Here is a 55,702-nt window from a genome sequence, read left to right on the forward strand (position 1 = left end):
CTTCACGCCCTTGACCGACCGACCAGGTGACGTCGCCGGCGCCTTCGCCAGCTCGCCACCCCTGGGTTTCGCCGACACCGGCGATCCCGACAACAAGCTCGCCACCAGCGACGTGGCCACGGTTACCGCGACCAGACGTCTGGGACGAGTCAGCAGGCGTAAGCCCCCGTGCCCGACCATCCGAACCTCACCTCTGCGAGATAGAACGAAAGCCACGCAGGGTGTTCGGTTGCGCACCCCCGTGGCGCGAACAATGTTTCATGTCTTCGATCGATCAAGGTCACGGGAAGATAACGATAGATGGAGATCACAGGGTCCAAATCGGTCGCAGAGAGTCCGAACGGGACAACTTCCTGTGACGAAAGGCGTTCCCCGGAGGCCGCCTCAACTGTTTCACTGTGGCCGCTCACCGGACTCGCGACGCGAGCCCGTAGACAGCCACACGGGGGAGGCACCTCTTCATGCCCAGGAACGACCCTCCAGATAGGACGGACGGGAGGAGAGCTGTCGCGACCGGCGTCGCCGCCAGCCTCTTCATGGCCACCGCGGCCACGTCCCTGACCATCTCGCCGGTCGCCGCCGCGCCGGCGAAGCCGGCCCCGAAGCCGGCCGGCGCCGCGCTCAGCGTCGACCAGGCGATGGTCGAGGCGAAGCGGGCCGGTAAGCCGGTCGAGGCGACCGCGGCCGCCACCTCGACCTCGACTTTCACCGCCCGTCCGGACGGCACCGTTGAGCTGACCCAGTCCGCCGTGCCGACCCGCACCCGCGTGAACGGGCAGTGGAAGAACCTCGATCCGACCCTGGTCCGGCACGCCGACGGCAGCATCACCGCCGCGGTCAGCACCAACCCGATCCGGATCTCGCCCGGCGGCACCGGCCCCCTGGCCGAGATGACCAGTGGCGACCGGGCCCTGTCGGTCACCGCACCGCTGGCCCTACCCGCGCCGACCCTCTCCGGGCCCACCGCCACCTACGCCGAGGTGCTGCCCGGCGTCGACCTCACCGTCCGGGTCAGCGGCGAGGGTGCCTTCTCCCACGTCTTCGTGGTCAAGAACCGCGCCGCCGCCGCCAACCCCAGGCTCAGCACCCTGGACCTGGCCACCACCGCCAGGAACGTCAACCTGGTCGCCGACCCGGCCGGCAACATCAGCGGACGCGACCGCACCGGCCGCACCGTGCTCGCCGCGCCGGCCCCGGCCATGTGGGACTCCGCCGCCACTGCCACCACCCAGGCCGGCCCCACCAACCGGAACGCCACCTCCAGCCCCGCCGCCCCCGGCCGCGGCGCCCGGACCGCCGCCATCGGCGTCAAGATCGCCGCCGGCAAGCTCCGCCTCACTCCCGACCGGGGCATGCTGGACGACGCGAGGACCGTCTATCCGGTCTACATCGACCCGACATTCACCTGGACGCCGGTCGGGCCGAAGATGTCCGGCTGGGCGACGATCTCCTACCAGCACCAGTCGACGAACTACTGGAAGAACACCCCCGACCTCATCGGCCGGATGCAGGTCGGCAACTCGGGCAGCCAACGCTCGAACACCCTGATCAACTTCCCCGTCCCCCACGGCACGCTGGCCGGGGCGGAGATTTACGACGCCATCTTCAAGATCACCAACACGAAGTCGTGGAGCTGCACCGACAAGACGGTCAACGTCTACGCCCCCGGCACGACGCTCAGCTCCGGCAACGCCACCTGGAACTACTGGGAGTCACAGAGCAAGGGCCCGCTGGCCGCCTCCAAGAGCTTCGCCCACGGCTACAGCGGCTGCGACGCCGCCGGCGTCTCCTTCGACATCAGCAGCCAGATCAGGACCGACGTCACCAACAAGAAGCCCACCCGCACCCTCTGGATGGTCGCCGCCAACGAGGCCAGCGACACCCAGAGCTGGAAGGAATTCCTCGAAACCAGCCCCACCCTGACCATCCGCTACAACCACAAGCCCAACACCCCAACGGGGATGACCACCTCGCCGACGACGTCCTGCGCCGCGGCCACCCCCACGATCGTCGGCGACACCGCGGTCTCGCTCTACGCCCCGGTCTCGGACCTCAACGGTGGCACCCTCGGCGTCTCCTTCAAGGTGTGGAAGGACAGCGACGCCACCCAGACCGCCATCGTCCCGACCGACCCCAACCTGTTGACGTACTCCTCGGGAACCACCGCAGTGCGGATCGTTCCCCGGGATGTACTCACCTCGAAGTCCCTCGACAGCGCCGGAAAGCCGGTGCCGACGAGGTTCGCGTGGAAGGTCCAGGCCACGGACTTCCGCACCGCCAGCAACTGGTCGGTCACCTGCAAGTTCACCTTCGACGCCACGCGCGCCGGGCCGCCGAAGATCTCCCCGCCCACCGGTGCGCCCACCATCGGCCAGCCGGCCACCTTCACGATCGCGCCTCCGCCGACCGGAACCACGCCAACCGGCTACGCCTACCAGCTGAACGCGGCACCGCCGGTGGCCGTCACGGCCGACAGCAGCGGCAACGCGAGCATCACCGTCACGCCGACCCGCTTCACCAACACGATCGCGGTCACCAGCGTGACCGCCGCCGGGAAGAACTTCGGCGAGACCGACAGCCTCCCCTTCAACTCCAATCCGCCGCCCACGCCCGCCCCGGATGGTGACCTGACCGGTGACGGCAGGGCGGACCTGCTGACCGTCGGATCGGCCAACAACCTGAAGCCCGGGCTCTGGCTGGCGGAGAACAACGGCGAGGCGGGCGTCAACCCTGCCATCAGCAACATGGGCGCCCGGGGCAACGGCGTCACCGGGGAGAACTCCCCCGTCGACTTCAACGGCGCCCAGGTACTCACGGGACGTTTCACCGGGGGCAGCTTCCAGGATGTGTTGGTCTACTACCCCGGCGGCGACAACGCCGGTGGTGGCGGGGTCATCGCCGGCAACGGTGACGGCTCGGTCCTGATGCCGGAGCGCAGCGGCATCCAGTTCGGCATCGACTCCCAGTCACTGCGGGACCAGAACAACAATTCCCCGATCCAGCTTGCCAACGTGGGCGACAGCCGCGGCCTGGGGTGGACCTTCCCCGACCTGATCGGCACCAGCGGCGACGCCACGACCGGCTACCAGTTGACCTACTACTTCACCAATCCGATCACCGCCGGCTACTACGGGGCGACCTCGACCGGCGCGCTCACCCCGACCGGGGGCGCCGACTGGAACAACTGGACCATCACCGCCGCTCCGACGAACACCGGCAACGCATTGTTCCTGTGGAACCGCACCACCGGGGCCCTGCACCTCTGGACCGACCTGCGCTACGACGAGAACACCGGGCAGGTGACCTACACGGCCCGCACCCTCGCCGCCTCGGGGTGGAACACCGGCGCCTCCCTGTCTCTGCGGGCAGGGGACATCAACGGCGACGGCATCGCGGACCTGTGGACCGTCGGCGCCGGCGCGCTCACCACCACCTGGCTGGTGACCAACCTCCAGGCGGGCAGCGCCACCATCACCGCCCAGCCGAAGCAGACGCTGATCACCTCGGACCACACCTGGCAGTTCGACGACCAGGAGAGCGAGGCGGTGACCACCGCCACGGACCTCTCCGGCGGGAAGTCGCTCGGCGTCGAGGTGCCGACCGGCACCATCGGCTCCAACGCGATCTGGCGCAGCGGTGACCTGTTCAGCCCGGCCATCGTCATGAACACGGACGGCAGCGGGACGGAGGTCGACCTCACCAAGAAAACCGCACTCGTCAACAACGAGCGATTGATCGACACCACCAAGTCGTTCAGCATCTCGGTCTGGGCCAAGCCGACCGCCGCCGGCGGTGTCATCGCCAGCGAGGACGGCGCGAACGCGTCACGCTTCCTGCTCTGGAACAACGAGAGCGACAACACCTGGCGCTTCGGACTGGGCAACGCCGACAGCGGGTGGTCGTACACCCAGGTGGTGACGCCGGCCGGGACGGCGCTGGGGGTCTGGACGCCCCTGGTGGCGACCTACAACGCCGAGACCCGGACGATCTCGCTCTACGTCAACGGCGTGCTGAAGGGCGACGCCCAGTACACCGCGACGCCGACCTGGCCGAGCACCGGCAAGTTCGTGGTGGGCCGCTACAAGTACCAGGGCGCTCCCGCCGCGTACTACGCCGGCATGATCAGCAACCTGCAGGTGTGGAAGCGGGCACTCACCCCGACTCAGGTCGCTGCGACCAACAGCGCCAAGAGCGGTTCCCTCACGCCGGTCGGGTCGACCACCTGGACCCCACCCGGCACCGGCCGGGTGGAGACCGACATCTACGCCAGCGACGCCGACGGCAACCTCTGGAGGTATCGCAAGCAGGACGCGAAGCTGACCGCGCCGCGCCTGATCTCGACCGGGTGGGACCAGTTCACCGCGTTCGGCATCGCCGACTGGGACCATGACGGGTATCAGGACATTGTGGCCAGGGACAACAGCAGTTGCGAACTGAAGGTCTTCCTGGGCACGGCGGATGACTTGAGTCCCACCCCCACCTTCCTGGGGATCCAGTGGTGCAGCTACCGCCCGTTCGGTGTGGCCGACTACAACCGGGACGGCTACCAGGACATCTTCACCGCTGGTTCGACCAACGACATGTGGGTCTACCCGGGTGACCTCAAGGGCGGCAACGGCACGCGGATGGACATCGGCAACGGCTGGACCACCGACTTCACGGGGTACGGCGTCGCCAACGTCGTCGGGGACGCCACGCCGGACATGTACGGCCGGCAGGCGAGCACGGGCATCCTGCGGCACTACGACATGGCACCAGACAAGATCACCCAGGTCGGTATCGGCTGGGCTGGCTACACCTCTTTCGGGCTGACCGACTTCAACCGGGACGGCAAGCCGGACGTGATCGCGCGGGAGAACTCGACCGGCATCCTGTGGCTGTATCCAGGGACCACGGGCGGCATGCTCGGCGCCCGCACCCAGATCACCACAGGCTGGTGACCTGACGACGGCGGGTCGGGCCTGCGGGTCCGGCCCGCCGTCGTCCATCTCAGCTCGCGCATCCCCTTCATCCCGCCGGCACACGTGCCCACCGGCGGACCAGTCGTTCACGGAAGGCCGCACCACGCGGCCGCGTCCTAGGAGTCACCTCTCGATGCCCAGAAGACCATCCCCAAGTTCCAGTCGCCTGGTCGCGTCCGCCACGGCGGCCGGCCTCTTACTGACGACCGTCGCGATCGCCGTGGCCGGTGCGCCCGTCGCCGCCGCACCCGCCTCCCCGGCCGCCGAGCCGGCCGCCACCCCGCTCGGGGTGGACCAGGCCATGACGCAGGCCCGCCGTACCGGCAAACCGGTCGAGGCGACGGCTGCCGGCACCTCCAGCGCCACTATCACCGCCCGTCCGGACGGGGTGGTCGAGCTGACCCAGTCGGCCGTGCCAACCCGGACCCGGGTGGACGGCCGGTGGAAGAACCTCGACCCCACCCTGGTCCGGCACGCCGACGGCAGCATCACCGCGGCCGTCACCACCAGCCCGATCCGGCTCTCGCCCGGCGGCACCGGAGCACTGGCCGAGATGACCAGCGGCAGCCGGGCACTGTCGTTCACCGCACCGCTGGCCCTCCCGAAGCCCACCCTGTCCGGGCCCACCGCCACCTACGCAGAGGTGCTGCCCGGGGTGGACCTCACCGTGCGGGTCACCGGCGAGGGCTCGTTCTCCCACGTCTTCGTGGTCAAGAACCGCGCCGCGGCGGCCAACCCGAAACTGGCCCGCCTCGACCTCGCCACCACTGCCCGGAACATCAGCCTCACCGCCGACGCGACCGGCAACATCACCGGCCGGGACGCCCACGGCGAGACGGTGATCACCGCTCCGGCTCCGGTCATGTGGGACTCCACCGGCACCGCCGCGGCAGGTCCGGCGGCCCGTGGCGCGGCGTCGACCAGCGCCGCGCCGGGGCAGGCGGCGAAGACGGCCGCGATCGGAGTACGGATCGCCCCGGGCAAGCTCCACCTGACCCCGGACCGGAAGCTGCTGGACGACGCGAGGACCGTCTACCCGGTCTACATCGACCCGACCTTCACCTGGACGCCCGTCGGCCCGAAGATGTCCGGCTGGGCCACCATCTCCTACCAGCACCAGTCCACCAACTACTGGAAGAACACCCCCGACCTGATCGGACGCATGCAGGTCGGCAACTCCGGCAGCCAACGCTCCAACACCCTGATCAACTTCCCGGTGCCCCACAGCACCCTCACCGGCGCGACGATCAACTCGGCGACCTTCAAAATCACCAACACCCGGTCGTGGAGCTGCACCGACAGGACCGTCAACGTCTACGCCCCCAGCACCGTGCTCACCTCGGGCAACGCCACCTGGAACTACTGGGAGACCCAGAGCAACGGGCCCCTGGCCGCCTCCAGGAGCTTCGCCCACGGCTACAGCGGCTGCGACGCCGCCGCCGTCTCCTTCGACATCACCAACCAGATCAAGGCCGACGTCACCAACAAGAAGCCCACCCGCACCCTGCGGATGATCGCCGCCAACGAGGCCAGCGACACCCAGAGCTGGAAGGAATTCCTGGAGACCAGCCCCACGCTGACCATCCTCTACAACCACAAACCCAACAAGCCGACCGGCCTGACCACCTCACCGAGGACCGCCTGCGCGGGCGGCACCGTGGTGGGCGACGCCTCCGTCTCGCTCTACGCCCCGGTCTCGGACCCCAACGGCGGCACCCTCGGCGTCAGCTTCAAGCTGTGGAAGTCCTCCGACACCACGCAGACGGCGCTCGCCTCGTCCAACCCGAGCCTGCTGACCTACTCCTCCGGCTCCACCGCGGTCCTCGTCGTACCGGTCGGCACCCTCCGCACGGCGGCCGGCGTCACCGCCACCAACGGCGGCCAGCCGACGAGCTTCTCCTGGAAGGTCCAGGCCACCGACTTCGGCGCCACCGGCGACTGGTCGGAGGCGTGCTCGTTCACCTTCGACCCGACCCGCCCCGGCGCACCCGGGGTGCCGGACCCGGCGGACGGCACCACCACGATCGGCGCGCCGTTCAGCATCGACGTGACCAAGGCGACCGGCACCGACCCGAGCGGGTACGTCTACCAGCTCAACGCGGGCCCGCCCGTCGACGTGACCGCCACCAACGGTGCCGCCACGATCACCGTCGTCCCCACCCGGTTCACCAACACGCTGACCGTCACCAGCGTCTCCGCCGGCGGGAACATCGGCGACAGCGCCAGCGTCACCTTCAACTCCAACCCGGCGGCCACCGCACCGGACGGCGACCTCAACGGCGACGACGCGCCGGACCTGGTGACGGTCGGCGCCACCCGCGGACTGCCACCCGGGCTGTGGCTCGCCCCGGGCGGCAGTGAGCACAGCGCGGTGGCCGGCACCAACATCGGTGCCCGCGGCAACGGGGTCACGGGCCTCAACTCGCCGGCCGACTTCACCGGCGCGCAGATCGCCACCGGCCACTTCACCGGCACCGGGCTCCAGGACGTCCTCGTCTACTACCCCACCGGCGCCAACGCCGGGACCGGCGGCATCCTCCGCGCCAACGGCGACGGGTCGGTCATCCAGGCTCAGCTCAGCGGCAACCAGTTCAGCCTCTCCCGGGACCTGCTCGTGGACTCCGACGGGACCGTGCCGGTGCAGCTGGCGAACGCCGGGAACAGCAGCGGGGCGGGTACCGGCTACCCGGAGCTGATCGGCGTCAGCGGTGACGCCACCGTGGGCCACCATCTGACGTACTACTCGAACTTCTTCGCCACCGGTCTCTACGGCAATCCCCTCCGGATCAACCGGGCGACCCCGACCGGCGGCACCGACTGGGAGAACTGGACGATCACCACGGCCCAGCTGGCCGGGGGCACCGCGATGTTCCTGTGGAACCGCACGACCGGGGCCCTGCACCTCTGGACGGGTCTCGCCTTCGACGGCGTCGACCAGCTCACCTACACGCCGTACCTGCTCTCCACGAGCTGGAACCCCGGCGCGGACCTGGCGCTGCGGGCCGCCGACATCAACAGTGACGGCACCGCGGACCTGTGGACCGTCGCGGCGGGCGGAGTGACGAAGGCGTGGCACGTCACCGGCCTTACCGGCGGCGCCGGCACGATCACCGCGCAGCCCGCGCAGACCCTGGTCACCTCCACCCACGCCTGGCAGCTCAACGACGGCACCAGCGGCGCCGTGACCACCGCCAAGGACACGGTCGGCACCCTGCACGCCACTGGCAACGCCGGTGTCACCTGGAGCACCGGGGACGCCTTCGACCCGGACGTCGTCTTCGACGGCACCAGCGGCGCCCTGTACACCGCCTCGTCGGCGATCGACACCAATGCCGACTTCACCGTCTCCGCCTGGGTCAAGCCGACCGTTCTCGGCGGGACGGTGCTGTCCCAGGACGGTGCCAACACCGCGGGCTTCAAGCTCTGGACCGATGCCGGTGACAAGTCGTGGCGGTTCGCCATGCCGCGCACGGACGCCACCAGCCCGACGTACGACACGGCGGTCAGCGCCCCCGGCACGGCCCGGCCCGGGGTCTGGACGCACGTCACGGCCAGCTTCACCAGGTCGAGCGGGGCGATGGCGCTGTACGTCAGCGGCGTCAACGCCGGACGCGCCACCCACACCACCGGGTGGAGCGCCACCGGCGCCTTCCGGATGGGCAGCCACCGGACGGCCGCCAGCAGTCACGGCGGCTGGTTCAAGGGCGAGCTCGCCTACGTGCAGACCTGGAACCGGGTCTGGACCATCGACGCGGACACGGCCGCCAGCGGCGACGTGGCGGTGGTCAAGTCGGCCAGCGGCACCCTGCTCGCCTACCGGCGCGGCGCGGACGGCTGGATCTGGGGCAGCGGCCAGGGCACCGTCGGTGGCGCCTTCGGCAGCTGGGTTCGGATCGGCAACCGGAGCGGTTTCATCGGCAGCCCGACGGCGTTGAAGGCGGCCAACGGCACGATCGTCATCTACGCCCGGGGCATCGACAACCAGATGTACGGGGTGGGTCAGCCGGCGGTCGGCTCACCGTTCGCCGACTGGAAGCTCGTGGGCACGGGCCAGCCCGCCGCCGGCTTCATCAGCGATCCGAGCGTCGTGTTGTCCACTGCGGACACGATCGCGATCTACGCTCGGGCGGCCGACGGTTGGGTGTGGGGCGTGTCCCAGACGGCCGTGGGCTCGGCGTTCGGCAACTGGGTGCGGATCGGCGTGGGCGGGGCCGGGGTGGCCTCCCGGCCGCACGTCATGATGAACGGCGCCGGCGCCATCGTGATGTACGTCCGGGGCACCGACAACAGGATCCACGGCGTGGGCCAGCCCTCGCCCGGTACCGCGTTCGGCACCTGGCAGGACATCGGCACGGGCGGGCCCACCGGCGGCTTCGTCGGTGACCCGGTCGGGTTGCTCACCCCGAGCGGTCGGTTCGTGCTCTACGCCCGCGGGGCGGACGGCAAGTTCTGGGGCGCCGGCCAGTCCACCGTCGGCGGGCCGTTCGGCGCCTGGTTCGTCATCGGTACGGGGCAGCCCACGTTCGTGGGCGACCCGGCTCCGCTGCTGACCTCCAGCGACCGGCTCGTGCTCTACGGCCGGGCCACCGACGGCAGGATCTGGGGCGCCGGCCAGTCCACCGTCGGCGGCGCCTTCGGCGCCTGGGGTGTCATGGGCACCGGGACCCCCACGGTCGGCTTCGGCAGCGACCCGACGCCGGCGTTGAACGGCAGCAGCCTGCTCACGCTGGTCGCCCGGAGTGCCGACAACCGGATCTGGACCGCCGCCCAGCCGTCCGCCGGCACGGCCTACGGCACCTGGACGGAGATCCCTTGATCCGACCGTGACCGTGGGTGAGCGGCCCTGATCCGTACCCGCTCGCGAAGCCCGTCCCGCGTCGACCCCCGGTCGGCGCGGGACGGTGCGTATCTGCCGGAGGCTCAGGAAGCGACTGCCCGGGCGTAGTTGACGCAGTCGTCGTGCAGCGTCGTCCAGCGCTCGCCGAACACCTGCTCGGCGGCGCGGTGGACCGGGACGCGCCGGTGCACCACGGTCCGGAAGAAGTCGAGGACCGGCTGCTCGCCGTACCGGTCGACCAGGTGGTGGACGGCGAGGTAGCCGACGCCGTAGCTGCCGCCGACCCGGTCGGCGGGGGCGTCGTCGGCCGGAGCCAGGCTGTCCAGCCGGCCGTTCCAACCCGCGCCGGCCAGGCGGCGGACCTGGTCGAGCCCTTCGTAGCGGAGGACGGGTGCGCCGTCCGCGCCGGCGTACTCGGCGAGACCCTCCATCAGCCACCAGCTGTCCCGGGCGGAATGACCCCGCGCGGGTAGGGAGGCGGCATGGGTCAGCTCGTGCCGCAGCAACTCACCGACGCCGGTGGGCCGCAGCGTGTCGGCGTTGAGCACGACCTCGTGGTGGCCGCCGCCGATGCTGACCGCGTATCCGGCTGTCCAGGCCGGACGTCCGCCGCCGTACCAGCGCTTCCACTCGGCGCGGCCGGCGTAGAAGACCCGGTACCGGTCGGGGGGCGTGCCGGCGGTCGCGTACCGGTCGGCGACCCGCGCCGCCGCCTCGACCTGGGCGAGCAGGCCGGGCAGCTTGCCGCGCTGTGCGGGAGTGGTGGCCACGACACTGCGCTCGCCGACCGCGACGACCAGCTCGCTGACCTCCCAGGGCCGCGCGCCGGTCCGCCCGTAGCGGGACTCCTCGACGGCGACCAACATCGGCGCATCGCCGGTTTCCCGCCACCGGGTGACGACCGGCACGGGGCTGGGCGTGCAGTCCGGCACGACCAGGCAGTAGCGGAGGGTGACGACCTGCCGCCACTGGCCCGGGCGTTGCGGTTCGCGGGTGGGTGGCCCGTCCGGCTCGGCCCGCCACACGCTGACCCGCAGCGCCCGCAGCGCGGCGAAGCGGCGGGTGAGGTTGGCCCGGGCCGCCGGGTCGGCGATCGCGAGGAAGCCGGCCCGGTCGCCGTCGCGGAGGGCGCGGGACTGCCGGTCGAGCTGCGTGGCGATCCGCTCGCCGAGCCGCCGGGCGGCGGACGCTGCCGGCTCCTCCGCGCCGGCTGGGTCCCGCGCCGGCGGGCGCGGCGCGTCGGCCCCCAGCACCACCGGAAGGCCACTGCCCAGTGCCGCGAGGACCAGCACGAGCGCCGTCCGTCGCGGCCACCACGGGCGCGGCCACCGCAGGCGCGGGCGCGGCGGTCGCGGGCGCGGCGGTCGCGGGCGCGGCGGTCGCGGGCGCGGCGGGTCCACCGGGTCGGTCACCGGCGAAGGGTACGACCGATCGGGCGATCCCGGCCAGCGCCGCCCGCGCGTCGAAGGTGACGCCGGTACGACACACGCCGACCGTCACGTGAGGAGCTGGCGTCCTTTAGAGCTGATGTCGTCAACGGATCAGCGTCAGCAACGGTGACGGTGACCAGCGGAGGAACAGGCCGCCGAGCACAGGAAGCAGGTCGCCGAAGGCAGGGCGGGCGGCCAAGCCAGGCTCGGGGTGCCGAACGGCGAGCGTGCCGGACGGCGCCGGTTGCGCCGGCCCAGGTGCCAGCCCGGGCGCCAGCGCAGGTGCCAGCCCCGGGCGCCAGCGCAGGTGCCAGCCCCGGTGCCGGCCCAGGTGCCAGCCCCGGTGCCGGCCCAGGTGCCAGCCCCGGTGCCGGCCCAGGTGCCAGCCCGGGCGCCGGCGCAGGTGCCGGCCCGGGTGCCCGTTGTCAGGGGTCGGGCACGGGTGCAGGGCGCGGGACGCCGGTTGATTCATCTACGACATCAGCTCTAAAGGCGCCGAAGCGACCAGCCGGGGCAGCGGGCCGACCCGGGGGCAGCACCGGGACACACCGCCGGAGGTACTGGGATCGAGCATCAGGCAGACCGGGCCGGAGCAGCCGAGGCGCCCGGGCCGAACGCCCGGCGCACCGACCGCACCAGCGAAGGTACGCGGATCGAGCGCCTGCACACCGACCGCTCCATGAGAGGCAGCCGGACCGAGCGCCCGCAGGCCGAGCCACCGTGACAGCAGACAGTGCCGGTGGCGCGGCGGCTTGGGTGGCGTGGTGGCGTGGTGGCGTGGTGGCGCGGATGGCGCGGATGGCGCGGATGGCTCAGGCGGTGGCTCAGGCGGGGTGGCTGGCGCGGGTCAGCATCGTGCGGTCGACCGCCCAGACGACGACCAGGCCGAGCGCCAGGAGCGGGTGGCCGGCCAGGGCGAGCAGCAGGCCGCCGGCGCGGCGTACTTCGCGGCCGGGGGTGAGCGGCACCCGGGCCTTCGGTGAGCAGCAGGTCCCCCAGACCGCCCCGATCAGCAGCGGCGCGCCGAGTCCGGCCAGCAGCCGTACGGCCGGTCCGGCGTCGAGGGTGCGCCCCACCAGGCGGCGGCCAGCAGCGCCAGCTCCACCAGCAGGGCGACCGCCAGCAGCACGGCCCTCACCGGGAGCTCTCCGGCTCGGGCCAGGACCGGAACGCGATGTCGAGGGCGGAGACCAGCTGGTCGAACGAACGGTCGACGTCCCTGGGCAGCCCGAACCCGCCGGCCGCCTCCAGGGTCAGGAAGCCGTGCAGGGCGCTGCGCAGCGCCCGGGCGGCGTCCACCGCCGCGTCGCCGGTGAGGCTGTACCCCTGCAGGATCGCGTAGATCGCGCCGACGGCCCGGTCCCCGGCGTCGACGTGCTCGGGGTCGGCGGGGTCGGGTACCCGTTGGGTGGCCGGGTAGCGGCCCGGGTGCCGCCGGGCGTAGTCGCGGTAGGCGGCGGCGACGGCGCGCAGCGCGTCGCCGCCGGCCCGACCGGCCGCGGCGGTGGTCAGCTCGGTGGCGAGTTCGGCGGTGGCCAGCGCGGCGAGCCGCTGGGTCAGGGCGTCGGCCCCCCGCACGTGCTTGTAGAGGCTGGGCAGGGCGACGCCGAGCCGGCCGGCCAGCGCGGCGAGGGTGAGCCGCTCGTAGCCGACCTCGTCGGCGAGCCGGGCCGCCTCGCGCACCACGGTCTGCGGGGTGAGCCCGGCCCTAGGCACGGGTGGTCACCGCCAGGAACTCGACCAGCTGGGCCGCGGTGGCCTCGGGCTGGTCGGCGTGCGGGTAGTGGCCGGAGTCGGCGATCATGCGGGCCTCGGCGGTGGCGAAGAGTCGCCGGGCGGCGCGCGCCTCGGCCGCCGGGTCGGCGAAGTCGGGATCCTTCGCGCCCATCAGCACCAGCACCGGCTGCCGCACGTCGGTCGCCCGGGCCGTCCAGTGTGGGTCGACCGTCGCGATCACGCCGCGGACCGCCGCCATCCGGCCGCGCAGGCCGGCGACCAGCTCCTTGCGGTACGCGGCGTCGTCGGCGGGCCGGCCGCAGGGAAAGAGCGTCCGGTGGAACATGCCGAACAGCCGGGGACTGCGCAGCACGGCCGCCTGGGCGAGCCGCATCGCCGGGTTGGGCCTGGGCTGGGCGACGAACGCGCCGATCTGCACGATGCCGTTGACCAGCTCGGGCGCGTCGCCGGCGGCGAAGACCACGGCCGCGGCGCTGGACGAGCTGCCGACCAGGGTGGCCGGGCCGCCGAGGGTACGGACCACGGCCAGCAGGTCGGCGCCGACCTCGGCGGGGGCGTACGACGGCCAGCCGGCGCTGGACTCGCCGTGCCCCCGGACGTCCACCGACGCGACCCGGTAACCGGCCGCGACCAGCAGCGGCACCAGGTGACGGAAGGAACGCCGGTTCTCCCCCATGCCGTGGGAGAGGACCACCAGCGGCCCCTCGCCGTGCACCTCGTAGGCGATGGTGCCACCGTCCCGCTCCACCCGGCTAATCATCATAGCTTTTAAGCTAATGGAGTTAGCCAATGCGGTCAAGGCCTCCCCACCAACCACGAACGGGCCGGCGGGACGGCGTCCCACCGGCCCGTCCGGGGCCAATTCGTCGGATTACTTCTTGGAGAGCAGGGCGCGGCCGAAGAAGGCCAGGTTGGCGGGGCGCTCGGCCAGGCGGCGCATGAGGTAGCCGTACCAGTCCTCGCCGTACGGCAGGTAGGTGCGCACGGTGTAGCCCTCGCCGACCAGGCGGGTCTGCTCCTCCGGCCGGATGCCGTAGAGCATCTGGAACTCGAAGCGCTCCGGCCCGCGGTCGAACCAGCGGGCCCGGTCCTCGCCGATGGCGATCAGGCGCGGGTCGTGGGTGGCCAGCATCGGGTAGCCGTCGCCGGCCATCAGCACGTTCAGGCAGCGCACGTAGGACTTGTCCACCTCGCGGGCGGACTGGTAGGCCACCGACTCCGGCTCCTTGTAGGCGCCCTTGCACAGGCGCACCCGGGACCCGGCGGTGGCCAGCTCACGGCAGTCCGACTCGGTACGCCGCAGGTACGCCTGGAGCACCGCGCCCGTCGACGGGAAGTCCTTGCGCAGCTTGGCCAGCACGTCCAGGGTCGAGTCGGTGGTGGTGTGGTCCTCCATGTCCAGGGTGACCATGGTGCCGGCCTCGTCGGCCGCCGCGCAGATCGCCCGGGCGTTGTCGTACGCCATCTGCTCGTCGAACTTCTGGCCCAGGGCGGAAAGCTTCACGCTGACCTCGGCCGGCGGGGTGAGCCCGGCGGCGGAGAGCAGCCTCAGCAGCTTGAGGTACTCGTCGCGGACGGCGTTGGCCTGCTCGGCAGTGACGGTGTCCTCGCCGAGGTTGTCGATGGTGACCGCGAGGCCAGCGGCGACGAGTTCGCGGGTGGCGCGCAACGCGTCGTCGGTGCCGGCGCCGGCGACGAACCGGCGGACGACGTCCCGGGTGAACGGGGCCGTCGCGATGAGCCGCTCGACCTGGGATGACCGGGAGGCGGCGAGGATGACGGAACGGAGCATGAGCCGAGCGTAACGCCCCTGGGCGGCCCTCCGTCGGGGGGCGGCCGGACCGCCCACGTCCAGGTACCGACCACATCACAGGCACCACGAACGGGTGCCCGTGAGTGGCGTTCATCGGTTACAACGATGACGTGGACCGACACCCCCGCCGCCGACTCCGGTCGGCCTCCGTGCAGCTCGGCGCGCTCACCGCGCTGGCGCTGGCCCTCTCCGGCTGCAACAGCGGCTCCGACGACGATGACGACGACTGCGCCCTGGGCCCGGTCGGTGGCGGGGACACCGTGGCCCTCGCCATGCGCGTGCCGTCCGTCACGGCCGACGCCGGCCGGACCGCGCCGCAACCGGTGGCCGCGGCCCTGCCCGAGCGGGGCGGCTTCGGCACCCACCTCGCCTCCTGCGGCGGCTGAGGTGCGCCGCGAGACGGTCACCCCGCGCCCGGACTGGGACGCCACCATCCGCGAGCAGGGCCTGGTGTACGTCGACACCGAGCTGCCCGACGGCGGCACCATGTCGTACTGGGACGAGACGGCGGCGTACGCCTTCGAGCTGGACGAGGTGCTCCGGCTGGAGGAGGCGACCGAGGAGCTGCACCGGATGTGCGTCGCCGCCGCCGAGCACGTGGTGGCGCGCGGCCGGTACGCCGAGTTCGGCATCCCCGACTGGGCCACCGAGGCGGTCGCCCGGTCGCTGCGGGAGACGCCGCCGACCCTCTACGGCCGCTTCGACCTCGCCTACGACGGCTCCTGGCCGCCGAAGATGCTGGAGTACAACGCCGACACCCCCACCGCGCTGGTCGAGGCGAGCATCATCCAGTGGTACTGGCTGGAGCAGACCCGGCCCGAGGCCGACCAGTGGAACAGCCTGCACGAGCGGCTGGTCGGCGCCTGGGCCAAGATCGGCGCGGGCCTGCACGACCGGCGGGTGCACGTGGCCTGGTCGAACGAGGAGGAGTCCGGCGAGGACCAGATGACCGCCGGCTACCTCGCCGAGACCGCCCACCAGGCGGGGCTGGACGTCACGCTGCTGCCGATCCAGCACATCGGCTGGGACGGCCGGCGCTTCGTCGACGCGGACGACCGGCCGGTGACCACCTGCTTCAAGCTCTACCCGTGGGAGTGGATGCTGGCCGAGCCGTACGGGCCGCCGGCGCTGGACCCGGGCACCCCGACCACCTGGATCGAGCCGGCCTGGAAGCTGCTGCTGTCGAACAAGGCGCTGCTGGCCGTGCTCTGGGAGCTCTACCCGGGGCACGAGTACCTGCTCCCGGCGTACCTCGACTCGCCGCGCGGGATGCCGGAGTACGTGGCGAAGCCGCTGCTCGGTCGGGAGGGCGGCTCGGTGCGGATCGTCACCCCCGACGCCGAGATCACCAATCCGGGCGACTACGGCGACGAGGGCTTCTGCTACCAGGAGTTCCGGGCGCTGCCGGAGTTCGCCGGCAACCACACGGTGCTGGGGAGCTGGATCGTCGACGGCGAGTCGGCCGGGCTGGGCGTCCGGGAGAGCCGGAGCCTCATCACGGACGGCTACGCGCGGTTCCTGCCGCACTACATCGACGCGCCGCGTCCGGCGTGAGTCGTCTACCGTTGGTGTCGTGAACTTCGACGCGTACGCCCGGACCGGTGTTGACCTCGTCAACGCCCGCCTGGACGACCTCGACGACCTGCGAGCCATCTTCCCCGACGAGAACGCCTGGATGCGCGACGAGGTCGCGGAGCGCGACCTGGCCACCTTCCGGCGGGCCCAGAAGCGCCTGCGCGACGTCTTCGAGTACGGCACGTCCGGGCGGGACGCCCAGGCGGTGGCCGAGCTGAACGCCCTGTTGGAGGCGTTCCCGGTGCAGCCGCGGATCTCCGGCCACGACTCCAGCGACTGGCACATGCACGTGACCAGCCGGGGCGCCTCGGTCAGCGCGGAATACCTGGCCGGCGCGGCCTGGGGCCTGTCGGTCTGGCTCTGCGAGTACGGCAGCGCCCGGTTCGGGGTCTGCGCGGACGAGCGCTGCGGCAACGTCTACCTGGACACCTCGTCCAACTGCTGCCGCCGGTTCTGCTCCGAGCGCTGCGCCACCCGCTCCCATGTGGCCGCGCACCGGGCCCGCAAGCGCGCCGCCATCGGCGAGCAGGTCGCCGTCCCGGCCCAGTCCGACTCCCTCACCCCGGTCAGCTGACCCACCCCACCGGCCTGCGGCGCGGTGTCGACCGCCCGCGGGCCGGTGGGTCAGGCGTCGACCGGTGAGGGGGCGGTGAGGTGGGCGCGAGCGAACTCCAGCGACTCGCGGAGGTCGGCCTCGCGCACGGCGCGGCTCTTCGCGCCCCGGGTGGTCACCTCCACGGCCACCGAGCCGGTGAAGCCGCGGCCGGCCAGCGAGCGGAGCAGCTCGGCGCAGGGTTGGCCGCCCCGACCGGGCACCAGGTGCTCGTCGCGCCCCTCGCCGGTGCCGTCGCCCAGGTGCACGTGCGCCAGGCCGGCGCCCATCCGGTCGGCCATCTCCAGCGAGTCGGTGTGCGACGCGGCGCAGTGCGACAGGTCGAGGGTGTAGGAGGGGTACCCGGTCTCGGTGGGATCCCAGCCCGGCACGTACGGCACGAACTGCCGGCCGGCCATCCGCACCGGGTACATGTTCTCGACCGGGAAGCGCAGGTCCGGGTATTCGCGGCCGATCGCGTCGAGCCCCTCGGCGAAGTTGCGCGCGTAGTCCCGCTGCCAGGTGAACGGCGGGTGGACCACCACGGTGGGCGCCCCCAGCGTGGCCGCCAGCTCGGCGGACCGGCGCAGCCGCTCCCACGGGTCCGGGCTCCACACCCGCTGGGTGACCAGCAGGCAGGGCGCGTGCACCGAGAGGACCGGGACGCCGTAGTGCTCGGCGAGGCCGCGCAGGGCGGCGGCGTCCTGGCTGACGGCGTCGGTCCAGACCATCACCTCGACGCCGTCGTAGCCGAGCGCCGCAGCGAGCTGGAACGCCGCCGCGGTCCGCTCAGGGAAGACGGAGGACGTGGAGAGGAGCACGGGGACGCGGGAAGTCACACTCCTCAGCGTAGCCGGGTCCACCGCACCGCTTCAGGACGAGCAGCCCCAAACCACCCGGACTCCCCGGACGAATCACATCGGCTCCAGCTGATCCAACCGCCGGAGGATGACCCCCTCGCGCAGCGCCCACGGGCAGATGTCCAGCGCCGGCACGTCGAGCCGGCGCATCACCGCCTCGGCCACCACCGCGCCGGCGAGCAGCTGGTGGGCCCGGCCGGCGCTCACCCCCTCCAGCTCCATCAGCTGGGCCGGCGGAATGTGCCGGATGAAGCCGATCACCTGCCGCAGCCCGGACCGGCTCAGGCTGCGCCGCGCCCACAACCCCGCGCTCGACGGCGCCGCCCCGGCCAGCCGGGCCAGCATCCGGAACGTCTTCGAGGTGGCCACCGGACGCTCCCAGCCCACCTCGGTCAGCTTCTCCACCACCGGGTCCAGCAGCCCGTCGACGTACTCCCGCAGCTCCTCCACGGCCGCGGCCGACGGCGGCACCGCACCCGCCGGGTCGGCCCGGAGCCGCTCGCGGCTCAGCCGGCCGGCGCCCAGCGGCAGCGACTCCGCGACGTCCGGGCCCTCGTCGATCCCGGCGGCCAGCTCCAGCGAGCCGCCGCCGATGTCGAGCACCAGCAGCCGCCCCGCCGACCAGCCGAACCAGCGCCGGACCGCGAGGAACGTCATCCGCGCCTCGTCGGCGCCGGAGAGCACCTCCAGCCGTACGCCGGTCTCCTCGCGGACCCGGGCCAGCACCTCGGCGGCGTTGGTGGCGTCGCGCACGGCGGAGGTCGCGAAGGCCAGCAGGTCGTCGGCGGCCAGGCCGGCGGCGGCGGCGCGGGCCATGCCGACCGCCTTGACCAGGCCGTCCGCCCCCTCCTCGGTGAGCGCGCCGTCAGGGCCGATCTGCTCGGCCAGCCGGAGCACCACCTTCTCGGAGTGCGCCGGCCAGGGGTGCGCGCCATGGTGCGCGTCGACCACCAGCAGGTGCACCGTGTTGGAACCGACATCGAGGACACCCAGTCGCATGCTGTCGACCCTAGGGCCAACCCGTTCGCGCGGCTCGCCGGCCGGCGAGGGTCACTCCGCGTAGGCTGGTCCGGGTGACGAGGCCGGTGGAGCTGCACGTGCTGGTGGACGACCCCGACGACCCGCGCAGCCGCGAGGTCGAGCTGGACTTTCCCCGGGAGTGGATCGAGTTCGTCGACCCGGCCGACGACAAGCATCTCGTCCGCGCCGACCTGACCTGGCTGCTGTCCCGCTGGACCTGCGTCTTCGGCCGGGGCTGCCACGGCATCGTCGCCGGCCGGGCCGCCGACGGTTGCTGCTCGCACGGGGCGTTCTTCACCGACTCCGACGACGAGAAGCGGGTCCGCGCGGCGGTCAAGCGGCTCACCCCGTCGACCTGGCAGCACTTCCGCCGCGGCTTCAAGAACTGGACGGCGGAGGACACCATCGACGGCAAGAACCCGGCCCGGCGCACCGCCACCCGGAGCGAGGACGCGCCGTGCGTCTTCCTCAACGACGCCGACTTCCCCGCCGGGGGCGGCTGCGCGCTGCACGCCCAGGCGCTGCGCGACGGCGTGCACCCGCTGGAGTACAAGCCGGACGTCTGCTGGCAGCTGCCGATCCGCCGGGACCAGGAGTGGAGCAAGCGCCCCGACAACAGCAAGGTGCTGGTCTCCACGCTGACCGAGTTCGACCGGCGCGGCTGGGGCGCCGGTGGTCACGACCTGGACTGGTGGTGCACCTCGTCCACCGACGCGCACGTCGGCGCCGACCCGATGTACCTCTCGTACGGCCCGGAGCTGACCGCGCTGATCGGCGCGCCCGCGTACGCGAAGCTGGCCGAGCTGTGCGCGGCCCGGCTGCGGCAGGGTCAGGTCGCGCCCCACCCGGCCAGCCAGGGCTGACCGCCCGCCGACCGCACCCGCCCCCCCTCGGGCGCCGGTCACGGCTCGAACTTGTACCCCAGACCCCGGACGGTGACGATGTACCGGGGCGCGGACGGCTCCGGCTCGACCTTGGAGCGCAGCCGCTTGACGTGCACGTCGAGGGTCTTGGTGTCACCGACGTAGTCGGCCCCCCAGACCCGGTCGATCAGCTGGCCCCGGGTGAGCACCCGGCCGGCGTTGCGCAGCAGCAGCTCCAGCAGCTCGAACTCCTTCAGCGGCAACTGGACCGCCGCCCCGTCGACCGTCACCACGTGCCGCTCGATGTCCATCCGGACCGGGCCGGCGGAGAGGCTGGGCGCGCCGGAATCGGTCACCTCGGCGCTCTGCCGGCGCAGCACGGCCCGGATCCGGGCCACCAGTTCCCGGGGCGAGTACGGCTTGGTCACGTAGTCGTCGGCGCCGATCTCCAGGCCGACCACCTTGTCGATCTCGCTGTCCCGCGCGGTGACCATGATGATCGGCACGTGCGAACGCTGCCGGAGCTGCCGGCAGACCTCCGTCCCGGACATCTCCGGCAGCATCAGGTCGAGCAGCACGATGTCCGCCCCGGTCCGGTCGAACTCGGTGAGGGCGGAGGGCCCCGTCGCGGCGACGGACACCTCGAAGCCCTCCTTGCGGAGCATGTACGACAGGGCGTCGGAGAACGACTCCTCGTCCTCGACCACCAGAACGCGGCTCAACGGGTGTTTCCTTTCCTCACGGTCGGACCTGCCGGGGCTCGGCCGGGCCGGCCTCGATACCAGCGGACGGCAGTATCGTCTCCAGGTCGTCCGGGGGGCTGGCGGGTAGCCGGAGGGTGAACGTCGAGCCCCCACCAAGAGTGCTCGCCACCTCCACCCTTCCGCCATGGTTGCTGGCGATGTGCTTGACGATGGCCAGGCCGAGCCCGGTGCCACCGGTGGAGCGGGAGCGGGCCTGGTCGGCCCGGTAGAACCGTTCGAAGATCCGGTCGACGTCGGTCGGCGCGATGCCGATGCCCTGGTCGGTGACGGAGATCTCCACGTGCTCGTCGGTGGCGCGGGTGGCGATCCGGACGCTGGTGTCCTCGCCGGAGTAGTTGATGGCGTTCTCGACCAGGTTGGCCACGGCGGTGGCGAGCTGGGCGTCGCTGCCGTAGACGGTCAGCCCCTTGGCCCCCTCCACCGTCACCTGGACGTGCCGGGCGGTGGCCGCGGTGCGGGTCCGGTCGACCACCTCGGCGATCACCCAGTCCACCGCGACGGGCTCCGGCGCGGGCTGCGGCTCGGCGCCCTGGAGCCGGGTCAGCTCCAGCAGCTCCTGCACGAGCCGGCCCAGCCGGGTCGATTCGTGCTGTATACGCTCGGCGAAGCGGCGGGCGGCGATCATGTCCTCGGAGAGCTCGGGTGCGCCGGCACCTGGTTCGGTCGCGTCGACCAGCGCCTCGGCGAGCAGTTGCAGCGCGCCGATCGGGGTCTTCAGTTCGTGGCTGACGTTGGCGACGAAGTCGCGGCGTACCCGGGCGAGCCGGTGCGACTCGGTGACGTCGGCCGCCTCGACGGAGATGTAGCCGGCGCCCAGTCCCATCGCCCGCAGGTGCACCCCGAGCGGGTTCTCCCCGGCGTTGTCGCGGCCACGCGGCAGGTCCAGCTCGATCTCGCGCCGCACGCCGGTGCGGCGGACCTGCCCGGCCAGCGTACGGATCAGCGGGTGGGCGGCGATCGAGCCGGGCGTGGCGCCGGTGCGGAGCAGGCCCATCGCCCGGGCCGCCGGGTTCACCAGGACCGGCACGTCGTCGGAGTCGAGGACCACGACGCCGGCGCGGAGGGAGTCGATCGCCTTGCGGCCGAGCCCGGGGAGCTGGCCCTGCTGGTCGTCGGGAATCGCGCGCCTCCCTGCGCTCCAGCGGGAGCCGCCGCTCCCCGGCCGCGCCGCGCGGCGTCGCCAGTCCTGAATCGGCCGAGCCAGCAGCAGCCCGGTGACCAGTCCGATCACCAGAGCCATGGCCACCGCGACCGCTACCGCCCAGTCCACCCGGCGATCGTAGGGTCATTGTTAACCTGGCGATCGCCCAGAACGGGACGAATCACTCTCACTTCCAGCAAAGTTCACCTTGGGGCCCCGCGTCGTTCACCGGGGTTCACCTCCGGTCCGCTCCCCCGACCTACGGTGGGCGCGCACCTGCTCAATGGCGCCGGGGACCGGACTCCGGATCACCGGCGGCCACCGACCCCAGGAAGTGACGATGCGCGACGAGTTCCGGGCCGACCTGCAGATTGTCAGCCAACTGCTGGTGGACATGGCGGAGGGGGTGCGCGCCGCCATGCACCGGGCCACCCGCGGCCTGCTCAAGGCCGACCGAGAGGCGGCGGAGGCCGTGATCGCGCGGGACGCCGAGATCGACCAGCTCTACCAGCAGGTCGAGGAGCGGGTCTGCGACCTGCTGGCCCGGCAGGCCCCGGTCGCCTCCGACCTGCGCGCCATGATCACCGCCCTGCACGTCGCCGCCGACCTGGAGCGGATGGGCGACCTCGCCGACCACGTGGCGAAGACCGCGCTGCGCCGGCACCCGTCCCCGGCCGTGCCGGCCGAGCTGCGTCCGATCTTCACCGACATGGCCGGCATCGCCGACCGGATGGCGGAGAAGATCGGGTCGGTGCTGGCCAGCCCGGACGCCGACCTCGCCGCGGAGCTGGACCGCGACGACGACGCCATGGACGACCTGCACAAGAGCCTCTTCGGCGTGCTGCTCAGCGACGACTGGCCGTACGGCGTGGAGACGGCGATCGACGCGACCCTGCTGGGCCGCTTCTACGAGCGTTTCGCCGACCACGCGGTCAACGCCGGCGAGCACGTGGTCTACCTGATCACCGGCGAGCAGGTGTCGTCGGCGGGCTGACTCCGGCAGCCGGAAGGGCCCCTCACCGGTGTCGGCGAGGGGCCCTTCCGGTCGCTGTCAGCGGCCCTGGTTGGCGACCGCGGCGGCGGCGGCCTTGGCGGCGGCCGGGTCGAGGTACGTCCCGCCGAGGGTGAGCGGGCGCAGCTGCGGGTCGAGGTCGTAGCGCAGCGGGATCCCGGTCGGGATGTTCAGCTTGGCGATCGCCTCGTCGGAGATCTGGTCGAGGTGCTTGACCAGGGCGCGCAGCGAGTTGCCGTGCGCGGCCAGCAGCACCGTGCGGCCGGCCAGGATGTCCGGGACGATCGAGTCGTACCAGTACGGCAGCATCCGCTCGACGACGTCCTTGAGGCACTCGGTGCGGGGCATCAGCTCGGTCGGCAGCAGCGCGTAGCGCGGATCGCCGACCTGCGAGAACTGGTCGTCGTCCGCGATCGGCGGGGGCGGGGTGTCGTACGACCGGCGCCAGAGCATGAACTGCTCCTCGCCGTACTCCTCCAGGGTCTGCTTCTTGTCCTTGCCCTGCAGGGCACCGTAGTGGCGCTCGTTGAGCCGCCAGGACCGGCGCACCGCGATCCAGTGCCGGTCGGCGGCGTTGAGCGCCAGCTCGGCGGTGCGGATCGCCCGGCGCATCACGCTGGTGTGCACCACGTCCGGCAGCAGGCTGTGTTCGCGCAGCAGCTCGCCGCCGCGGCGCGCCTCGTTCTCGCCCTTCTCGGTCAGGTCGACGTCCACCCAGCCGGTGAAGAGGTTCTTGGCGTTCCAGTCACTCTCGCCGTGCCGCAGCAGGACCAGCGTCCCGACGGTGGGCCCCTCGCTAGCAGTCATGCCGATCATCCTGCCGCACGGGAGGAACGGACACGCGGGCAGTGCCCGTGACGACCACCACGTGGAAAACCGGGTGACCGGCGTTCCCGGCCGAGACTAGGTTGTAAGGCGCTTACATCTTTGCGGTCATTACCTGAGCGGGGGCTCGCGTGCGGACGGTGCGGGGTTGGTTCCGGGACACCACCGGCGGACTACCGAGGGCCTTCTGGTACCTCTGGACCGGCACCCTGATCAACCGGCTCGGCTCGTTCGTCCTGGTCTTCCTCGCCATCTACCTCACCCAGGAGCGCGGCTTCTCGGCCTCCCAGGCCGGCCTGGTGCTCGGCCTATGGGGCGTCGGCGGCGCGGTCGGCACCACCGTGGGCGGCACCCTCGCCGACCGCTGGGGTCGCCGGCCCACCCTGCTCACCGCCCACCTCGGCGCGGCCACCATGATGCTGGCCCTCGGCTTCGCCCGGGACCTGCCGGAGGTGGCGGCGGGCGCGCTGCTGCTCGGCACGTTCGCCGAGGCGGCCCGACCGGCGTTCGGCGCCATGATGATCGACGTGGTGCCGGAGCGGGACCGGCTGCGCGCCTTCTCGCTGAACTACTGGGCGATCAACCTCGGCTTCGCCTGCGCGGCCGTGCTGGCCGGGTTCGCCGCCCAGGCCGGCTACCTGCTGCTCTTCGTGGTCGACGCGGCCACCACGCTGGTCACCGCCCTGATCATCTTCACCAGGGTGAAGGAGACCCGGGTCGCCTCCGCCCCCGTCCGCAGGACCTCCGACGCCCCCGCCGGCGCGCTGCGCACCATCGCCACCGACCGGATCTTCCTCGGCTTCGTGGTGCTGAACCTGTTCGGCGCGCTGGTCTTCCTCCAGCACATCTCGATGCTGCCGATCGCGATGGGCGACTCCGGCCTGACCCCGGCCACCTACGGCTCGGTGATCGCGCTCAACGGGGTGCTGATCGTGGTCGGCCAACTCTTCGTGCCCCGGCTGATCAGGGGCCGGAACCGGTCCCACGTGCTCGCCCTGGCCTCGCTGGTGATGGGCGTCGGCTTCGGCCTGACCGCGTTCGCCGACGCCGCCTGGTTCTACGGCGTCACCGTGCTGATCTGGACCCTCGGCGAGATGCTCAACTCGCCGTCCAACGCCACCCTGATCGCCGAGCTCTCCCCGGCCCGGCTGCGCGGTCGCTACCAGGGCGTCTTCTCGCTCTCCTGGCAGGTGGCCGGGGCGGTGGCCCCGATCCTCGGCGGGCTGGTCCGGGAGCAGCGCGGCAACAGCGCGCTCTGGCTCGGCTGCGCGGCGATCGGCGCCCTGATGGCGGTCGCCCACCTGGTCTCCGGGCCGGCCCGGGAACGCCGGGCCGCGCAGCTGCGTCCGCCGACCGAGCCGGTCACGCCGGTCGCCGCCGGAGCACCCGCGGTCCCGCAGGCGGGCGAGGCCGCCGCGACCGCACCCGCCGAGCCGGTCCCGGCCCGCACCCCCGCCTGAGTACGCCCCACCCCGCCGTCCGCCGCCGCGACCGTCGCTCTACGGTCGGAGGGATTACTGATAACAAACTTTTCTGGAGGACGGGTGCGCGGCCTGCGGCGCTGGTGGCACGACACGGCCGGCGGGCTCCCCGCCACCTTCTGGTACCTCTGGACCGGCCTGCTGATCAACCGGGCCGGCGCCTTCGCGCTGCTCTTCCTCTCCCTCTACCTCACCGAGGCGCGCGGGGCGAGCGAGGCCCTCGCCGGCACGGTCGTCGGGGCGTACGGGGCCGGCGGGGCGGTCGGCGTGCTGCTGGGCGGGGTGCTGGCGGACCGGTGGGGCCGGCGCGCCACCCTGCTCGCCGCGCACCTCGGCGCCGCCGCGCTGATGGCGGCGCTGGCCTTCAGCCAGCACCTGGTGCTGATCGCGGTCCTCGCCGCGCTGGTCGGGGTGGTGCACTCGATGCCGAGCCCCGCCTTCGTGGCGGCGATCGTCGACGTGGTGCCCGAGCACCGCCGCTCGCGGGCGTTCAACCTGCAGTTCTGGGCGTTCAACCTGGGCATGGCGGTCGCCGCCCTGCTGGCCGGGGTGCTGGCCGAGGCGAGCTTCATGGCGCTATTCCTGGTCGACGCCGCGGCCACGCTCGCCGCCGCCGCCGTGATCGCCGCGAAGGTGCCGGAGACCCTCACCCGCCCGCCCGCGGGCCGGGAACGGCCCTCGCGGCGGCGCTCCGGGCTGCGTACCGCGCTGACCGACCGGACCTTCCTGGTCTTCGTCGCGCTCACCTTCGTGCTGGCCGTGCTCACCATGCAGACGTCGACGATCATGCCGCTGGCGATGCGGGCGGACGGTCTCGGCCCCTCGGCGTACGGCGTGGTGGTGGCGCTGGGTGGGGCGCTGATCGTGGTGGGGCAGCTCTTCGTACCCCGGTTGATCGACCGGCACCGCACCGACCGCGTGCTGGCGCTCTCCACCAGCCTGCTCGCGGCGGGGTTCGGGGCGCTGGCGCTCGCCGACGCCCTCCCCGTCTACCTGGTCGCCGCGGTGGTCTGGACGGTCGGCTCGATGCTCGCCGCGCCGCCCAACGCGCAGATCAACGCCGACCTGGCCCCGCCCGAGCTGCGGGCGCGCTACCAGTCCGTGTTCTACCTGACCTTCCCGGCGGCGTCCTTCGTCGCGCCGACCGTGGGCGGGGTGAGCCTGCAGTACCTCGGGGACTGGCACTGGCTGATCGTCGGCGCGGTCGGGCTGCTCGCCGCCGGCGGTCACCTGCTGGCCGGCCCGTCCCGGCAGCGCCGGGTGGCCGCCCTGCGCGCCGCCGCGCCGCCGCGCGTCCCGCAACGACTGCCCGGCTGAGATCCGGTCCACGCCGGGCCGGGGGCACCGACGTCGGCCGGCGGTCCGTCAGGGTCGGCCGCCGGTGGCCGACCCACGGCAGAGCGCCCACCTCGACCGTGGTCGTGGTGGGCGCTCGAACCGCTTGCCCGGCGGCGGCGGGCGACACTCACCCCCGTAAGCGTCGCCCGCTCGCGCCGCCGGTTCCACGGGTGGCACCGTCCCCCAACGGTGTGCTCCACCCGTTTCTTGCGCCTCGCTCGGTGCACGGATCTGATCGATCCGCCGCTCCCCCGAACGGTTCCGAGCGTGGCGCGGTGCAATAAAGTTAGTTCGCCCGGATCCCCGGATTCAACCCGCATTGCTGTCTCGCCGGTCACAGCTCCGGGGTGTCCCCCGCTGTTCCGGGCCTCGCGATGTGTGCCAACGTCGCCTTCCCGCCCGGCATTCCCCTAAACCCCTCAGGCGTCTTCCCGATCGGGTGACTCCGTACGGAAGAAGTTGCTCGGCCGGCCGTCGCGCAACTGCTCCTGGTAGATGAGATTCAGCCCGCGCGAGTCGAACGTCCGGAACCACTCCTCCCAGGAGATCACCCGGATCCGACCGCTCTCCCGGTAGCCGGGGATGTCGAAGGTCAGCACCCCCGGTCGATCGTCCCGCTCGGTCCCGGCGATGGTGGCCGGCTTGGCGTCGCGCGCCTCGGCCCAGTGCCGGATCACCTCGTGGTTGGTGGTGACCAGGCTGCGCCCGGGACGCTCCGGCCGATCCGCCGGTGAGGAGATCAGCTGCGAGGACCGCACCGACCGGGAGGTGGAACGACCGGTCCGGATGCCGGTGGCCGGGGCACCCGCCGCCGGCCCGGCCTCGGCCCGGGTGGTGGGCTTCCGGGCCGTCGTGGACCTGCCGGCCGGCGCGGTCTTCGCCGTCGTCTTCTTCGCGGGCGCGGCCTTGGCGCGCGGCGTGGCCTTCTTCGCCGGCGCGGCCTTCGCCCGGCCCGTCGTCTTCTTCGCCGGGGCGGCCTTGGCCCGGGCGGTGGACTTGGCGGGCGTCGTCTTCGCGGGCGCGGTCTTCTTCGCCGCGGTCTTCTTCGCCGCGGTCTTCTTCGCCGTCGTCGCCTTCGCCGGTGCGGCCTTGCGCGCCCCGGTCGCCTTGCGGGCCGGCGCCGGCGCCGCCTTCGCCCGGGTGCCCTTCTCGGCGCCGGTCGCCTTCTTGCCGCCCGCCTTGGTGGCCGACGCCCGGCCGGCCGGGCCGGTGCTGCGCCGCGCGGCCGCACCCGGGCGGCTCTCCGACCGCAGCGTCCGCGCCAGCGTCTTCACCAGTTCGGGCTTGCGCAGCGCGGAGATGCCGGAGACACCGCGACGCTGCAGTTGGCCCCGGATGTCGTCCACCTTCATCCGGGAGATCTCCGACTCGGAGATGCCCGGCGTGCCCGGGCTCTGGTTGCCCGCCCGCCGTTTGGTACTGGTCGCCGTTCCGCCGCGACCTGAGCTGTTCCGCTGAGCCATGACATGCTCCTCCGACAGTCCGTCCTCGGCCTGCGGCGGGTCCCGAACTGCCGCACCGCAGCGGTGCGGCATACCCCTCAGGACCGGTCCGAACCTCCGGCGGACGGTTCGAAGAGGTGAGCGAAGGCGGCGAGGTTCGCGGTGGACTCGCCCCGCTTGACCCGCCACTCCCACTCGCGCCGGATCGAGCTGCCGAAGCCGATCTCCAGCATGGTGTCGAAGGACTCGTCGGAGTAGGTCAGCACCGCGCCGAGCAGGCGGTCCAGCTCGTCCGCGTCGACCCCGGCCGGGTTGACCCGACCGGTCAGGTAGACGTCGCCGACCTTGTCGATGGAGTACGAGACCCCGTACATCCGGGCGTTGCGCTGGAGCAGCCAGGCCCAGAGCTCCTCGCGCCGCTCGTCGGGCTGGCGCATCACGAACGCCTCGATCCGCAGCGCGTGCTCGCCGACGATGAGGTTGCAGATCGTCTTGAGCTTGTGCGTGCCGGGCAGGGTGATCGCGTAGGAGCCCTCGCCGGTCGACTCCCAGTCCAGCTCACGCTCGGTGCAGACGGACTCGATCAGGGCGGCCAGGTCGCTCTTCGCGCTCATCGGACCCACTCTACGGGCGGTCCGTCGGACACACCGGACGGCGAGCGGTGGTCCGGGTCACCACGAACAGGACAGAGCCGGGTCACCGGCGAGCTGGGCGGCCAACCGGCTCCGGTGCTCGGCGATCGCCTCGCCGTAGACGGCGAGCAGGCCGGAGGCGGTGCGCTGCCAGGAGAAGTTGCGCGCGTGCCGGGCCGCGCCGCGGCCCAGCTCCGCCCGTCGCGCCACGTCGGGCAGGAGCGAGCCGATGGTACGGGCCCAGTCGACCGGGTCGTGACCGTCGATGAGCACCCCGCTGACCTGGTCCCGGACCGCGGTCACCAGCCCACCGACGGCGGCCGCCACGACGGGCGTACCGCAGGCCTGGGCCTCCAGGGCGACCAGGCCGAACGACTCGTTGTACGACGGCACCGCGACCAGGTCCGCGGCCCGGTACAGGGCCGGCAGGTCGTCGCCCGTCTGCGGCGGCAGGAAGCGCACCCGGTCGGTGACGCCGAGCGAGGCGGCCAGCTCGATCAGGGCGGTGGGCCGGTCGAGGCCGCTGCCGCTCGGGCCGCCGCAGATCACCACGGTCAGCTCGTCGGCGAGCGCCGGGTCGCGGTCACGCAGCGCGGCGACGGCGCGGATGAGCACGTCCGGCGCCTTCAACGGCTGGATCCGGCCGACGAACGCCACCACGTACCCGGCGGTGGGCAACCCGAGCCGGCGCCGGGCGGCGAGCTGGCCGGCCCGCCGGTCCCCTACGGTGGGTCGGAACCGGTCCAGGTCGACACCGGGCTCGACCACGGCCACCCGGGCCGGGTCGGCGTCGTAGCAGCCGATCAGGTCGCCGGCCTCCACCCGGGTGTTGGCGACCAGGCGGTCGGCCTCGGCGACCACCTGCTCCTCGCCGATCACCCGGGCCTTCGGCTCCGGGCGGTCACCGGCGGCGAGCTTCGCGTTCTTGACCTTGGCCAGGGTGTGCGCGGTGTGCACCAGCGGCACCCCCCAGCGCTCCTTGGCCAGCCAGCCGACCTGCCCGGAGAGCCAGTAGTGCGAGTGGATCAGGTCGTAGTGGCCCGGCGGCCGCGACGCCTCAGCGCGCAGCACGCCGGCGGTGAAGGCGCAGAGCTGGCCGGGCAGCTCCTCCTTGGTCAGCCCCTCCAGGGGGCCGGAGGTGACGTGCCGGACGTGCACGCCGGGGGCCATCTCGACCACCGGCGGCAGGTCGCCGGAGGTGGCCCGGGTGAAGATCTCGACCTCGACGTCGGCCTCGGCGAGCCGCCGGGCGACCTCCAGGATGTAGACGTTCATGCCGCCCGCGTCGCCGGTGCCCGGCTGGTGCAGCGGCGAGGTGTGCACCGAGAGGGTCGCCACCCGCCGGGGCCGGGGCCACGGCCGCGCACAGCGCTGCCGACCGACGCCGGTGTGCATCTCCGCCACGTCCGCTCCCTCTGCCACGGTTGTTGCCGTCCCGCACGACCGGCGCTCCACGGTCAACCACCACGCCGGGTGTCATCTTCCCGATCGCGCACCGGAAATGCCTCCGTGCGTCCCTCCGGGGTGACCCAGTTCATCGACCGCCCCGACCGGGTCGGGAGGACGCGGGGGTGACAATGTCCCGATGACCTCTGTCGCGATCGTCACCGGGGCGTCCAGCGGGATCGGCGCGGCCACCGCCCGCCGGCTCGCCGCCGAGGGTTTCCACGTGCTGGCCGCCGCCCGCCGCGCCGACCGGCTCGCCGAACTGGTCACGGAGATCGCCGCGGCCGGCGGGGCGGCGACCGCGGTGACCTGCGACGTCACCTCCGACGAGTCGGTGGCGGCGCTGGCCGACGCCGCCGCGTCCGCGCCGGGTCCGGTGACCCTGCTGGTGAACAACGCCGGCGGCGCGCGCGGGCTGGACCCGGTGGAGTCCGGTTCGGTCGGTGACTGGCAGTGGATGTACGACGTCAACGTGCTCGGCACGCTCCGGGTCACCCAGGCCCTGCTGCCCGCGCTGGAGTCCTCCGGGGCCGGCACGATCGTCATCGTCTCCTCCACCGCCGGCTTCACGGTCTACGAGGGCGGCGGCGGCTACACGGCGGCGAAGCACGCGCAGACCGCCATCGCCGGCACGCTGCGGTTGGAGCTCTGCGGCCGGCCGGTCCGCGTGATCGAGATCGACCCGGGAATGGTCAAGACCGACGAGTTCGGGCTGGTGCGGTTTGCCGGCGACGAGGCGAAGGCCGCCGCCACCTACGCCGGGGTGGCCGAGCCGCTGGTCGCCGAGGACGTCGCGGACTGTGTCGCCTGGTGCGCGACCCGTCCGCACCACGTCAACGTGGACCGGCTGGTGGTCCGCCCGCTGGCCCAGGCCGCCCAGCACAAGGTGCACCGGACGTCCTGATGGGGCGACGGCCGCTGGGGGCGGTCACCCGGGGCACCACGAATCCCAACCGGCTGCGCCGGGTGGACAACTGGATCGTGGCGACCTGCGGGGACCGGCTCCGCGCGGCGGCCGACCCGCTGGTGGTGGATCTCGGGTACGGCGCCACCCCGGTCACGGCCGTGGAGCTGCGCGCCCGGCTCGCCGCCGGGGTCCGCGCCGACGTGCGGGTGGTCGGCCTGGAGATCGATCCGGTACGCGTGGCCGCGGCCCAGCCCGCCGCCGAGCCGCCGGGGCTCACCTTCGCCCGGGGCGGCTTCGAGCTGGCCGGTCTGCGTCCCGCCCTGGTCCGCGCGTTCAACGTGCTCCGCCAGTACGACGAGAGCGAGGTCGCCGCGGCCTGGCGGACGATGACCGACCGGCTGGCCCCCGGCGGGTTGCTGGTGGAGGGGACCTGCGACGAGCTGGGCCGCCTCGGCGGCTGGGTGCTGCTCGACGCCGCCGGGCCACGGACGTTGACCCTGGCCGCCCGGCTGGCCACTCTGGAGTCCCCGATCCAGCTGGCCGAGCGGCTGCCCAAGGCGCTGATCCACCGCAACGTGCCCGGGGAGCCCGTGCACGACCTGATCCGCGCCCTGGACGACGCCTGGCAGGCCGCCGCCGGCTACGCCCCCTTCGGCCCCCGGCAACGCTGGCTCCGGGCGGTCACCGCCCTGCGCGCGGCCGGCTGGCCGGTCCTGGACCGCCCCCGCCGCTGGCGCCAGGGCGAACTGACCGTCCCCTGGCCCACCGTCGCCCCCACCTGACCGCCCCCACCTCCCCCCGCTCGCTCACCCCGGGTCACTCACCCCGTTGATCATGAAGTTGGCGGCGGTTTGGAGATCGACACCGCCGTCAACTTCATGATCGACGAGGTGGACGCCCTGGGGGCGAGGTGGGGGTGGGTGGGGTGGGGGTGGGGGTCAGATCGTGCAGTTGATGAGGACGGGTTCGGGGTGGAGGGTCACCGCGAAGCGTTCGTGGACGCCGTCGCGGATGTGGCGGGCGAGGGTGATCAGGGCCTCGGTGGTGGCGGTGCCGCTGCGGTTGGTGAGGGCGAGGGTGTGCTTGCTGGAGATCGCCACGCCCCCGCGGCCGGGGTGGCCCTTGCTGAAGCCGGCCTTGTCGATCAGCCAGGCGGCGCTGACCTTGACCATGTCCCCCGCGCCGGGCCAGGCGGGCGGTTCACCGAGGTCCGCGCCGAGAGCGCGCCGGCGCAGCAGCTCGTACGCGGCCCGGTCGAGCACCGGGTTGGTGAAGAACGAGCCCACCGACCAGGTGTCCGGGTCCTCGGCGTCGAGCACCATGCCCTTGCCGGCGCGCAGCCGCAGCACGGCGGCCCGGGCGTCGGCCAGCGGCACCCGGTCACCGACGGCAACGCCGAGGGCGCGGGCCAGCTCGGCGTAGCGCACCGGGCCGGAGAGCGGGGAGCGGTGCAGCCGGAAGTCGACCGAGAGCACCACCCAGCGCTCGCTGTACTTGAAGATGCTGGACCGGTACGCGAACCCGCAGTCCGCCGCGTCGACCCGGCCCAGGCTGCCGTCGGCGCGGTCGAGGACCTGGACGCCGGTGATGATCTCGGCCACCTCCTGGCCGTACGCGCCGACGTTCTGGATCGGGGTGGCGCCGGCCGAGCCGGGGATCCCGGACAGGCACTCCAGGCCGGACCAGCCGTTGGCGACGGTGGCCGCGACCAGGTCGTCCCAGGGCTCACCGGCCTCGACCCGTACGGTGACGGTGTCGGCGTCCTCGGCGACCACCCGCAGCCCCCGGGAGCGGACCAGGACGACCGTGCCGGGGAAGCCCGCGTCGCCGACGACGACGTTGCTGCCACCCGCGAGGATCAGGACCGGCTCGTCCCGCCGCTGCGCCTGCCGCACCTTTTGTACGATCTCGTCGGCGCTGGTGGCGGCCTCGAGCCGGGCGGCGGCGCCACCGAGGCGGAGCGTGGTGTACCGCGCCAGGGCGGCCGGGTCGGCGGGGTCGGCTCCGGTGGCCGGTTCGGCGTAGACGTCTGACACGCCCTTCACCCTAGGCTGAGGGGTAGCCGAGGCACCCACTGGTGGCCCGGTCACCCCCGGGAGGATTGCGATGAGCAGACTGCACGGCACGAAGGACTTCTGGATCGGGGCGCTCCGGGCGGACGGCCCGGCGTTCGCCGCCGCCGTCGCCGAGGCCCCGCCGGAGACACCGGTGCTGTCCTGTCCGGGCTGGACGGTCGCCGACCTCACCCTGCACCTCGCCGGCGTCTACCACTGGGTGCACTCCTTCGTCGGCTCCGGGCAGACCAGCCAGCCGGCCCGCCGAGGCGCCGCCGAACTGCCCGCCGGCGTGACCCCGTTGCAGCACTGGCAGCAGGGATACGACCAGCTCATGACCCTGTTCGACACGCTGGACCCGGAGGCTCCGGCGTGGAACTGGGCGCCGCAGCCGAAGAAGGCCGGCTTCTGGACGCGCCGGGTCGCGCACGAGACGGCGGTGCACCGCTGGGACGCCCAGCTCGCGATCGCCGCCGGTGAGCCAATCGAGGCGAAGCTCGCCGCCGACGGGGTCAGCGAGGCGTTGGACACCTTCCTGCCCGCGGGCCACCGCAGGACGCCCGGCCAGTGGCACGGCGTGGTGCAGCTGACCGCGACGGACGCCGCCCAGGAGTGGTACCTGCGGCTGCGCGGCGAGGGGGTGGCCCTGCTCGACACCGCCACCGTCTTCGGCCACGACGACCACCACGCCCGAGCGCAGGCCACCGGCACCGCCAGCGACCTGCTGCTCGCTCTCTGGGGCCGGGTCAGCTTCGACACCCTCGACGTGGCGGGCGACCGCTCGCTGCTGGAGGGCCTGCGCACCGGCTGATCCCGCCCACCGTTCGGAGGGGGCCGTCCTGCCACGGGGACGGCCCCCTTTCCGTGTCCACATCGCCGCGACGGGTCGCGCCCCGGTCGCTGAGAGAGCGCTCTCTTGACAGATGCCGGACCGCCCACCACCCTGTCGTGAGAGCGCTCTCTCGGCCCCTTGGCACCTCGGAAACCCGGGCCCGCGACTCGCTCATCAGCAGGTCCACCCGCTCCACCATCCGATGATCCGAGAGGAATCCCATGGCTACCTTCTCCCGCCGCCGCCTGGCGGCGGTGGCCCTCGTGGCCACCACGGCGCTGCTCGGCACCGCCGCCTGCGGTGGCGCCGACGACGCCGCCCAGGACGGGCCGATCACCCTGACCGTCGATGTCTTCGGCCAGTTCGGCTACGAGGAGCTGTACAAGGAGTACATGGCCAGCCACCCCGACGTGAAGATCGTCGAGCGGGGCACCGGCAGCAACCTCGACGAGTACTCGCCGAAGCTCACCCAGTGGCTCGCCACCGGCAAGGGCGCGGGCGACGTGGTCGCCATCGAGGAGGGGCTGCTGGTCGAGTACAAGGCCAATCCGCACCACTTCGTCAACCTGTTCGACCACGGCGCCGCCGACCTCAAGGGCAACTTCCTGGAGTGGAAGTGGAACCAGGGGCTCACCGCCGACGGCAAGCACCTGGTCGGCCTCGGCACCGACGTGGGCGGCATCGCCATGTGCTACCGCAAGGACCTCTTCGCGAAGGCCGGCCTGCCCACCGCACGGGCCGAGGTGTCCAAGCTCTGGCCGACCTGGCAGGACTACATCAGGGTCGGCGAGCAGTTCAAGGCGAAGAACACCGGGGCGTCGTTCCTCGACGCGGCGACCAACACCTTCAACACGATCCTGCTCCAGACCGCCGGCAACACCTCGGGTCACAGCTACTACGACACCGCCGACAACCTGGTCGTCGACAGCAACCCCGCCGTCAAGCAGGCGTACGACCTGACGATGGACATCATCGACTCCGGCCTCTCCGGCAGGTACGGGTCCTGGTCGGAGGAGTGGGTCTCCGCCTTCAAGCAGTCGAAGTTCGCCACCATCGCCTGCCCCGCCTGGATGACCGGCGTCATCGAGGGCAACGCCGGTCCGGCCGCCAAGGGCAGGTGGGACATCGCCCAGGTGCCCGGCGACGGCGGCAACTGGGGCGGCTCGTTCCTCGCCGTGCCGAAGCAGAGCAAGCACCAGGCCGAGGCGGCCGAGCTGGCCAAGTTCCTGACCAGCGCCAAGGGCCAGATCGGGGCCTTCAAGGCCAAGGGCCCGCTGCCGTCGTCGCCGCAGGCGCTCGACGACCCGGCGATCGCCGACTCGAAGAGCGCGTACTTCTCCGACGCCCCGGTCGGCAGGATCTTCGGCACCGGCGCGAAGAGCCTGAAGCCGGTCTACATGGGTCCGAAGAACCAGGCCGTCCGCACCGAGGTGGAGAACGCGGTCCGCACGGTCGAGCTGGGCCAGCGCACCCCCGCCCAGGGCTGGACCGACGCGGTGAACAACGCCAAGAAGGCCGCCGCCAAGTAGCCCGCGCGCCACCTCCCCGTCGGTGCAGGAGCGATGGTCGTGGCCGGAGATCGTCCGACGACGACGAGCCCTGGACCGACGGGGAGGGTGGGCACGGCGGAGAAGGAGTTCATGGCATGGCCGTTCAGCTCGACGCTCGGCCGCCGGTCCTGCCGGCGCCGCGGCACGCCCGCCCGAAGCGGGGCAGCCGACTCACCCGGTTCGACACCCGGTACTCGCCCTACCTCTACATCGCACCGTTCTTCCTGCTCTTCGCGGTCTTCGGGATCTACCCGCTGGTCTACACGTTCTGGGTCTCGCTGCACGACTGGGACCTGCTCGGCGCCAACCCGACGTTCATCGGGGCGCAGAACTACACCCAGTTGCTCGCCGACCCCGACTTCTGGCACTCGGTGGTCAACACCCTCGGGATCTTCGTCATCTCCACGGTGCCGCAGCTGCTCCTCGCGCTCTGGCTGGCCAACCTGCTCAACCGCCAGCTGCGCGCGCGGACCACCTGGCGGATGGCGGTGCTCGTACCCAACGTCACCTCCACCGCCGCGGTGGCGATCGTCTTCGGGGTGCTCTTCGGCCGCGAGTTCGGCATGGTCAACTGGTTGCTCGACCTGGTCGGCGTCGACGCGATCGACTGGAAGGCCAACCGGTTCGCCTCCTGGGTGGCCATCTCGACCATGGTCGACTGGCGCTGGACCGGCTACAACGCGCTGATCTTCCTGGCCGCGATGCAGGCCATCCCGCGCGACCTGTACGAGTCGGCCTCGATCGACGGCGCCGGTCGGTCCCGGCAGTTCTGGTCGATCACCGTGCCGCTGCTCAAACCGACGATCATCTTCGCCGTCATCATCTCCACCATCGGCGGGCTCCAGCTCTTCACCGAGCCCCGCCTCTTCAACTCCGGCACCAACGCGATCCGGGGCGGACCGCTGCGCGAGTCCCAGACGGTGACCATGTACATGTTCGAGAACGCCTTCGCGCCGCACTACAACTTCGGCTACGGCTCCGCGGTCGCCTGGCTGCTCTTCGCCCTGATCGCCGTGGTGGCCGCCATCAACGTGCTGGTCCTCCGCCGGCTCGGCGGCGGCGCGGGCAAGGAGGGATCCCGATGACCCGACTCTGGTCGGCCGGCCGACTCACCTACGCGGCACTGGCCGCCACCGCCCTCCTGTCGATCTTCCCGATCTACTGGATGTTCGTGGTGGCCAGCCGGACCAGTGACGCGATGGGCCAGGTGCCGCCCCCGGTCACCCCCGGCGGCAACCTCGGCGCCAACATCTCCCGGCTTCTCGCCAACACCGACGCGAACTTCCTGACCGGCCTGGTCAACTCGACGATCGTGGCGGTCTCGGTCACCGTCTCGGTGGTCTTCTTCTCCACCCTGGCCGGGTTCGCCTTCGCCAAGCTGCGCTTCCGCGGGCGCAACGCGCTGCTGCTGGTCATCATCGCGACGATGATGGTGCCCACCCAGCTCGGCGTCATCCCGCTCTACCTGCTGATGACGAAGCTGAACTGGAACGACCGGCTGCCGGCGGTGATCGTCCCGGCGCTGGTCACCGGCTTCGGCGTGTTCATGATGCGCCAGTACGCCGGCCAGGCGGTCAGCACCGAGCTGATCGAGGCCGCCCGGATCGACGGGTGCAGCACCGCGCGGATCTACTGGAACGTGGTGCTGCCCGCGCTGCGCCCCGCCGCCGCCGTGCTCGGCCTGCTCACCTTCATGACCACCTGGAACGACTTCCTCTGGCCGTACGCCGTGCTCAACGACCCGGAGAACCCGACCGTGCAGCTGTCGCTGCGGGCGCTCTCCGACGGCTACTACCAGGACATGTCGCAGGTGTTCACCGGGACGGCCATCGCCACCCTGCCCCTGCTGCTCGTGTTCGTCCTGTTCGGCCGCCAGATCATCGGCGGCATCATGGAAGGTGCGGTGAAGGCGTGAGCGCGAGGAGTGAGCCGGTCCCGCCGGCCCCGCGGTCGGGAACGGAGGACGGCACGGTGAGTGAGTTCCGGTTTCCCGAGAACTTCGTCTGGGGCGCGGCCACCGCGGCGTACCAGATCGAGGGCGCGGCCCACGACGACGGGCGCGGCCCGTCGATCTGGGACACCTTCAGCCGTACGCCCGGCAAGGTGCACCGGGGGCACACCGGCGACGTCGCCTGCGACCACTACCACCGGTACGCCGACGACGTGGCCCTGATGTCCGAGCTGGGGCTGCGGGCGTACCGCTTCTCGGTGGCCTGGCCCCGGATCCAGCCCGACGGCACCGGCCCGGTCAACCCGCGCGGGCTGGACTTCTACGACCGGCTCACCGACGCGCTGCTCGACCGGGGCATCGACCCGATCGTCACCCTCTACCACTGGGACCTGCCGCAGTCCCTCCAGGACCGGGGCGGCTGGACCAACCGGGACACCGCCGAGCACCTCGCCGACTACGCGGTCGCCGTACACCACCGGCTCGGCGACCGGATCCGCACCTGGACCACGCTCAACGAGCCGTGGTGCTCGGCGTACCTCGGCTACGGCAACGGGGTGCACGCCCCCGGCGAGCGGGACGCCGGGGCGGCCTTCGCCGCCGTACACCATCTGCTCCTCGGCCACGGCCTGGCGGCCCGCGCGCTGCGCGCGGCCGGCGCGCGGACCCTCGGCATCACCCTCAACCCGGCGGACGTGCAGCCGGCGGACCCGGACAGCGCGGCCGACCGCGCGGCGGTCCGGCTGGTCGACGGGCTGCACAACCGGATCTTCCTCGATCCGCTGACCGGCGCCGGCTACCCGGACGACGTGCTGGAGCACGTCAGCCGCCTGGTGGCACCGACATTCGTCCGGGACGGCGACGAGAAGACCATCGCCGCGCCGATCGACCTGCTCGGCGTCAACTACTACGCCCCGACCTACGTCGCCGGCCGGCCCGACGGGGCCGGGGGCGGCGGGGCGTACCCGGGCACCGAGGGCGCGGTGGAGTTCCTCCCGCCGACCGGCCCGCTGACCGACTCGGGCTGGATGATCGAGGCCGCCGGGCTGACCCGGCTGCTGGAGCGGATCGACCGGGACTACCCGGGGCTGCCCCTGATGATCACCGAGAACGGCGGCGCCTTCCCGGACCGGGCCGGCGCCGACGGCCCGGTGGTGGACAGCGACCGGATCGCCTACCTCGACGGACATCTGCGCGCGGCGCACCGGGCCATCGCCCGGGGAGTCGACCTGCGCGGCTATCTCGTATGGTCGTTGCTGGACAACTTCGAGTGGGCCGAGGGCTACCGGAAGCGGTTCGGGATCGTCCACGTCGACTACCTGACCCAACGGCGCACACCGAAGTCCAGCGCCCGGTGGTACCAGGAGGTGATCTCCCGGAACGGGCTGTGACGAGGCGGTGGTAGCGGGGATGACGACGGCACAACGACCGACCCTGGAGGCGGTCGCCCGGCGGGCCGGGGTGTCCCGGGCGACCGTGTCCCGGGTGGTCAACGGCTCCACCACCGTCGCCGAGCCGATCCAGGAGGCGGTCCGCCGGGCGGTGGCCGAGCTGGGGTACGTGCCGAACCTGGCCGCCCGCAGCCTGGTCACCCAGCGGACCGACTCGGTCGCCCTGGTGATGCCCGAGGAGGCCACCCGGGTCTTCTCCGACGACCAGGTCTTCCCCGGGATCATCCGGGGCGCGGCGCAGGAGCTGGAGGCGGCCGACAAGCAGCTGGTGCTGATGCTCGCCGGGTCGGCGGCCGGCCACGAGCGGGTCGAGCGGTACACCACCGGACGGCACGTGGACGGGGTGCTCTTCGCCTCGCTGCACGGGGAGGATCCGCTGCCCGGCACGCTGAGCCGGCTCGGCATCCCGGTGGTCTGCGCCGGCCGGCCGCTGGACGGCGCCCAGGTGCCGTACGTCGACGTGGACAACGTCGGCGGGGTGACCCGGGCGGTGCGCCACCTGATCGGGAACGGTCGCCGGCGGATCGCCACCATCGCCGGCCCGCAGGACATGATCGCCGGTATCGAACGGCTCACCGGCTACCGGGAGACGGTCGCCGCCGCCGGGCTGGCGGAGCTGGTCGCGTACGGCGACTTCACCCGGGAGTCCGGGGCCGCGGCGATGCACCAGCTGCTCACCGCGCACCCCGACCTGGACGCGGTCTTCGCCGCCTCCGACCTGATGGCGCACGCCGCCCTGCGGACGCTGCGCGAGGCGGGGCGACGGGTGCCCGAGGACGTCGCGGTGATCGGCTTCGACGACATCGAGACGGCGGCGTACACCGAGCCGCCGCTCACCACGGTGCGCTGGGAGATCGTCGAACTGGGCCGGGAGATGACCCGACAGCTGCTCCGGCTGGCCGCCGGTGAGGTGATCGAGGAGGCGGTGATCCTCCCGACGGAGCTGGTGGTGCGCGCATCGGCCTGACGGCTGCGGCGGCGGCCGGTGCGGCCACCGGTTAACCCGTGGCCGCCCGTCCCCCGGCCCTCTACCCTCGGCGGCATGACGGACCCACGCGCGGCATCCCGGCCCACGGCAACGGTCCCGGCGGCCGGCGTCCCCGTGTCCCCCCGGCGGGCCGGAGGGTTCGCGATCCGGGCGGCCCGGCCGGAGGACGCGGCGGAGGTGGTGGCGCTGCGCGCAGTCGTCCATCCGTACCTGGTGCGGGGCGTCGAGTCGACCCGGCAGATGATCGCCCAACCCCCACCCGGCGAGGACTGGACCGCCTGGGTGGTCGAGTCCGCCGGTCAGGTGATCGGCTGGGCGTCCGCGTACCGCAACAGCCAGACCTCCGAGGCGGACTTCGGCGAGATCTCCACGCTGCACGTCCACCCCGAGCATCGGGGCCGGGGCGCGGGCACCGCGCTGCTCACCGCCGCCCTGGACCACCTGCGTGCCATCCGGGCCCGCCGGGTGCTCACCTGGGTCCGGCCCGAGTCGCTGGACTTCGCCCGCCGGCACGGTTTCACCCCGAGCCGGGAGATGGTGCTGTCCGCGCTCGACCTGCGACCGGCCCCACCGGCGCCCGAGCCGCCCCCGGAGGTACGGCTGCTCGCGGCGACGGAGGTGGACCCGCGCCGCATCCACGCCGCCGACGTCGCCTCGGCCGCCGACGAGCCCGGCGACGTGCCGTCGGACGCGATCGCCTACGACAGTTGGCGGTACGAGGTCTGGGACAACCTGGGCCTGGACCGCGCGGCCAGCACGGTGGCCGAAGTCGACGGCGAGCTGGCCTCGTTCAGCCTGGTCAAGCGGGACGGCGACCGGATGTGGTCGGACTACACCGGCACCGTGCCGGCGTACCGGGGCCGCGGGTTGGCCCGCCTGGTCAAGCGGGCGGCCCTGCACCGGGCCGCCGCCGGCGGGGTACGGGTGGCGTACACCTCCAACGACGGGGCGAACGCCCCCATGCTGGCGGTCAACACCCGGCTGGGCTACCGCCCGGTCGCCTCGCAGTGGTCCTGCCTCCGCGACCTGGCGTGATCAGCCCGCCGCGGCGACCCGCGCCGCCGTGGCGTACGTGTCCGCGCCGAAAAGCACCAGCCGGGCCTCGGTGACGGTGGCGGGCGTGGCGGCGCGCAGCACGGCCAGCGCCTGGCGTACGGCGTCGTCGACCGGCCAGCCGTAGACGCCGGCGGAGATCAGCGGGAACGCCACCGTGATCGCGCCCAACTCGTCGGCGACGGCCAGGCTGTTGGCGTAGCAGTCGCGCAGCAGCGCCGACCGGTCCTCGGTGGCCGAGAAGACCGGACCGACGGTGTGCACCACCCAGCGCGCCGGCAGCTCACCGGCGGTGGTGGCGACCGCCTCGCCGGTGGGCAGCCCGCGGCCGTACCGGGAGGCGCGCAGGGCCCGGCACTCCGCGAGGATCGCGGGGCCGCCCCGGCGGTGGATCGCGCCGTCCACTCCCCCGCCGCCGAGCAGCGACGAGTTGGCGGCGTTGACGATCACGTCGACCCGCTGGGCGGTGATGTCCCCCTCGACCAGGGTGATCTCCATGTCAGGACTCCCGGATGGGCTGGCCGAACGTCCGGCGGGTGAGCAGGGTGGCCCCGGCGACGGCGGCCGGCATCACCAGCACCGCACCGAGCGGGATCAGGAAGCAGACGAAGACCGCCACGCCGAAGCCCAGCGCGGTGGGCCGGTCCGCCTTCAGCATGGACCGCCGCTCCGGCAGCCGCAGCCCGCGCCGGGCGAACGGCGCGCCGACCAGTTCCACGGTGAGCAGCCAGCCGCCCACCGCCGCCCCGATCACCGGTACCACGGTCTGCCCGACCACCGGGATGAACCCGGCGGCGAAGAGCGGGATGCCGATCAGCACCGAGAGGCCCACCAGCCGCAGCGAGTCGGCGGCGCTGCGCCGCAGCGACGCCCAGAACGGCACCTCCACCGCGTCGGGGGTGCCGCCGAGGCGCTCCTCCACCCGTTCGGAGATCTTCTCGTAGAACGGGTCGCCGATGGCGAGGGTGACCGCCGTGAAGGCGACCACCCCGAGCAGGCCGCCCAGCCCGAGGAAGGCCAGCCCGGCGATCACCCGGACCAGGCTGCGCGGCGTCGGCGACCAGTCGTCGGCGAACGGGGTGACCAGCGCGGCTAGGTTGTCCACGAAGTACACCAGGGCGGCGATCGCGGAGAGAAAGAGCGCACCGGAGATCAACGCCGGCACGACACCGAGCAGCATCAGCCCGGGGCTGCGGACGTAGAGGGCGAGGCCGCGCAGGAGCAGGCCGACGCCGGCGAAGAACCCGCCGGCCGCACCGGTTACGGGCGTGAAGATCCGGGGTGCGTTCACGAGCGGGAGCCTAGTGGTACCTCCGAAGGTGCGCCGGGCACAGCCGTACGCGTTCCGGCCGACCTAGTCGGAGCGGGATGACCGCTCGGCCGCGGTGAGCAGTTCCTCCGTCGCCCGGCGCAGCGTGGCGCGCGCCTGCTGCGGATCGCCCAGCGCGCCGCCCTGCAGAGCACCGTCGCGCAGCAGCACCAGTACCCGCGCCGTGTGGTCCGGGTCGGCGTGGCCGGCCTCAACCCCCCAGCATAAAGAGAGACCGTTCGTTCCGCCGTCACCCACGGCGGTGACGTGATGTGCTCCACGCCGCCTTGCGAACGCCAGGAGAACGACTAGTCTTTCCGGAGAAAGACCGATCGTTCTACTACTCCGAGGAGTTGCCATGCGCATCCGGAACCTGCTGAGCCTGTCCGCCCTCGCCGCTGTCGGAATCGCGGCCAGCCTCGGCACCGGCGCGACCAGCGCCGCCGCCGACCGCCACCACGGCCCCAAGCCGACCGTGGTGCTCGTGCACGGGGCGTTCGCCGACTCGTCGAGCTGGCACGGAGTGGTGTCGCGGCTGCAGAAGAACGGCTACCCGGTCCTCGCCCCGGCGAACCCGCTGCGCGGCCTGAGCTCCGACGCCGACTACCTGAAGCAGCTGCTGGCCACGGTGTCGGGCCCGGTCGTCCTCGTCGGACACTCCTACGGCGGATCGGTGATCACCAACGCCGCCGTGGGCAACCCCAACGTGACCGACCTGGTGTACGTGGCAGCCTTCGCCCCCGACGCCGGGGAGAGCGTGCTCGGCCTGTCCAGCCAGGTCCCCGGCAGCACGCTCCCGGAGTCGCTGGCACCCCCGGTTCCGCTCGGCGACGGCAGCCACGACCTCTACATCCGGCAGGACGCCTACCACGGCCAGTTCGCCGCCGACGTGTCGCCCGCCAAGGCCGCCCTCTCCGCGGTCACCCAGCGCCCGGTCCGCGACGCCGCTCTCGCCGAGGGCTCCGGCGCCCCTGCCTGGAAGACGATCCCGTCCTGGTTCGTGCTCGCCGGCGCCGACAAGAACATCCCCATCGCCGGCCAGCGGTTGATGGCCGAGCGAGCCGGCTCCCGCCACACCGTCCAGGTCGACACCGCGTCGCACTCCATCGCCGTCTCCCACCCCGACGTCGTCGCCGACCTCATCGACAAGGCCGCTACCACCAGGTAACGGCCGGGTACCACCGGGACGCGCGTACCAGCACGGGCAGGATGGGCGGATGCGCGCGTCCCGGTTGATCTCCCTGGTGTTGCTGCTCCAGACCCGGGGGACGATGACCGCCGCCGAGCTGGCCCGGGAGCTGGAAGTCGCCGAGCGGACGGTCTACCGGGACGTGCAGGCGCTCGCCGCCGCCGGAGTGCCGGTCTACGCCGACCGGGGCCGGGCCGGCGGCTACCGGCTGCTCGGCGGCTACCGGACCCGGCTGACCGGGCTGACCCGCGACGAGGCGGAGGCGCTCTTCCTCTCCGGGCTGCCCGGACCGGCCGGCGACATGGGGCTCGCCGACGCGGTGGCCGCCGCCGAGCTGAAGGTCCTCGCCGCGCTGCCGCCGAGCCTGCGGGACGCGCCCGCCCGCGCCGGGCAGCGGTTCCACCTGGACGTGCCGGGCTGGTTCCGGGAGTCCACGCCCCCGCCCTGGCTGGCCGAGCTGGCCCGGGCGGTCTGGCGGGACCGGGTGGTCGAGCTGCGCTACCGGCGCGGCGAACGTGAGGTCACCCGGCGGGTCGAGCCGTACGGGTTGGTGCTCAAGAGCGGGGTCTGGTATCTCGTCGGCCGGGTCGGCGACGGGATGCGCACCTACCGGGTGGACCGGGTGGTCGAGGTCGCGGCGGACGGGGAGACCTTCGCCCGGGACGACGCCTTCGACCTGGGCGGCTACTGGCGGGAGCAGGCGGAGTCGTTCCTGCGGCGGATGCTCGGCGATCGGATCACCGTCCGGGTCAGCCCCGCCGGTCTGCGTGCGCTGCGCTGGGCCGCCGACGCCCGCTTCGCGTACGAGGAGGCGGTGGCCGCCGCCGGCGAGCCCGACGGGCAGGGGTGGGTGACCACCCGGCTGCCCGTCGAGTCCGTCGCCGTGGCGTACGACGTGGTGCTGCGGCTCGGGCCGGAGGTGGAGGTGCTCGACCCGCCGGAGCTGCGGGCGCGCCTGGCCGAGGCGGCGGCCCGCCTGGCCGCCCTGTACGACGACCGCCCGGCTCAGCGGTAGCCGGTCACGTCGGCCGGCTTCCCCGCGTCCACCACCTCGGCGATGTAGCGGAACGCGTCCGGCTGGCTGCCGTCGACGTCGGTGAAGCCGTACACCCGGGCCAGCTCTCCGGCGGAGAGGGAACGGCCGTTCCAGCGGGCCCGTTCCTCGTCGGCGGCCAGGGCCGCGACCGCCCGCCCGACGAAGGCCGGCGTCTCGGAGATGAGGAAGTGCGGGTCCATGGCGGCGCCGTCGCGCCAGTTGGCCTCGGTCACCCCGAAGTGCTCCAGCATCGCCTCGGACCGGATCCAGCCGGGGGTGAGCGCGACGGCGGTGCAGCCGTGCGGCTTCAGCTCGTGGGCCTGGCTGAAGGCGAGCCGGTTGACCGACGCCTTGGCCAGGTCGTAGAAGACCGAGAGCCGGTAGTTGGCGTCGTTGTAGTCCTTCGTGCCGTCGCCGACCTCCACCACCAGCCCGCCGGGGTTGCGGATCAGCAGCGGCAGGGCGAAGTGGCTGGTGATGATGTGGGTGTCCACCGCCAGCCGGAGCGTGCGGAAGCCCGCCTCCAAGGGCTGCTCCCAGACCGGCTTCTCCCAGGTGATCAAGGGGTCGCTGCCCCAGATGTCGTTGACCAGCACGTCGAGCCGGCCCTGCTCGGCGTCGATCCGGGCCACCAGGTTGCGGACCTGGTCGGGCACCAGGTGGTCGACCCGTACCGCGATGCCGGTCCCCCCGGCGGCGGTGACCAGCTCGGCAGTCTCCTCGATGGTCTCCGGCCGGTCCAGCTCGGAGCGGCCGGCGCGGCTGCTGCGCCCGGTGGCGTAGACGGTCGCCCCGGCCGCGCCGAGCTGGACCGCGATCTGCCGGCCGGCGCCCCGGGTCGCCCCGGCCACCAGGGCGACCTTCCCTGTCAGTGGTGTCGTCGTCATGCCGGCGAGCCTGTCAGCGATACCTGACAGCCGAAGTCCAGTTTCGCCGAACGGGTGTCGTGGGTCATGCTCGCCGGCATGCACCTGCTGCTCTCCGGGATCGTCGGCTCGGTCGCGTACGGGCTGTCCGGGCCGGGCTCGGACACCGACCGGATCGGCGTCTTCGCCGCGCCCACGGTGGCCTTCCACGGCCTGCACCCGCCCCGCGAGTCGGTGGTCACCACCGACCCGGACGTCACCCTGCACGAGGCCGGGAAGTACGCGAAGCTGGCGCTGGGCGGCAACCCGACGGCCAGTGAGCTGATGTGGCTGCCCGACGACTGCTACGAGACCCGGTCGGAGTTCGGCGAGCGGCTGATCGAAATCCGCTCGGCGTTCCTCAGCGCGCCCCGGGTCCGCGACGCCTACCTCGGGTACGCCGGCCAACAGTTCCGCAAGCTGACCAGCCGTGACTCGTCGCAGGTGGGCGGCCGGCGGCGCTCGGCGAAGCATGCCCGGCACCTGGCCCGGCTCCTGCACCAGGGCCGGCTGCTCTACGCGACCGGCGCCCTGGAGATCCGGTTGGCCGACCCGGACTGGTTCCACGCGTTCGGCGAGCGGGTCGCCGGCGGCGCGCTGGCCGAGGCGGAGGCGTTGGTCGCCGAGGCGGAGCGGGACTTCGACCGGATCCGCACCCCGCTGCCGGAGCGGCCCGACGAGCCGACCGTGGAACGCTGGCTGCTCGACGTCCGCGCCGCCCACCTGCCGGCTGATCAGTCGAGGCAGAACTCGTTGCCCTCCGGGTCGGACAGCACGATGTGACCGGCGCCGAGCGGCGGAGCCGGCTCGTGGCGCCCGACCCGGGTGGCGCCGTGGGCGACGAGCCGCTCGGCCTCCGCCTCCAGGGCCGCCATCCGCGCGTCGCCCTGGAGCCCCGGGGCGGCGCGCACGTCGAGGTGCACGCGGTTCTTAGCCTGCTTGCCCTCCGGCACCCGCTGGAAGAACAGCCGCGGCCCGGAGCCCTCCGGGTCGACCAGCGCCGAGGCGTCGTTGCGGCGCTCCGGCGGCACGCCCATCGCCTCCAGGGCCCGCTCCCACGACTCGAAGCCCCCGGGCGGTTCCGGCAACTGGTAGCCGAGGGCCTCGGCCCAGAACGCCGCCAGTCCGGCCGGGTCGGCGCAGTCGAAAGTGATCTGGACGTCGCGGGCCATCTCAGCTCGCCTCCCGTGCGGTCTGCTGGCGCGTGTGCGGGTTCCAGGTGTGATCGGTCATGCGCCCACCCTCCCGCAGATAGCGGACAGGTTCGGTCCGTGATTCGTGGAACGATGAGCCCGTGACCGCCGAGGCGACGACCGAGCGGGTGCTGCGGCTGCTGGCGCTGCTGCAACGGCGGCCGTCCTGGACCGCCGCCGAGCTCGCCGCCGAGCTGGGGGTCACCGACCGCTCGGTACGCCGCGACGTGGAGCGGCTGCGCGCGGTCGGCTACCCCGTGCAGGCGACGGCGGGCGTCGGCGGCGGCTACCAGCTCGGCGCGGGCACCCGGCTGCCGCCGCTGCTCCTCGACGACGAGGAGGCGATCGCCACGGCGGTCTCCCTGCGGCTGGCGTCGGGGGGCACGGTCGCCGGGGCCGGCGAGGCGGCGCTGCGGGCGCTCGCGAAGCTCGACCAGGTGATGCCGGCGCGGCTGCGCGCCGAGGTGCGAGCGGTGCACGGCGCCACCGAGACCCTGGTCGGCCCGGGAGTGGAGATCGACGCGGAGGTGCTGGTGACGCTCGCGCGCGCCTGCCGAGACGCCGTGCGGGTGCGGTTCCGGTACGCCGGTCGCGACGCCGGGCAGCGCGAACGCACGGTCGAGCCGGTGCGGATGGTGACCACCGGCCGCCGCTGGTACCTGATGGCCCTGGACGTCGACCGCGACGACTGGCGCACCTTCCGGCTGGACCGGATGCGCGAGGTGGTGGCGACGACCTGGCGCTTCCGGGCGCGGGAGCATCCGGACCCGGTCGCCTACGTGCAGCGGTCCGTGACCGAGGCGCCGTACCGGTATCTCGCCCGGGTGCGGCTGCGCGCCCGGCCCGACCGGGTGCGGGATCTGGTGCCACCCCAGGTGGGGCGCGTCGAGGACGATCGCGACGGGTGGTGCGTGCTCGTCGTCGGCGGGGAGAAGCTGGACCAGCTCGCCGCGCACGTGGCCCGGCTGGGCTTCGACGCGGAGGTGCTGGAGCCCCCCGAGCTGCGGGAGGCCGCCGCCCTGCTCGCCCGCCGCCTCGCGGCGATGGCCGACGGCTAGTCCGCGAGGCGGACCCGGACCCGACGGTTGGCGCGGCCCTTGCTCTCCACCTTCACCACCTGGACCTTGCCGATCTGGGCGGTGGAGGCGACGTGGGTGCCCCCGTCGGCCTGCACGTCCAGCCCGACGATGTCGACGATCCGGATCTCCTGCTCCTCCGGCGGGATGAGGTTGGACTGGGTGCGGATGATGTCGGGCAGCGCGAGGGCCTCCGCGCGGGGCAGCACCCGGACGGCGACCGACCGGTCGGCGGCCACCTCCGCGTTGACGAGCTCCCGCGGACGTTACCCGTTGAGGAACGTCGAGATCCGGTCCCGCAGGTCGGCGCGTTCCGACCAGAGCACGCCCGGGCGGTCGTACAGGTGCAGGGTGGCCCGGGGCAACGCGGCGGCCAGCTCCTCGGCGACCTGCGCCGGGTGCAGGTCGTCCCCGACGCAGCCGATCACCAGGGCGGGAGCGGTCACCGCGGCGAGCGCCGAGGCGTCCGACAGCGGCGCCTGCTCCGGCAGGTCGGCCAGCCCGGGGGCGAGCCCGTCGCGGAGCAGCTGATCGAGGCGCTGGCGCAGGTAGGCCCAGCCGGCCGGGGTGTTGCGCACCGACGGCGGCAGCTCCAGGGAGACCACGTCGGCGACGGCCGAGGCGTCCCCGGCGTCCACGGCGGCGAGCAGGTCGGTCAGGCGTTGCCGGGCGACCGGCCCGCGCGGCGCGTCGAGCGCCGCGGGCAGGAAGAAGACCAGCTTGCCGAAGCGGTCCGGGCTGTCGGCCAGCAGCCGGCAGAGCGCGCCGGCGCCGAGGCTGGCCCCGAACGCCCGGCTGGCGCCGCCGAGGTCCGCGACGGCGCGCAGGTCGCGGGCGAGGTCGAGGTAGCTCCACGGGCCGGGCGGCGCGTCCGAGCGGCCGTGTCCCCGGAACTGGAAGAAGATCTTGCGGCCGGCGACCGCGCTGCCGAACGGCCGGGTGGTGGCGATGCCGTTGCCCAGGCCGTGCGCGAAGACGGTGACCGGGTCACCGGCCCCGGTGACCAGCCGTTCCAGCCGGACGCCGTGCGGGGTGGTGACCAGTTCGGTCTCCGGCTCGGGCAGGGCCGGCCGGCCGGTCCGCGGCCCGCCGGGCCCCGGACCCCAGGTGCGGGGGCCGCCGTCCGGCGGTGGGGGCCAGCGGAAACCCCTCACCAGGATCCTTTGCCGTCGTGCAGGTCACGCAGCCCGACCCGGACGTCGAGCAGGTAGATCAGCCCGGCCGCGATGCCGATCAGACCGAAGATGCTGAGCACGCCGAAGCCGACGAGGGTGAGCACCAGGCAGACCCCCAGGATGGCGATCCAGCCCCCCTTGGGCAGGGTGCCGATCGCCGCGAACGCGTCGGAGCGCTGGGTGATGGCGTGCACCAGGGCGACACCCTCGAGGACCAGGGCGAAGACGAGCAGGATCAGCTCGATCACGTAGCGGATTTCGAAGACGAATATCGGCGCGGCGGTGGCCATGCCGGCTAGCTTATGCCGACGACCCCGGAAACGTCCCACAGGACGCTTCCGGGGTCGTACGTGGGCGGCGTTGTCACTCGGCGGCCGGGGTGGCCCGCTTCGTGGTCTTCGGCAGCTTGGCCGACGGGGTGCCGGCCGGCTTGGTGGCCTTGGTGGCCCGCGCCCGGGTGGTCTTCGCGGCGGCCGGCTTGGCCTCGACGACCTCGGCCACGTCGGCGGGGGTGGGGACGGCGGTCGCGGCGGTCTTCACCTCGGCGGCGGCCTTCACCTCGGCCGGGACGGTGGCGTCGGTGGCCTCGATGTCGGCGTTGACGGTGTCGGCGGCCTCCAGCACACCGGCGCCGACCACCCGCTCGCCCCGGGCGATCAGCGTGCCGTAGACGGCCAGCGCCCGCTCCTGGGCGGCCTGCGCGCCGGCCAGCACCACGGCGGCGTTGCGGGTGGCGGCCTCGCGCAGCTTGTCCAGGTCGAGGTCGGCCGGGACGGCCTTCTCGCGGAGGCCGGTCGCGGTCAGGTTGGCGGTGCGCAGGGTCTCGGTGGCCTTCTGGCGCAGCTCGAAGCCGGTGACGACGGCCTTGCCGCCGAACTCGGTGACGACCTTCGTGCCGTCGGCGACGACCTTGGTGCCCAGCTCGCTCACCACGGTGGGGAGCTTGCGGAGCTGCTGGTACGCCAGCTCGCCGGCGCCGGCGGCGGCGTAGAGCGGGGCAGGGATGCGGTTGGTCTTCGGCTGGGTCATGACGTCTCCTCCTCGGCCGCGGTGGCGGCCTTCCTGGTCGGGGGGTTCGTGCTGCTGGTGGGGGCGGGCGCCGGGCCGGCCTCGGTGACGGCCACCGACTCGAGGACGGCCTCGGTCGGGGTGCCGTCGGCCGTGGTGGGGCCGGTGGCGGCCGGGTTGACGGTGGCGGCGGCGGTGGTGGGCGCCGCCGGCGCGATGTGCTGCTCCTCCGGGGCCGTGCCCGGGCCGGCCGCGGCGGTCGCCTCGGCGAGCCGGGCGTTCTCCCGGCGGAAGGTCTCGTAGATCTGGCTGAGCGACTGCTTCTGCGCCATCGTCAGGTCGTCGTCGACCGCGATGGCCGCGAGCACCCCCTGACCCTCCTTGTCGTCGAGCAGTCCGGCGCGCAGGTACATCGCGGGGGTGGAGACCCGCAGCGCGCTGGCGAGCTGCTGAAGGACCTCGGCGCTCGGCTTGCGCAGTCCGCGCTCGATCTGGCTGAGGTACGGGTTGCTCACCCCCGCCTGCTCGGCGAGCTGGCGCAGCGAGATCTTGGCGTTCCGACGCAGGTCACGGATGAATCCGCCGACGTCGGGCAGGTCCTTGGGTGCGGCCATGCGAGCAACGGTAGTCCGCACTGCTAACTCCAGCAAGCAGATTGCTAGCCACAGTTAGCAAGGCCACAACGCGTGCTTGCGCACCGGTTGTCCGATCCGTAGCTTGCACGGCGTGACGAAGATCGAAATCAACGGTGCCCGGCTGGCGTACGACGAGCGCGGCGCCGGCAGCCCGGTGGTGCTGCTGCACGCCGGCATCGCCGACCGGCGGATGTGGCGGGAACAGCTGCCCCAGCTCGCCGAGCGGCACCGGGTGATCGCGGTCGACCTGCGCGGCTACGGCGACTCCGAGCTGCCGTCGACGCCCTTCGCCCACCACGACGACGTGGTCGCGCTGCTCGACGCGCTCGACATCGAGCGGGCCGCCCTGGTCGGCTGCTCGTTCGGCGGGGCGGTGGCGGTCGACACCGCGCTGACCCACCCGGACCGGGTCTCGGCACTGGCGCTGCTCGGCACCGCCGTATCCGGCCACGAGTGGTCGGAGGAGACCGAGGAGCTCTGGGAGCGCCTGGTCGGCGAGGTCGACCCCGAGGACTTCACCGCCAGCGCCGCCGGGGAGGTCCGGTTCTGGGTGGTCGGCCCCGGCCGCCGGCCCGAGGACGTCGACGGCGAACTGATCGCCTTCGCCGAGGCGATGGACCAGCGGGCGCTCGCCGCCGAGCTGGCGCTCAGCGCCGTGGACGTCGCCGACCTCGACCCACCGGCCATCGAACGCCTCGGCGAGCTGCGGATGCCGGTCCTGGTCACCGCCGGCGCGGCCGACGTCCCGGACATCACCCGGCTGGCCGACCGGATCGCCGCGGAGGCGCCCGGCGCGGTGCGCCTGCCCGACGTGCCCGACGCCGCCCACCTGCTGCCGCTGGAGCGCCCCGGACCGGTCAACGCCGCCCTGCTGGACTTCCTGGGCTGAACCGCCCCGGCGGGCCCGGGTCCGTCGGCGCGGCGGTCCGCTGCCGGCCCGCCCGCCCCGGGTGCCGGGGTCAGCCGCGTCGCAATCCGGGCGGGGTCACCACAGCGCGCGGACCACGCCCACCGGCAGGCCGCCGCCGAGCAGCGGCACCTCGGCGTACTCGGCCAGCACCGGGGCCTCGACGCCGAGCCGGCGCAGCGCGGAGACCAGCACCGGCATCCGGGCCCGCCCGGCGCCGTCGTCGATCTTGAGGGCGACCGCGCCGACGCCGGGCACGGCCGCGGCGATCACACCCTCCGCGCCCACCTTGGCCAGCGCCCCGGGTACGCCCCGCATCAGCCGGGTGTCCTCCGCCCCGGTCCCGCCGACCAGCTCGGGGTACGCCCGCATCGCGTCGGCCACCGTCCGCTCCACCGTGCCCGGCTCCGCCGACACCAGCCGCAGGTACGCCCCGGCCAGGCCGGTCAGCGAGACGGCGAGCACCGGGGCGCCGCAGCCGTCGACCCCGACCGCCGCCGCCTGCTCGCCGGTGAACTCCTCGATCGCCGCGCTGATCCGCTGCTGCAACGGGTGCTCCGGCCGCCAGTAGCCCTCCAGCGGCCAGCCGGCGGCGAGGCAGGTGCGCAGCATGCCGGTGTGCTTGCCGGAGCAGTTCATCTGCACCCGGGTCGGCCCGCCCCCGGCACGCAGCACCGCCTCCCGGGCGGCGTCACCGACCGGCAGGTCGGGCGGGCAGTGCAACGCCTCGGCGTCCAGCCCGCCCTCGCGCAGCAGCCGGCCGACCCGGGCCAGGTGGAACTCCTCGCCGGCGTGGCTGGCCGAGACCAGCGCCACGTCCGCCGGGTCGGTCAGCGGCAGCCCGGCGCGGAGCATCCCGATCGCCTGCATCGGCTTGCTCGCCGAGCGCGGGAAGACCGGCGAGGAGACGTCGCCCGCGCCGGCCACCGGCGTGCCGTCCGCCCCGAGCACCACCACCGAACCGCGGTGGACGCCCTCCACGAAACCGGACCGGACCACCTCGGCGAGCGGTGCGCCACCCCTGTACGTCGTTACCACGAGGTGGACGGTACCGACGGGGCCCGGCACCCGGGTGACCAGGGGCGTCGAGGGCCGGCGTACAGGGGTGCCGGGCGGGGCCGGGCTTACAGTCCGAGCAGTTGGCGGGCCTCGGCGGTGGTCAGCGGCGGACGCTGGGCGAGCTGGGCGAAGCCGACCGCGCGGGCGACCAGCTGCATGTTGCTCTCCACCGGGCGGCCCTTGGCGTACGTGACCGTGTCCTCCATACCGACCCGCAGGTGCCCGCCGGCGGAGAGGGCGGCGAGCATGACCGGGATGGTGCTGCGACCGATGCCGGTCGCTGAGAAGGTGGTGCCCGCCGGCAGGTCCCGCAGCGCCTGGTGGGCGGCGACGAGGGCCGCCGTGGTGCCCGGCATGCCGCCCGGCACCCCCATCACGAAGTCGACGTGCACGTGGCCGCCGTGCGGCAGGCCGTACTTGCCGAGCAGCCGCTGGAGGGCGGTGAGGTGACCCAGGTCGAAGATCTCGTACTCGGGGACGATGCCGCGCTCCTGCATCCGGGTGTGCAGGTCGACGATGAACTCCCACCGGTTGAGGAAGACGTCGTCGCCGAAGTTGAGCGTCCCCATCGTGCAGGAGGCCATGTCGGGCCCGGCGTCGAGCACGGCCAGCCGGGCGGCCTCCGGGTCGGTCACCGCGCCACCGGAGGAGAGCTGCACGATCAGGTCGGTGCTCTCCCGCAGCGCCGTCACGGTCTCCCGCAGCCGCCCCGGGTCGAGGGTGGGCTTCGCCTCGTCGTCGCGGATGTGGACGTGGATCACGGCCGCGCCGAGCGCCTCGCACTCCTTGGCGGTGAGCACCAGCTCGTCGAGGGTGACCGGCAGCGCCGGCACCTCCGCCTTGGCCGACTCCGCCCCGGTGGGGGCGACCGTGATCAACGTCCCTGTCGTCATGGCGGCGATCCTAGCCGCCGGGCCCGCCTCCGGTCGACGGCCGGAGCGGGTCGGCACGCAAGAACCACGCACCCTCGCCTGCGCGAACGGAAAGCTTCCTGCCGACCGAGCGTCGGCACGGCAGCCTTACGCCGGGTCGATGGCGGCGGCGGTGTCCCCGATCAGCAGGCGGGCGTCGTCCGGGACGTTGCGCTTGACCACCGCGAGCGTGACCTGACCCAGCTCGTGGTGGTGCACGGCGGTGCCGACGAAGCCGACCGCCCGGCCGTCCAGGGTCACCGGCGTGCCGGCCACCGGCGGCTGGTCGGTGGTCACCCCGTCCAGGTGCAGCAGTACGAGCCGGCGCGGCGGGCGACCCATGTTGTGCACCCGGGCGACGGTCTCCTGACCCCGGTAGCAGCCCTTGTCCAGGTGCACCGCCGGGGCGATCAGGTCCACCTCGGCGGGGATGGTCCGGTGGTCGGTGTCCACCCCGACCCGGGCCTGCCGGGCGGCCACCCGCACCGCCTCGTACGCCCACAGCCCGGCCACCGGCACACCGTTGCCGCGCAGCTCGGCGACGACCCGGTCCATCGCGGGTCGGGGCACCAGCAGGTCCACCCCGAGCGCCACCCGCCGGGCCCAGCCGCCGGCGGGCAGCGGCTTCGCGTCGTACACCACGGTCGGTCGGGCCGCCAGCTCGCCGGAGCGGAACTTCGGGCCGGGCACCGCGACGATGTCGGGCGCGGCCAGGCCGGTCACGCCGAGCACCGCGACCGCGTCGGCGGCCTGCGGCCCGACCAGCGACAGCAACGCGTGGTCGGCGGTGGCGTCGCGCGGCTCCACCTTGCTGAAGAAGCGCATCCGCTCCAGGTACGACAGCAACCCGGTGGCGGCGCCCGGCTCGGTGTCGAGCCAGGTGGTCTCGCCGTCCTCGACCACCATCGCGTGCTGCTCCACGTGCCCGTGCGGGGAGAGCACCAGCAGCTCGGTGCCCTGCCACGCGGCGAGCGTCGCCAGGTGCTGGCTGGTCAGCGTGTGCAGCCAGCCGATCCGCTCCTCGCCGGGCACCGCCAGCACCCCGCGGTGCGAGCGGTCGACCAGGCCCACCCCGGTGTCCAGGGTGCGCTGCTCGCGCATCGGATCGCCGTAGTGGGCGGCGACGCCCCGCACGCCGGCCGCCCGGTGCGCCGGCTCCGGCTGGTCCCGGCTCTCCTCGTCGATGGCCTCCACGGCGACCGCTCCGGCGATGTCGATCATTTCAGTTCCCCGTCCTCGCACTGCCCGCAGACGCCGAAGAGCGCCACGTGCCCGATGTCGACCCGGAATCCCCGCTCGGCCACCAACTGGTCGACGAGCGGCCGGAGCAGCTCCGGCTCGATCTCGTCGATCGCGCCGCACTCGCGGCAGACCAGGTGCACGTGCTGGTGCTCACCGGCCGCGTGGTAGGTCGGCGACCCGTGCGACAGATGGGTGTGGGTCACCAGCCCGAGCCGTTCCAGCAGTTCCAGGGTCCGGTAGATGGTGGTGATGTTGACCCCGGCGGCGACCTCCCGGACCGCCGTGTGCACCTGCTCCGGCGTGGCGTGGCCCAGGTCCAGCACGGCCTGGAGCACCAGCTGCCGCTGCGCCGTCAGCCGCAGCCCACGGGAGCGGAGCATTTCCGCCAGGGAGGATTCGGACACCGTCCGATCATAGTTCGGCCGCCGGGCCGGGCCCGCCGCCAGCGGCGTACGCCACTAGGCTCGGCGGTCATGGTGGCATCGAGGATCGCCGTCCTGGGGCGAGGTGTCGTGCCGGCCGGAGAGTCGGTGCTGCGCGGCGACGACCTGGGCGTGCTGCGCGGCGACGGACTGTTCGAGACCATGCACCTGCGCGGCGGGCGGCCGTGGCTGCGCGACGCGCACCTGGCCCGGCTGCGGACCGGCGCCGCCGCGGTGGAGCTGCCGCTGCCCTCCGACGAGGTCCTGGTGGAGCTGCTGGAGAGCGTGGCCGCCGGATGGCCGGCGGAGGTGGAGGGCGCGCTGCGGCTGGTCTGCACCCGGGGGCCGGAGGGCGGCGGGTTGCCGACGATCTACGCGACCCTGGGCGAGGTCGCGGTGGCGTCCCGCCGGGCCCGCCGCGACGGCGTCACCGTCGCCACCCTCTCCCTCGGGGTGCCCGCGGCGGCCCGACCCGAACTCGACTGGCTGCCCGTCGGCATCAAGTCCACCTCGTACGGGGCGAGCAGCGCCGCGCGGCGCTGGGCCGCCCGCAACGGGGCGGACGACGTGCTCTGGGTCTCCAGCGACGGGTACGTGCTGGAGGGCCCGAGCGCGAACGTGGTCTGGCTGGACGGCGGCACGCTCTGCACGGTGCCGGCCGGGGCCACCGGCATCCTCCCCGGCACCACCGTCGCCTGGCTGCTGGCCCACGCCGGGGAGGTGGGCCTCGCGGCCGCCGAGCGCATGGTCACCGCGGACGGGCTGCGGGCGGCGGACGGCGTCTGGTTCACCTCGTCCGTCCGCGGCCTCGCCCCGCTGCGCACCCTGGACGGCGCGGAGCTTCCCCCGTCTCCGCACACCCCCACCCTGCACGCCCTGCTGGGTTTCCCCCTGCCCTGACCGGCGGGAGCGGGGGTGACGGCCGGGCAGCCGGTCAGCCGGCCACGCGGATGAGCCGGGCGGAGAGGTGCGGCGAGAGGCCGTGGCCCATGCCGGCCATCTCCTGGGCGTAGAGCAGCGCGCCCTCGACGATGCCGAAGAGCCGGGCCCCGGCGGTGACCTCCTTGGCGGTGGCGGTGCGGA

The 55,702-nt window shown here is 73.2% G+C and carries 55 protein-coding genes and 1 pseudogene (2 of these 56 running past the window's edge); 24 read left to right on the forward strand and 32 right to left on the reverse strand.

Going from position 1 to position 55,702, the window contains the following annotated elements; translation table 11 throughout:
• Nucleotides 1–120 carry the 5' end (the start) of an RHS repeat domain-containing protein gene (locus tag V6U79_RS15615; RefSeq protein ID WP_334525291.1) on the reverse strand. Its footprint begins 6,246 nt before the window's first position, so only the first 120 of its 6,366 coding nucleotides appear in the window; its start codon is at nt 118–120; its stop codon lies off the left edge, out of view.
• A 341-nt stretch (nt 121–461) separates the two neighbouring features.
• On the opposite strand from V6U79_RS15615, the gene V6U79_RS15620 reads away from it, so the two are divergent.
• Together V6U79_RS15620 and V6U79_RS15625 are read left to right on the forward strand one after the other, a co-directional pair.
• The gene (locus V6U79_RS15620) at nt 462–4,940 is read left to right on the forward strand and encodes a LamG-like jellyroll fold domain-containing protein (RefSeq protein ID WP_334615051.1); all 4,479 of its coding nucleotides are present in this window, start codon (nt 462–464) and stop codon (nt 4,938–4,940) included.
• A gap of 241 nt (nt 4,941–5,181) precedes the next feature.
• Nucleotides 5,182–9,777, forward strand: coding sequence for a DUF8189 domain-containing protein (locus tag V6U79_RS15625; protein WP_334615052.1), 4,596 nt, complete (start codon nt 5,182–5,184; stop codon nt 9,775–9,777).
• A gap of 104 nt (nt 9,778–9,881) precedes the next feature.
• Here the strand turns inward: V6U79_RS15625 and V6U79_RS15630 are convergent, their stop codons facing one another.
• The 7 genes from V6U79_RS15630 to V6U79_RS15660 all read right to left on the reverse strand — a co-directional run bounded on the left by V6U79_RS15630 (nt 9,882) and on the right by V6U79_RS15660 (nt 14,757).
• Nucleotides 9,882–11,090, reverse strand: a complete 1,209-nt coding sequence (locus V6U79_RS15630; protein ID WP_334615053.1) for a hypothetical protein — start codon at nt 11,088–11,090, stop codon at nt 9,882–9,884.
• 241 nt (nt 11,091–11,331) lie between these two features.
• Nucleotides 11,332–11,700 (reverse strand): hypothetical protein, encoded by a 369-nt coding sequence (locus V6U79_RS15635; RefSeq protein WP_334615054.1) that lies wholly within the window; start codon nt 11,698–11,700, stop codon nt 11,332–11,334.
• A gap of 352 nt (nt 11,701–12,052) precedes the next feature.
• Nucleotides 12,053–12,268: a DUF2568 domain-containing protein gene (locus tag V6U79_RS15640; protein ID WP_334615093.1), complete on the reverse strand. Its 216-nt coding sequence runs from the start codon at nt 12,266–12,268 to the stop codon at nt 12,053–12,055.
• Nucleotides 12,238–12,366: a hypothetical protein gene (locus V6U79_RS15645; protein ID WP_334615055.1), complete on the reverse strand. Its 129-nt coding sequence runs from the start codon at nt 12,364–12,366 to the stop codon at nt 12,238–12,240. Before V6U79_RS15645 ends, V6U79_RS15640 begins: the two co-directional genes overlap by 31 nt.
• On the reverse strand, nt 12,363–12,944 hold the full coding sequence (locus tag V6U79_RS15650) for a TetR/AcrR family transcriptional regulator (RefSeq protein ID WP_334615056.1): 582 nt from the start codon (nt 12,942–12,944) through the stop codon (nt 12,363–12,365). The genes V6U79_RS15645 and V6U79_RS15650 overlap by 4 nt, the downstream gene beginning before the upstream one ends.
• Nucleotides 12,937–13,728, reverse strand: a complete 792-nt coding sequence (locus V6U79_RS15655) for an alpha/beta fold hydrolase (RefSeq protein ID WP_334525308.1) — start codon at nt 13,726–13,728, stop codon at nt 12,937–12,939. Before V6U79_RS15655 ends, V6U79_RS15650 begins: the two co-directional genes overlap by 8 nt.
• A gap of 108 nt (nt 13,729–13,836) precedes the next feature.
• Nucleotides 13,837–14,757 (reverse strand): proline dehydrogenase family protein, encoded by a 921-nt coding sequence (locus tag V6U79_RS15660; protein ID WP_334525311.1) that lies wholly within the window; start codon nt 14,755–14,757, stop codon nt 13,837–13,839.
• Between the two features lie 131 nt (nt 14,758–14,888).
• On the opposite strand from V6U79_RS15660, the gene V6U79_RS15665 reads away from it, so the two are divergent.
• The 3 genes from V6U79_RS15665 to V6U79_RS15675 are packed head-to-tail and all read left to right on the forward strand — an operon-like array spanning nt 14,889 to nt 16,927.
• A complete protein-coding gene (locus V6U79_RS15665; protein ID WP_334525314.1) occupies nt 14,889–15,164 on the forward strand; it encodes a hypothetical protein in 276 nt (91 codons plus the stop codon).
• A gap of 1 nt (nt 15,165) precedes the next feature.
• Nucleotides 15,166–16,332, forward strand: coding sequence for a glutathionylspermidine synthase family protein (locus tag V6U79_RS15670; protein ID WP_334525316.1), 1,167 nt, complete (start codon nt 15,166–15,168; stop codon nt 16,330–16,332).
• A 19-nt stretch (nt 16,333–16,351) separates the two neighbouring features.
• Entirely contained in the window at nt 16,352–16,927 is a 576-nt protein-coding gene (locus V6U79_RS15675; RefSeq protein ID WP_334525318.1) for a CGNR zinc finger domain-containing protein, read from the forward strand.
• A gap of 50 nt (nt 16,928–16,977) precedes the next feature.
• On the opposite strand, the gene V6U79_RS15680 is transcribed toward V6U79_RS15675, so the two are convergent.
• Nucleotides 16,978–17,784: a sugar phosphate isomerase/epimerase family protein gene (locus V6U79_RS15680; protein ID WP_334525320.1), complete on the reverse strand. Its 807-nt coding sequence runs from the start codon at nt 17,782–17,784 to the stop codon at nt 16,978–16,980.
• A 75-nt stretch (nt 17,785–17,859) separates the two neighbouring features.
• Entirely contained in the window at nt 17,860–18,804 is a 945-nt protein-coding gene (locus V6U79_RS15685; RefSeq protein ID WP_334525322.1) for a Ppx/GppA phosphatase family protein, read from the reverse strand.
• A 74-nt stretch (nt 18,805–18,878) separates the two neighbouring features.
• Here V6U79_RS15685 and V6U79_RS15690 point away from each other — a divergent pair, with 74 nt between their 5' ends.
• The gene (locus V6U79_RS15690) at nt 18,879–19,688 is read left to right on the forward strand and encodes a DUF3109 family protein (RefSeq protein ID WP_334525324.1); all 810 of its coding nucleotides are present in this window, start codon (nt 18,879–18,881) and stop codon (nt 19,686–19,688) included.
• A 38-nt stretch (nt 19,689–19,726) separates the two neighbouring features.
• On the opposite strand, the gene V6U79_RS15695 is transcribed toward V6U79_RS15690, so the two are convergent.
• Both V6U79_RS15695 and V6U79_RS15700 read right to left on the reverse strand, forming a co-directional pair.
• The gene (locus V6U79_RS15695; protein WP_334525326.1) at nt 19,727–20,410 is read right to left on the reverse strand and encodes a response regulator transcription factor; all 684 of its coding nucleotides are present in this window, start codon (nt 20,408–20,410) and stop codon (nt 19,727–19,729) included.
• A gap of 16 nt (nt 20,411–20,426) precedes the next feature.
• A complete protein-coding gene (locus V6U79_RS15700; protein ID WP_442933787.1) occupies nt 20,427–21,692 on the reverse strand; it encodes a sensor histidine kinase in 1,266 nt (421 codons plus the stop codon).
• 241 nt (nt 21,693–21,933) lie between these two features.
• Here V6U79_RS15700 and phoU point away from each other — a divergent pair, with 241 nt between their 5' ends.
• Nucleotides 21,934–22,587, forward strand: a complete 654-nt coding sequence (gene phoU / locus V6U79_RS15705; protein WP_334525331.1) for a phosphate signaling complex protein PhoU — start codon at nt 21,934–21,936, stop codon at nt 22,585–22,587.
• 57 nt (nt 22,588–22,644) lie between these two features.
• On the opposite strand, the gene V6U79_RS15710 is transcribed toward phoU, so the two are convergent.
• The gene (locus tag V6U79_RS15710) at nt 22,645–23,412 is read right to left on the reverse strand and encodes a phosphoglyceromutase (RefSeq protein WP_334615058.1); all 768 of its coding nucleotides are present in this window, start codon (nt 23,410–23,412) and stop codon (nt 22,645–22,647) included.
• A 149-nt stretch (nt 23,413–23,561) separates the two neighbouring features.
• Between V6U79_RS15710 and V6U79_RS15715 the strand changes: the two genes are divergently transcribed.
• On the forward strand, nt 23,562–24,890 hold the full coding sequence (locus tag V6U79_RS15715) for an MDR family MFS transporter (RefSeq protein WP_334615059.1): 1,329 nt from the start codon (nt 23,562–23,564) through the stop codon (nt 24,888–24,890).
• An 84-nt stretch (nt 24,891–24,974) separates the two neighbouring features.
• Nucleotides 24,975–26,228, forward strand: coding sequence for an MFS transporter (locus V6U79_RS15720; protein ID WP_334615060.1), 1,254 nt, complete (start codon nt 24,975–24,977; stop codon nt 26,226–26,228).
• Nucleotides 26,229–26,668: 440 nt separating this feature from the next.
• Here the strand turns inward: V6U79_RS15720 and V6U79_RS15725 are convergent, their stop codons facing one another.
• The 3 genes from V6U79_RS15725 to mshA all read right to left on the reverse strand — a co-directional run bounded on the left by V6U79_RS15725 (nt 26,669) and on the right by mshA (nt 29,727).
• Nucleotides 26,669–27,502: a hypothetical protein gene (locus tag V6U79_RS15725; RefSeq protein ID WP_442933788.1), complete on the reverse strand. Its 834-nt coding sequence runs from the start codon at nt 27,500–27,502 to the stop codon at nt 26,669–26,671.
• Nucleotides 27,503–27,789: 287 nt separating this feature from the next.
• A complete protein-coding gene (locus tag V6U79_RS15730) occupies nt 27,790–28,305 on the reverse strand; it encodes a type III secretion system chaperone family protein (RefSeq protein ID WP_334525342.1) in 516 nt (171 codons plus the stop codon).
• A 57-nt stretch (nt 28,306–28,362) separates the two neighbouring features.
• Nucleotides 28,363–29,727 (reverse strand): D-inositol-3-phosphate glycosyltransferase, encoded by a 1,365-nt coding sequence (gene mshA, locus V6U79_RS15735; protein WP_334615061.1) that lies wholly within the window; start codon nt 29,725–29,727, stop codon nt 28,363–28,365.
• A 181-nt stretch (nt 29,728–29,908) separates the two neighbouring features.
• On the opposite strand from mshA, the gene V6U79_RS15740 reads away from it, so the two are divergent.
• Nucleotides 29,909–30,673, forward strand: coding sequence for an SDR family NAD(P)-dependent oxidoreductase (locus tag V6U79_RS15740; protein WP_334615062.1), 765 nt, complete (start codon nt 29,909–29,911; stop codon nt 30,671–30,673).
• Nucleotides 30,673–31,458, forward strand: a complete 786-nt coding sequence (locus V6U79_RS15745) for a class I SAM-dependent methyltransferase (protein WP_334615063.1) — start codon at nt 30,673–30,675, stop codon at nt 31,456–31,458. Before V6U79_RS15740 ends, V6U79_RS15745 begins: the two co-directional genes overlap by 1 nt.
• 156 nt (nt 31,459–31,614) lie before the next feature.
• On the opposite strand, the gene V6U79_RS15750 is transcribed toward V6U79_RS15745, so the two are convergent.
• Nucleotides 31,615–32,712 (reverse strand): UDP-N-acetylmuramate dehydrogenase, encoded by a 1,098-nt coding sequence (locus V6U79_RS15750; RefSeq protein WP_334615064.1) that lies wholly within the window; start codon nt 32,710–32,712, stop codon nt 31,615–31,617.
• A 70-nt stretch (nt 32,713–32,782) separates the two neighbouring features.
• Between V6U79_RS15750 and V6U79_RS15755 the strand changes: the two genes are divergently transcribed.
• The 7 genes from V6U79_RS15755 to V6U79_RS15785 all read left to right on the forward strand — a co-directional run bounded on the left by V6U79_RS15755 (nt 32,783) and on the right by V6U79_RS15785 (nt 40,534).
• Nucleotides 32,783–33,541: a maleylpyruvate isomerase family mycothiol-dependent enzyme gene (locus tag V6U79_RS15755; protein ID WP_334525359.1), complete on the forward strand. Its 759-nt coding sequence runs from the start codon at nt 32,783–32,785 to the stop codon at nt 33,539–33,541.
• 242 nt (nt 33,542–33,783) lie between these two features.
• Nucleotides 33,784–35,091, forward strand: coding sequence for an ABC transporter substrate-binding protein (locus tag V6U79_RS15760; RefSeq protein ID WP_334525362.1), 1,308 nt, complete (start codon nt 33,784–33,786; stop codon nt 35,089–35,091).
• A gap of 116 nt (nt 35,092–35,207) precedes the next feature.
• On the forward strand, nt 35,208–36,197 hold the full coding sequence (locus V6U79_RS15765) for a carbohydrate ABC transporter permease (protein ID WP_334615065.1): 990 nt from the start codon (nt 35,208–35,210) through the stop codon (nt 36,195–36,197).
• Entirely contained in the window at nt 36,194–37,027 is an 834-nt protein-coding gene (locus V6U79_RS15770) for a carbohydrate ABC transporter permease (RefSeq protein WP_334615066.1), read from the forward strand. Before V6U79_RS15765 ends, V6U79_RS15770 begins: the two co-directional genes overlap by 4 nt.
• A 56-nt stretch (nt 37,028–37,083) precedes the next feature.
• The gene (locus V6U79_RS15775; protein ID WP_334615067.1) at nt 37,084–38,451 is read left to right on the forward strand and encodes a GH1 family beta-glucosidase; all 1,368 of its coding nucleotides are present in this window, start codon (nt 37,084–37,086) and stop codon (nt 38,449–38,451) included.
• Between the two features lie 19 nt (nt 38,452–38,470).
• The gene (locus tag V6U79_RS15780) at nt 38,471–39,478 is read left to right on the forward strand and encodes a LacI family DNA-binding transcriptional regulator (protein ID WP_334525373.1); all 1,008 of its coding nucleotides are present in this window, start codon (nt 38,471–38,473) and stop codon (nt 39,476–39,478) included.
• Nucleotides 39,479–39,553: 75 nt separating this feature from the next.
• Complete coding sequence (locus V6U79_RS15785) at nt 39,554–40,534, forward strand: GNAT family N-acetyltransferase (RefSeq protein ID WP_334615068.1); 981 nt, start codon at nt 39,554–39,556, stop codon at nt 40,532–40,534.
• Here V6U79_RS15785 and V6U79_RS15790 read toward each other — a convergent pair whose 3' ends face one another.
• From V6U79_RS15790 to V6U79_RS15800, 3 genes are all read right to left on the reverse strand, one after another.
• On the reverse strand, nt 40,535–41,050 hold the full coding sequence (locus tag V6U79_RS15790; RefSeq protein ID WP_334525379.1) for an O-acetyl-ADP-ribose deacetylase: 516 nt from the start codon (nt 41,048–41,050) through the stop codon (nt 40,535–40,537). It lies immediately after the preceding gene.
• Nucleotide 41,051: 1 nt separating this feature from the next.
• Nucleotides 41,052–41,843 carry an EI24 domain-containing protein gene (locus V6U79_RS15795; protein WP_334615069.1) on the reverse strand — a complete coding sequence of 264 codons (792 nt, stop codon included), beginning with the start codon at nt 41,841–41,843 and terminating at the stop codon, nt 41,052–41,054.
• 63 nt (nt 41,844–41,906) lie between these two features.
• Complete coding sequence (locus tag V6U79_RS15800) at nt 41,907–42,119, reverse strand: hypothetical protein (RefSeq protein WP_334615070.1); 213 nt, start codon at nt 42,117–42,119, stop codon at nt 41,907–41,909.
• Between the two features lie 100 nt (nt 42,120–42,219).
• Between V6U79_RS15800 and V6U79_RS15805 the strand changes: the two genes are divergently transcribed.
• Nucleotides 42,220–43,029 carry an alpha/beta fold hydrolase gene (locus V6U79_RS15805; RefSeq protein ID WP_334615071.1) on the forward strand — a complete coding sequence of 270 codons (810 nt, stop codon included), beginning with the start codon at nt 42,220–42,222 and terminating at the stop codon, nt 43,027–43,029.
• Between the two features lie 49 nt (nt 43,030–43,078).
• Entirely contained in the window at nt 43,079–44,065 is a 987-nt protein-coding gene (locus V6U79_RS15810; protein WP_334615072.1) for a helix-turn-helix transcriptional regulator, read from the forward strand.
• Here V6U79_RS15810 and V6U79_RS15815 read toward each other — a convergent pair.
• Nucleotides 44,056–44,973: an SDR family oxidoreductase gene (locus V6U79_RS15815; protein WP_334615073.1), complete on the reverse strand. Its 918-nt coding sequence runs from the start codon at nt 44,971–44,973 to the stop codon at nt 44,056–44,058. The genes V6U79_RS15810 and V6U79_RS15815 overlap by 10 nt on opposite strands.
• A gap of 78 nt (nt 44,974–45,051) precedes the next feature.
• On the opposite strand from V6U79_RS15815, the gene V6U79_RS15820 reads away from it, so the two are divergent.
• Nucleotides 45,052–45,774 carry a nucleotidyltransferase domain-containing protein gene (locus tag V6U79_RS15820; protein ID WP_334525396.1) on the forward strand — a complete coding sequence of 241 codons (723 nt, stop codon included), beginning with the start codon at nt 45,052–45,054 and terminating at the stop codon, nt 45,772–45,774.
• Here V6U79_RS15820 and V6U79_RS15825 read toward each other — a convergent pair.
• On the reverse strand, nt 45,726–46,163 hold the full coding sequence (locus V6U79_RS15825) for a VOC family protein (RefSeq protein ID WP_334525398.1): 438 nt from the start codon (nt 46,161–46,163) through the stop codon (nt 45,726–45,728). The two genes, V6U79_RS15820 and V6U79_RS15825, sit on opposite strands and share 49 nt — an antisense overlap.
• A 122-nt stretch (nt 46,164–46,285) precedes the next feature.
• On the opposite strand from V6U79_RS15825, the gene V6U79_RS15830 reads away from it, so the two are divergent.
• Complete coding sequence (locus V6U79_RS15830) at nt 46,286–47,242, forward strand: helix-turn-helix transcriptional regulator (protein WP_334525400.1); 957 nt, start codon at nt 46,286–46,288, stop codon at nt 47,240–47,242.
• On the opposite strand, the pseudogene V6U79_RS15835 reads toward V6U79_RS15830, so the two are convergent.
• From V6U79_RS15835 to V6U79_RS15855, 5 genes and pseudogenes are all read right to left on the reverse strand, one after another.
• Nucleotides 47,239–47,526, reverse strand: a pseudogene (locus V6U79_RS15835) (alanyl-tRNA editing protein); the annotation flags it as partial. The gene V6U79_RS15830 and the pseudogene V6U79_RS15835 sit on opposite strands and share 4 nt — an antisense overlap.
• Entirely contained in the window at nt 47,527–48,414 is an 888-nt protein-coding gene (locus V6U79_RS15840; RefSeq protein ID WP_334615074.1) for an alpha/beta fold hydrolase, read from the reverse strand.
• The gene (locus tag V6U79_RS15845) at nt 48,411–48,725 is read right to left on the reverse strand and encodes a DUF2516 family protein (RefSeq protein WP_334525405.1); all 315 of its coding nucleotides are present in this window, start codon (nt 48,723–48,725) and stop codon (nt 48,411–48,413) included. The genes V6U79_RS15840 and V6U79_RS15845 overlap by 4 nt, the downstream gene beginning before the upstream one ends.
• Nucleotides 48,726–48,798: 73 nt before the next feature.
• Nucleotides 48,799–49,464 (reverse strand): hypothetical protein, encoded by a 666-nt coding sequence (locus V6U79_RS15850; RefSeq protein WP_334525408.1) that lies wholly within the window; start codon nt 49,462–49,464, stop codon nt 48,799–48,801.
• Entirely contained in the window at nt 49,461–50,057 is a 597-nt protein-coding gene (locus V6U79_RS15855) for a helix-turn-helix domain-containing protein (protein WP_334525411.1), read from the reverse strand. Before V6U79_RS15855 ends, V6U79_RS15850 begins: the two co-directional genes overlap by 4 nt.
• 112 nt (nt 50,058–50,169) lie before the next feature.
• Between V6U79_RS15855 and V6U79_RS15860 the strand changes: the two genes are divergently transcribed.
• Entirely contained in the window at nt 50,170–50,967 is a 798-nt protein-coding gene (locus V6U79_RS15860) for an alpha/beta fold hydrolase (RefSeq protein WP_334615075.1), read from the forward strand.
• 96 nt (nt 50,968–51,063) lie between these two features.
• Here V6U79_RS15860 and V6U79_RS15865 read toward each other — a convergent pair whose 3' ends face one another.
• The 4 genes from V6U79_RS15865 to V6U79_RS15880 form a co-directional block, all read right to left on the reverse strand.
• The gene (locus V6U79_RS15865; RefSeq protein WP_334615076.1) at nt 51,064–52,023 is read right to left on the reverse strand and encodes an asparaginase; all 960 of its coding nucleotides are present in this window, start codon (nt 52,021–52,023) and stop codon (nt 51,064–51,066) included.
• A gap of 86 nt (nt 52,024–52,109) precedes the next feature.
• The gene (locus tag V6U79_RS15870) at nt 52,110–52,937 is read right to left on the reverse strand and encodes a beta-keto acid cleavage family enzyme (RefSeq protein ID WP_334615077.1); all 828 of its coding nucleotides are present in this window, start codon (nt 52,935–52,937) and stop codon (nt 52,110–52,112) included.
• A 126-nt stretch (nt 52,938–53,063) separates the two neighbouring features.
• Complete coding sequence (ygfZ, locus tag V6U79_RS15875) at nt 53,064–54,176, reverse strand: CAF17-like 4Fe-4S cluster assembly/insertion protein YgfZ (RefSeq protein WP_334615078.1); 1,113 nt, start codon at nt 54,174–54,176, stop codon at nt 53,064–53,066.
• Nucleotides 54,173–54,601, reverse strand: a complete 429-nt coding sequence (locus V6U79_RS15880; protein ID WP_334525426.1) for a Fur family transcriptional regulator — start codon at nt 54,599–54,601, stop codon at nt 54,173–54,175. The genes ygfZ and V6U79_RS15880 overlap by 4 nt, the downstream gene beginning before the upstream one ends.
• Before the next feature lie 69 nt (nt 54,602–54,670).
• On the opposite strand from V6U79_RS15880, the gene V6U79_RS15885 reads away from it, so the two are divergent.
• Nucleotides 54,671–55,519 (forward strand): aminotransferase class IV, encoded by an 849-nt coding sequence (locus tag V6U79_RS15885; RefSeq protein ID WP_334615079.1) that lies wholly within the window; start codon nt 54,671–54,673, stop codon nt 55,517–55,519.
• 34 nt (nt 55,520–55,553) lie between these two features.
• Here the strand turns inward: V6U79_RS15885 and V6U79_RS15890 are convergent, their stop codons facing one another.
• Nucleotides 55,554–55,702, reverse strand: partial view of a heme-binding beta-barrel domain-containing protein gene (locus tag V6U79_RS15890; RefSeq protein WP_334615080.1) — the 3' portion only. Its footprint extends 454 nt past the window's final position; 149 of the gene's 603 nt are visible here — the last part of the coding sequence; its start codon lies beyond the right edge, outside the window; its stop codon occupies nt 55,554–55,556.

The organism is Micromonospora psammae (assembly GCF_036902725.1).
In the GTDB taxonomy this organism is placed as follows: Bacteria; Actinomycetota; Actinomycetes; order Mycobacteriales; family Micromonosporaceae; genus Micromonospora.

What these genes read in the sequence shown, in the direction of transcription:
- V6U79_RS15620 (WP_334615051.1), top strand. Translation starts at nt 462, where the DNA reads ATGCCCAGGAACGACCCTCCAGATAGGACGGACGGGAGGAGAGCTGTC.
- V6U79_RS15635 (WP_334615054.1), bottom strand. Translation starts at nt 11,700, where the DNA reads ATGAATCAACCGGCGTCCCGCGCCCTGCACCCGTGCCCGACCCCTGAC.
- V6U79_RS15655 (WP_334525308.1), bottom strand. Translation starts at nt 13,728, where the DNA reads ATGATGATTAGCCGGGTGGAGCGGGACGGTGGCACCATCGCCTACGAG.
- V6U79_RS15660 (WP_334525311.1), bottom strand. Translation starts at nt 14,757, where the DNA reads ATGCTCCGTTCCGTCATCCTCGCCGCCTCCCGGTCATCCCAGGTCGAG.
- V6U79_RS15685 (WP_334525322.1), bottom strand. Translation starts at nt 18,804, where the DNA reads ATGCGACTGGGTGTCCTCGATGTCGGTTCCAACACGGTGCACCTGCTG.
- V6U79_RS15700 (WP_442933787.1), bottom strand. Translation starts at nt 21,692, where the DNA reads ATGGCTCTGGTGATCGGACTGGTCACCGGGCTGCTGCTGGCTCGGCCG.
- phoU (WP_334525331.1), top strand. Translation starts at nt 21,934, where the DNA reads ATGCGCGACGAGTTCCGGGCCGACCTGCAGATTGTCAGCCAACTGCTG.
- V6U79_RS15710 (WP_334615058.1), bottom strand. Translation starts at nt 23,412, where the DNA reads ATGACTGCTAGCGAGGGGCCCACCGTCGGGACGCTGGTCCTGCTGCGG.
- V6U79_RS15730 (WP_334525342.1), bottom strand. Translation starts at nt 28,305, where the DNA reads ATGAGCGCGAAGAGCGACCTGGCCGCCCTGATCGAGTCCGTCTGCACC.
- V6U79_RS15740 (WP_334615062.1), top strand. Translation starts at nt 29,909, where the DNA reads ATGACCTCTGTCGCGATCGTCACCGGGGCGTCCAGCGGGATCGGCGCG.
- V6U79_RS15745 (WP_334615063.1), top strand. Translation starts at nt 30,673, where the DNA reads ATGGGGCGACGGCCGCTGGGGGCGGTCACCCGGGGCACCACGAATCCC.
- V6U79_RS15755 (WP_334525359.1), top strand. Translation starts at nt 32,783, where the DNA reads ATGAGCAGACTGCACGGCACGAAGGACTTCTGGATCGGGGCGCTCCGG.
- V6U79_RS15760 (WP_334525362.1), top strand. Translation starts at nt 33,784, where the DNA reads ATGGCTACCTTCTCCCGCCGCCGCCTGGCGGCGGTGGCCCTCGTGGCC.
- V6U79_RS15765 (WP_334615065.1), top strand. Translation starts at nt 35,208, where the DNA reads ATGGCCGTTCAGCTCGACGCTCGGCCGCCGGTCCTGCCGGCGCCGCGG.
- V6U79_RS15770 (WP_334615066.1), top strand. Translation starts at nt 36,194, where the DNA reads ATGACCCGACTCTGGTCGGCCGGCCGACTCACCTACGCGGCACTGGCC.
- V6U79_RS15780 (WP_334525373.1), top strand. Translation starts at nt 38,471, where the DNA reads ATGACGACGGCACAACGACCGACCCTGGAGGCGGTCGCCCGGCGGGCC.
- V6U79_RS15785 (WP_334615068.1), top strand. Translation starts at nt 39,554, where the DNA reads ATGACGGACCCACGCGCGGCATCCCGGCCCACGGCAACGGTCCCGGCG.
- V6U79_RS15790 (WP_334525379.1), bottom strand. Translation starts at nt 41,050, where the DNA reads ATGGAGATCACCCTGGTCGAGGGGGACATCACCGCCCAGCGGGTCGAC.
- V6U79_RS15805 (WP_334615071.1), top strand. Translation starts at nt 42,220, where the DNA reads ATGCGCATCCGGAACCTGCTGAGCCTGTCCGCCCTCGCCGCTGTCGGA.
- V6U79_RS15810 (WP_334615072.1), top strand. Translation starts at nt 43,079, where the DNA reads ATGCGCGCGTCCCGGTTGATCTCCCTGGTGTTGCTGCTCCAGACCCGG.
- V6U79_RS15815 (WP_334615073.1), bottom strand. Translation starts at nt 44,973, where the DNA reads ATGACGACGACACCACTGACAGGGAAGGTCGCCCTGGTGGCCGGGGCG.
- V6U79_RS15820 (WP_334525396.1), top strand. Translation starts at nt 45,052, where the DNA reads ATGCACCTGCTGCTCTCCGGGATCGTCGGCTCGGTCGCGTACGGGCTG.
- V6U79_RS15825 (WP_334525398.1), bottom strand. Translation starts at nt 46,163, where the DNA reads ATGGCCCGCGACGTCCAGATCACTTTCGACTGCGCCGACCCGGCCGGA.
- V6U79_RS15845 (WP_334525405.1), bottom strand. Translation starts at nt 48,725, where the DNA reads ATGGCCACCGCCGCGCCGATATTCGTCTTCGAAATCCGCTACGTGATC.
- V6U79_RS15850 (WP_334525408.1), bottom strand. Translation starts at nt 49,464, where the DNA reads ATGACCCAGCCGAAGACCAACCGCATCCCTGCCCCGCTCTACGCCGCC.
- V6U79_RS15855 (WP_334525411.1), bottom strand. Translation starts at nt 50,057, where the DNA reads ATGGCCGCACCCAAGGACCTGCCCGACGTCGGCGGATTCATCCGTGAC.
- V6U79_RS15870 (WP_334615077.1), bottom strand. Translation starts at nt 52,937, where the DNA reads ATGACGACAGGGACGTTGATCACGGTCGCCCCCACCGGGGCGGAGTCG.
- ygfZ (WP_334615078.1), bottom strand. Translation starts at nt 54,176, where the DNA reads ATGATCGACATCGCCGGAGCGGTCGCCGTGGAGGCCATCGACGAGGAG.
- V6U79_RS15885 (WP_334615079.1), top strand. Translation starts at nt 54,671, where the DNA reads ATGGTGGCATCGAGGATCGCCGTCCTGGGGCGAGGTGTCGTGCCGGCC.